The 57,671-nt window shown below is 44.5% G+C and carries 48 protein-coding genes and 1 other RNA gene (1 of these 49 running past the window's edge); 21 read left to right on the top strand and 28 right to left on the bottom strand.

The genetic code is table 11. The features are described 5' to 3' along the window. Both QUA03_RS03635 and QUA03_RS03630 read left to right on the top strand, forming a co-directional pair. Positions 1-118, top strand: the 3' end of a protein-coding gene (locus QUA03_RS03635) for a peptidylprolyl isomerase (RefSeq protein ID WP_333209734.1). The gene continues 605 nt to the left of window position 1, outside the view; only the last 118 of its 723 coding nucleotides appear in the window; the start codon falls outside the window, past its left edge; it ends in the stop codon at positions 116-118. Positions 119-199: 81 nt separating this feature from the next. Further along, positions 200-1,273: a class I SAM-dependent methyltransferase gene (locus QUA03_RS03630; protein ID WP_333209732.1), complete on the top strand. Its 1,074-nt coding sequence runs from the start codon at positions 200-202 to the stop codon at positions 1,271-1,273. A 327-nt stretch (positions 1,274-1,600) separates the two neighbouring features. Here the strand turns inward: QUA03_RS03630 and QUA03_RS03625 are convergent, their stop codons facing one another. Further along, on the bottom strand, positions 1,601-3,325 hold the full coding sequence (locus tag QUA03_RS03625) for a zinc metalloprotease HtpX (RefSeq protein ID WP_333209730.1): 1,725 nt from the start codon (positions 3,323-3,325) through the stop codon (positions 1,601-1,603). A gap of 226 nt (positions 3,326-3,551) precedes the next feature. Between QUA03_RS03625 and QUA03_RS03620 the strand changes: the two genes are divergently transcribed. After that, the gene (locus QUA03_RS03620) at positions 3,552-4,835 is read left to right on the top strand and encodes a glutamate-5-semialdehyde dehydrogenase (protein WP_333209729.1); all 1,284 of its coding nucleotides are present in this window, start codon (positions 3,552-3,554) and stop codon (positions 4,833-4,835) included. Between the two features lie 536 nt (positions 4,836-5,371). Here the strand turns inward: QUA03_RS03620 and QUA03_RS03615 are convergent. Further along, positions 5,372-6,757 (bottom strand): response regulator, encoded by a 1,386-nt coding sequence (locus QUA03_RS03615; protein WP_333209727.1) that lies wholly within the window; start codon positions 6,755-6,757, stop codon positions 5,372-5,374. Between the two features lie 352 nt (positions 6,758-7,109). Here QUA03_RS03615 and QUA03_RS03610 point away from each other — a divergent pair, with 352 nt between their 5' ends. After that, positions 7,110-10,322, top strand: a complete 3,213-nt coding sequence (locus QUA03_RS03610; protein WP_333209726.1) for a PAS domain-containing protein — start codon at positions 7,110-7,112, stop codon at positions 10,320-10,322. A gap of 22 nt (positions 10,323-10,344) precedes the next feature. Here the strand turns inward: QUA03_RS03610 and QUA03_RS03605 are convergent, their stop codons facing one another. Continuing rightward, positions 10,345-12,162 carry an EAL domain-containing protein gene (locus QUA03_RS03605; protein ID WP_333209724.1) on the bottom strand — a complete coding sequence of 606 codons (1,818 nt, stop codon included), beginning with the start codon at positions 12,160-12,162 and terminating at the stop codon, positions 10,345-10,347. After that, a complete protein-coding gene (locus tag QUA03_RS03600) occupies positions 12,159-15,053 on the bottom strand; it encodes an ATP-binding protein (RefSeq protein ID WP_333209722.1) in 2,895 nt (964 codons plus the stop codon). Before QUA03_RS03600 ends, QUA03_RS03605 begins: the two co-directional genes overlap by 4 nt. Before the next feature lie 980 nt (positions 15,054-16,033). On the opposite strand from QUA03_RS03600, the gene QUA03_RS03595 reads away from it, so the two are divergent. Then, a complete protein-coding gene (locus QUA03_RS03595; RefSeq protein WP_333209720.1) occupies positions 16,034-17,401 on the top strand; it encodes a serine/threonine-protein kinase in 1,368 nt (455 codons plus the stop codon). 153 nt (positions 17,402-17,554) lie between these two features. Further along, on the top strand, positions 17,555-17,911 hold the full coding sequence (folB, locus tag QUA03_RS03590; RefSeq protein ID WP_190662829.1) for a dihydroneopterin aldolase: 357 nt from the start codon (positions 17,555-17,557) through the stop codon (positions 17,909-17,911). A gap of 103 nt (positions 17,912-18,014) precedes the next feature. Here folB and nuoK read toward each other — a convergent pair whose 3' ends face one another. The 8 genes from nuoK to QUA03_RS03550 form a co-directional block, all read right to left on the bottom strand. Beyond that, on the bottom strand, positions 18,015-18,320 hold the full coding sequence (gene nuoK / locus QUA03_RS03585; RefSeq protein ID WP_228042566.1) for an NADH-quinone oxidoreductase subunit NuoK: 306 nt from the start codon (positions 18,318-18,320) through the stop codon (positions 18,015-18,017). A 79-nt stretch (positions 18,321-18,399) separates the two neighbouring features. After that, on the bottom strand, positions 18,400-19,023 hold the full coding sequence (locus QUA03_RS03580) for an NADH-quinone oxidoreductase subunit J (protein WP_333209716.1): 624 nt from the start codon (positions 19,021-19,023) through the stop codon (positions 18,400-18,402). Positions 19,024-19,240: 217 nt separating this feature from the next. Continuing rightward, positions 19,241-19,816 carry an NAD(P)H-quinone oxidoreductase subunit I gene (gene ndhI, locus QUA03_RS03575; protein ID WP_333042046.1) on the bottom strand — a complete coding sequence of 192 codons (576 nt, stop codon included), beginning with the start codon at positions 19,814-19,816 and terminating at the stop codon, positions 19,241-19,243. 103 nt (positions 19,817-19,919) lie between these two features. Beyond that, positions 19,920-21,038, bottom strand: coding sequence for an NADH-quinone oxidoreductase subunit NuoH (gene nuoH, locus QUA03_RS03570; RefSeq protein ID WP_333153446.1), 1,119 nt, complete (start codon positions 21,036-21,038; stop codon positions 19,920-19,922). A 605-nt stretch (positions 21,039-21,643) separates the two neighbouring features. Next, positions 21,644-22,034, bottom strand: a transfer-messenger RNA (tmRNA) gene (gene ssrA, locus QUA03_RS03565). Positions 22,035-22,265: 231 nt separating this feature from the next. Continuing rightward, entirely contained in the window at positions 22,266-24,020 is a 1,755-nt protein-coding gene (locus tag QUA03_RS03560) for a serine/threonine-protein kinase (RefSeq protein ID WP_333209714.1), read from the bottom strand. Between the two features lie 61 nt (positions 24,021-24,081). Further along, positions 24,082-24,375, bottom strand: coding sequence for a type II toxin-antitoxin system Phd/YefM family antitoxin (locus QUA03_RS03555; protein ID WP_333209712.1), 294 nt, complete (start codon positions 24,373-24,375; stop codon positions 24,082-24,084). Continuing rightward, positions 24,335-24,574 (bottom strand): hypothetical protein, encoded by a 240-nt coding sequence (locus QUA03_RS03550; RefSeq protein WP_333209710.1) that lies wholly within the window; start codon positions 24,572-24,574, stop codon positions 24,335-24,337. Before QUA03_RS03550 ends, QUA03_RS03555 begins: the two co-directional genes overlap by 41 nt. A gap of 125 nt (positions 24,575-24,699) precedes the next feature. On the opposite strand from QUA03_RS03550, the gene QUA03_RS03545 reads away from it, so the two are divergent. Continuing rightward, positions 24,700-25,209 (top strand): hypothetical protein, encoded by a 510-nt coding sequence (locus QUA03_RS03545; protein ID WP_333209708.1) that lies wholly within the window; start codon positions 24,700-24,702, stop codon positions 25,207-25,209. A 23-nt stretch (positions 25,210-25,232) separates the two neighbouring features. Here QUA03_RS03545 and QUA03_RS03540 read toward each other — a convergent pair whose 3' ends face one another. From QUA03_RS03540 to QUA03_RS03525, 4 genes are all read right to left on the bottom strand, one after another. Continuing rightward, positions 25,233-25,475, bottom strand: a complete 243-nt coding sequence (locus tag QUA03_RS03540) for a hypothetical protein (RefSeq protein ID WP_333209706.1) — start codon at positions 25,473-25,475, stop codon at positions 25,233-25,235. A gap of 137 nt (positions 25,476-25,612) precedes the next feature. Next, positions 25,613-26,140, bottom strand: coding sequence for a GNAT family N-acetyltransferase (locus tag QUA03_RS03535; RefSeq protein WP_333209704.1), 528 nt, complete (start codon positions 26,138-26,140; stop codon positions 25,613-25,615). A 46-nt stretch (positions 26,141-26,186) separates the two neighbouring features. Continuing rightward, complete coding sequence (locus tag QUA03_RS03530) at positions 26,187-28,103, bottom strand: glycosyltransferase family 39 protein (protein ID WP_333209702.1); 1,917 nt, start codon at positions 28,101-28,103, stop codon at positions 26,187-26,189. Positions 28,104-28,371: 268 nt separating this feature from the next. Beyond that, a complete protein-coding gene (locus tag QUA03_RS03525; RefSeq protein ID WP_333209700.1) occupies positions 28,372-28,950 on the bottom strand; it encodes a hypothetical protein in 579 nt (192 codons plus the stop codon). Between the two features lie 347 nt (positions 28,951-29,297). Between QUA03_RS03525 and QUA03_RS03520 the strand changes: the two genes are divergently transcribed. Together QUA03_RS03520 and QUA03_RS03515 are read left to right on the top strand one after the other, a co-directional pair. Then, positions 29,298-29,630, top strand: coding sequence for a DUF565 domain-containing protein (locus QUA03_RS03520; protein ID WP_333209698.1), 333 nt, complete (start codon positions 29,298-29,300; stop codon positions 29,628-29,630). A gap of 96 nt (positions 29,631-29,726) precedes the next feature. Next, on the top strand, positions 29,727-30,866 hold the full coding sequence (locus QUA03_RS03515) for a glycerate kinase (protein ID WP_333209696.1): 1,140 nt from the start codon (positions 29,727-29,729) through the stop codon (positions 30,864-30,866). A 190-nt stretch (positions 30,867-31,056) separates the two neighbouring features. Here the strand turns inward: QUA03_RS03515 and QUA03_RS03510 are convergent, their stop codons facing one another. Then, the gene (locus QUA03_RS03510) at positions 31,057-31,422 is read right to left on the bottom strand and encodes a hypothetical protein (RefSeq protein ID WP_333209694.1); all 366 of its coding nucleotides are present in this window, start codon (positions 31,420-31,422) and stop codon (positions 31,057-31,059) included. 327 nt (positions 31,423-31,749) lie between these two features. Here QUA03_RS03510 and QUA03_RS03505 point away from each other — a divergent pair, with 327 nt between their 5' ends. Beyond that, positions 31,750-32,277 (top strand): orange carotenoid protein N-terminal domain-containing protein, encoded by a 528-nt coding sequence (locus QUA03_RS03505; RefSeq protein ID WP_333209692.1) that lies wholly within the window; start codon positions 31,750-31,752, stop codon positions 32,275-32,277. 249 nt (positions 32,278-32,526) lie between these two features. Here QUA03_RS03505 and QUA03_RS03500 read toward each other — a convergent pair whose 3' ends face one another. Beyond that, positions 32,527-34,395 carry a PAS domain-containing sensor histidine kinase gene (locus QUA03_RS03500; protein WP_333209690.1) on the bottom strand — a complete coding sequence of 623 codons (1,869 nt, stop codon included), beginning with the start codon at positions 34,393-34,395 and terminating at the stop codon, positions 32,527-32,529. A gap of 397 nt (positions 34,396-34,792) precedes the next feature. Here QUA03_RS03500 and QUA03_RS03495 point away from each other — a divergent pair, with 397 nt between their 5' ends. Continuing rightward, positions 34,793-35,512 (top strand): response regulator transcription factor, encoded by a 720-nt coding sequence (locus QUA03_RS03495; protein WP_333082892.1) that lies wholly within the window; start codon positions 34,793-34,795, stop codon positions 35,510-35,512. 483 nt (positions 35,513-35,995) lie between these two features. Continuing rightward, positions 35,996-37,648: an alpha-amylase family glycosyl hydrolase gene (locus tag QUA03_RS03490; RefSeq protein WP_333209688.1), complete on the top strand. Its 1,653-nt coding sequence runs from the start codon at positions 35,996-35,998 to the stop codon at positions 37,646-37,648. 108 nt (positions 37,649-37,756) lie between these two features. Here QUA03_RS03490 and QUA03_RS03485 read toward each other — a convergent pair whose 3' ends face one another. After that, positions 37,757-40,390, bottom strand: coding sequence for an EAL domain-containing protein (locus QUA03_RS03485; protein ID WP_333209687.1), 2,634 nt, complete (start codon positions 40,388-40,390; stop codon positions 37,757-37,759). A 401-nt stretch (positions 40,391-40,791) separates the two neighbouring features. Further along, the gene (locus tag QUA03_RS03480; RefSeq protein ID WP_333209686.1) at positions 40,792-41,595 is read right to left on the bottom strand and encodes a DUF2267 domain-containing protein; all 804 of its coding nucleotides are present in this window, start codon (positions 41,593-41,595) and stop codon (positions 40,792-40,794) included. A 544-nt stretch (positions 41,596-42,139) separates the two neighbouring features. On the opposite strand from QUA03_RS03480, the gene QUA03_RS03475 reads away from it, so the two are divergent. Then, positions 42,140-42,598: a response regulator gene (locus QUA03_RS03475; protein ID WP_333209685.1), complete on the top strand. Its 459-nt coding sequence runs from the start codon at positions 42,140-42,142 to the stop codon at positions 42,596-42,598. Here QUA03_RS03475 and QUA03_RS03470 read toward each other — a convergent pair. Both QUA03_RS03470 and QUA03_RS03465 read right to left on the bottom strand, forming a co-directional pair. After that, entirely contained in the window at positions 42,552-42,983 is a 432-nt protein-coding gene (locus tag QUA03_RS03470; RefSeq protein ID WP_333209683.1) for a DUF2294 domain-containing protein, read from the bottom strand. The genes QUA03_RS03475 and QUA03_RS03470 overlap by 47 nt on opposite strands. Positions 42,984-43,087: 104 nt before the next feature. Continuing rightward, positions 43,088-43,465 (bottom strand): BON domain-containing protein, encoded by a 378-nt coding sequence (locus QUA03_RS03465; protein ID WP_333042016.1) that lies wholly within the window; start codon positions 43,463-43,465, stop codon positions 43,088-43,090. A 24-nt stretch (positions 43,466-43,489) separates the two neighbouring features. Between QUA03_RS03465 and QUA03_RS03460 the strand changes: the two genes are divergently transcribed. Next, on the top strand, positions 43,490-43,627 hold the full coding sequence (locus QUA03_RS03460) for a hypothetical protein (protein WP_333082900.1): 138 nt from the start codon (positions 43,490-43,492) through the stop codon (positions 43,625-43,627). A gap of 124 nt (positions 43,628-43,751) precedes the next feature. Here the strand turns inward: QUA03_RS03460 and QUA03_RS03455 are convergent, their stop codons facing one another. Together QUA03_RS03455 and QUA03_RS03450 are read right to left on the bottom strand one after the other, a co-directional pair. Beyond that, complete coding sequence (locus QUA03_RS03455) at positions 43,752-44,033, bottom strand: alpha amylase C-terminal domain-containing protein (protein ID WP_333209681.1); 282 nt, start codon at positions 44,031-44,033, stop codon at positions 43,752-43,754. Between the two features lie 237 nt (positions 44,034-44,270). After that, the gene (locus QUA03_RS03450) at positions 44,271-44,414 is read right to left on the bottom strand and encodes a hypothetical protein (protein WP_333209679.1); all 144 of its coding nucleotides are present in this window, start codon (positions 44,412-44,414) and stop codon (positions 44,271-44,273) included. Positions 44,415-45,133: 719 nt separating this feature from the next. Between QUA03_RS03450 and QUA03_RS03445 the strand changes: the two genes are divergently transcribed. Beyond that, entirely contained in the window at positions 45,134-45,382 is a 249-nt protein-coding gene (locus QUA03_RS03445) for a hypothetical protein (RefSeq protein ID WP_333209677.1), read from the top strand. A gap of 164 nt (positions 45,383-45,546) precedes the next feature. On the opposite strand, the gene QUA03_RS03440 is transcribed toward QUA03_RS03445, so the two are convergent. Both QUA03_RS03440 and QUA03_RS03435 read right to left on the bottom strand, forming a co-directional pair. Further along, entirely contained in the window at positions 45,547-46,392 is an 846-nt protein-coding gene (locus QUA03_RS03440; RefSeq protein ID WP_333209676.1) for a cyanophycinase, read from the bottom strand. Between the two features lie 344 nt (positions 46,393-46,736). Beyond that, positions 46,737-46,934, bottom strand: a complete 198-nt coding sequence (locus QUA03_RS03435; RefSeq protein ID WP_015175364.1) for a hypothetical protein — start codon at positions 46,932-46,934, stop codon at positions 46,737-46,739. A gap of 389 nt (positions 46,935-47,323) precedes the next feature. On the opposite strand from QUA03_RS03435, the gene QUA03_RS03430 reads away from it, so the two are divergent. The 5 genes from QUA03_RS03430 (at position 47,324) to coaBC (ending at position 54,489) form a co-directional block, all read left to right on the top strand. Continuing rightward, entirely contained in the window at positions 47,324-49,234 is a 1,911-nt protein-coding gene (locus QUA03_RS03430; RefSeq protein ID WP_333209674.1) for an ATP-binding protein, read from the top strand. A gap of 376 nt (positions 49,235-49,610) precedes the next feature. Then, positions 49,611-51,698, top strand: a complete 2,088-nt coding sequence (locus tag QUA03_RS03425) for a CHASE domain-containing protein (RefSeq protein ID WP_333209673.1) — start codon at positions 49,611-49,613, stop codon at positions 51,696-51,698. Positions 51,699-52,263: 565 nt separating this feature from the next. After that, positions 52,264-52,887 carry an alpha/beta hydrolase gene (locus QUA03_RS03420; protein ID WP_333209671.1) on the top strand — a complete coding sequence of 208 codons (624 nt, stop codon included), beginning with the start codon at positions 52,264-52,266 and terminating at the stop codon, positions 52,885-52,887. A gap of 45 nt (positions 52,888-52,932) precedes the next feature. After that, positions 52,933-53,145, top strand: a complete 213-nt coding sequence (gene isiD, locus QUA03_RS03415) for a protein IsiD (protein WP_106150386.1) — start codon at positions 52,933-52,935, stop codon at positions 53,143-53,145. Positions 53,146-53,289: 144 nt separating this feature from the next. Beyond that, positions 53,290-54,489 (top strand): bifunctional phosphopantothenoylcysteine decarboxylase/phosphopantothenate--cysteine ligase CoaBC, encoded by a 1,200-nt coding sequence (gene coaBC, locus QUA03_RS03410; RefSeq protein ID WP_333209669.1) that lies wholly within the window; start codon positions 53,290-53,292, stop codon positions 54,487-54,489. A 16-nt stretch (positions 54,490-54,505) separates the two neighbouring features. On the opposite strand, the gene QUA03_RS03405 is transcribed toward coaBC, so the two are convergent. Beyond that, a complete protein-coding gene (locus QUA03_RS03405) occupies positions 54,506-54,892 on the bottom strand; it encodes a transcriptional regulator (RefSeq protein WP_333209667.1) in 387 nt (128 codons plus the stop codon). Between the two features lie 177 nt (positions 54,893-55,069). Here QUA03_RS03405 and QUA03_RS03400 point away from each other — a divergent pair, with 177 nt between their 5' ends. Continuing rightward, positions 55,070-55,543, top strand: coding sequence for a hypothetical protein (locus QUA03_RS03400; protein ID WP_333209665.1), 474 nt, complete (start codon positions 55,070-55,072; stop codon positions 55,541-55,543). Positions 55,544-56,061: 518 nt separating this feature from the next. Here the strand turns inward: QUA03_RS03400 and QUA03_RS03395 are convergent. Beyond that, on the bottom strand, positions 56,062-57,671 hold a 1,610-nt coding region (locus QUA03_RS03395; RefSeq protein WP_333209662.1), incomplete at its 5' end, for a cadherin-like domain-containing protein.

The raw sequence follows: 57,671 nt of genomic DNA, 5'->3' as shown, positions 1-57,671 counted from the left end.
GATCGTCAGATTAGAAACATTAATTCCGGCTCAGTTTGATTTAGCGATGCGTCAGCGTTTGCTGCGCGAATTGTTTGAAATTTGGGTGCAAGAACAGATAGGTGAAATGTTGAATTGACGGGCAGGAATCTGACGATCGTACCCCTGGCAACATCCAATTTTCCAAATAGAAACTTTTGAATACCATCACCATTAAATTATGATGACACAAACATTCGATCAAACCAAAGCAGAAGCATTCGCAGAACGGATGCTGGATATTCTCAACAGCGGAGGCCTGGCCGTCATGATTTCGATCGGGCATCGCACCGAACTGTTTGACACAATGGCAGAATTGCCGCCCTCTACCAGTCAACAAATTGCCGATGCTGCCGGATTGAACGAACGCTACGTGAGGGAATGGCTCGGTGCAATGGTAACGGGTCGCTTAGTGGATTATAATTCGATCGACAAAACCTACACTTTGCCGACAGAATATGCAGCATTCCTGACACGGGCTGCGGCTTCTAACAACATTGCTCCTTTTGCTCAATTCATTCCGGTGTTGGCATCGGTGGAAGACCGGATTATTGATTGTTTCTACAAAGGCGGCGGTGTACCCTACTCTGAGTTCAAACGTTTTCATGCCGTGATGGCAGAAGATAGCGGTCAAACCACGGTATCTGCTCTATTTGACCACATTCTGCCGCTAATTCCCGGACTCACCGAAGCGTTGCAACAGGGTATTGAGGTGTTAGATGTCGGCTGTGGCAGCGGGCGAGCACTCAATAAGCTGGCGGTCGCCTTTCCGAATAGCCGATTCACAGGCTATGATTTTTCGGGAGAAGCCATCGCCACTGCCAACACCGAAGCGCAATTGCGGAACTTGAATAATATCCAGTTTGAGGTGAAGGATGCTGCGACATTGGATGAGTGCGATCGCTACCATTGGATCACCACATTTGATGCAATTCACGATCAAGCCAGACCCGATATTGTACTCCAAAACATCTACAAAGCTCTGCGTCCCGATGGTGTTTATTTGATGCAAGATATCCGCGCCACAACGGATGTCGGCGGTAATCTAGAGCATCCCATTGCGCCTTTACTCTACACCATTTCTTGTATGCACTGCATGACTGTTTCTTTAGCCTACGGCGGCATGGGATTGGGAGCGATGTGGGGTCAAGAAAAAGCGCTGCAAATGTTGAGTGAAGCTGGGTTTAGCAGCGTTGAAATCAGGCAACTAGCCCATGATTTCCAGAACGACTATTATATCCTCAAAAAGAGCTAAAATAATGTGCAAACTTTGTGCGATCGGTCAACAATTGCAGAAGAAAAAACAGCCTAATTCGGGGTTGTTGAATACCAGCCAATTTTCGGTCTTCATCGATTTGAAACAATTGTCCTCCACACCGGAATTCAAATCAGCTAAACCACCTAACAATCCTCAGTCATCAGTTAAGCCCCTAGTTTAACACTCAGGGATTCTAATCAGGAAGAGGTTAATCTCTCAACTGCTTATGTTCGCACGAATGCTGTTCTCCTTAACCCTGACTTAAGGCGAATAAAGTCTTTACTATGAACCTGTTGGTAGTAAGGACTTTATTCGTTTCAACTTTTAAGCAGGAAATGATATAAAGAGGGAGGCAATACCGATCGCGATCGCACCGGTACCCATCACAAAAGACCAGAAGCGGTGATAACTCTTAACCGTGGTACCGCTATCGCTTTCAAGCTGAATCAAATCCATCCAAGGTGCAACACCCCGGCGGAACCAACCCAATGCGCTAACATCCATTCCAATCAAACTTTCAACCCGTTTCATGCCAAACAGGAAATTACCAATTGGCCCAAAACGAGAAGCATAGCGCAGATAAATCATTCCCGTTCTGTCTTGTAATTTCAAATCAGAACCGAAGGCATAACCCGCATCGCCGCGACCAATTAATTCGCCTTGTAGTTGCGCCGGCTGACCGCGTAAAGGGCTTGCGTAAGGGTCAGACATTAAGGTCAAAACATCCAAATGTTCTGCTTGTTGGTAATTCGGGAACATCACCAGAGTCTTGAGCAAAATTCCCGTACCCAAACCGATTAAAGGACAAGCAACCATCATCATCGGGTTTACAGCATACAGGGAAATGCCGATCGCAAAACCCACCGCTAAGCCCATAGTTTCTGCACTGTACAGCAGCAAATCGAACACAAAATTGCCGTACAATCTCCGCTTGCTCAAATCGTTGCCTTCGCCGACAATTCGGCCCATGTCAAACTCAACATCCAAGCCTAATTGTTCGGCATAAGTGCTCAAAGCGCGAACTCGTTTACCAGTCAGCGGGTGAGTCGAGTTCAACTCCATCCACCAACCCCACGGATTAAACATATCCCACAAAAACACTCGCCCAATCTTTTCTGGTTGCGAAGAAATCCTGTAAGCAGTCCCAGTAGATGTGGCAGCTTTGGCATCGTAAATGCCTAAAGCGCGAGTTCCTTCTAACAAAATGCTGGGTTCTTTTGCCCTTTGTCCTTCTTCCAAAATACCGTAAGCAATTTTTACCAAAGCGCGAGACAAAGCATTGGGGTTGCCAGTAGTTTCGGCGGCAAAATGGTCGGCAAAATATTCTCGTGTCCGCGACAAATACAGCAATAAATAAGTGCCAGCGATGTAAAACAAATAAGCAACAGCAGCTACAGTACCCGCCGCATCTTTAGCTTTGTCGCCACCACTTCGACCCATCCTGTGAGCTGTAGTGTAAATTAAATAAGTAATCTGCACCAAAGTCGAAGCTAAAGTCATTACTGCAAAGTCCCAGTGGACGATGTGACCGAGTTCGTGGGCGTAAACAGTGGCAATTTCCTCGTCGTCTAAATAGGTAAAAAGACCTTGACTGACCACTAAGCGAGCGCTGTTTGGAAAGGAACCATAAGTAAAAGCAGTAGGGTTTTGGTCGTCGATAATTCCTAAACGCGGAGAAGAGAGTTTTTTCTGCTTGCAAACCTTCTGAATAACTTTAGCTGTTTCGGGACTTAGGCTTTCAATTTCTGCTAGGGAAACCCAGCGAGTATTGTAGAGCCAATTTTGGCTTAAGTCCATCAAGTAAGGCGATAGGAAAAAAGCAGCGATGTTAAAAATCAGAGTTATGGGAAGTGCGATCGCCAATCCGGTAACTGGATCGGGACTGTTGAGAATTAAAACTGATGCTAAAGATAGCGCTAGCACCATACCAAACAGCAGGCTGATGGTGACGCCTGAAGCTAAAACGAGATTTCCGCCAGTTTTCTGTATCAGTTTAACGCCGGCTTTGGCGGCTCGCCCTGCCTTGCGTAAAGGGGCATGAGATGACATAATAATCTCCAAAGGTTATTGACAAATGGAAATGACCGTGGGATTTTATCTATACTTCACTGTTTTAACCTGTTAATGCGGATTGCTGTCAGGGGTCTCAACAAAAATATAGAATTTCCTCTAGAATTGTTAAGACTGAAAACCGGCGCGAAATTTATTTGTGCGGATTCAATTCACAACTCAAAATTCAAAACCCAACAATCAAAACTATTTAAAAGTTACTGCCATGTCTATTATTGAAATTGCCCAAAAAACGCGCGTATCTGCTAGAAAGTTGGCAGTTTTGTCCGCTGATGCCAAAAATCAAGCTATTGAGGCTATTGCGAAAGCTTTAGAAGCTGCTGCGCCGGATATTGTGGCGGCGAACGCGGCTGACGGCAAGGCGGCTGAGGCGGATGGAATTGCGAAACCGCTGTACGATCGCCTAAAGTTGGATGAGAGCAAGTTGAAAAGTGCGATCGCAGGCGTGCGCGACGTTGCGAAACTCCCAGATCCTATCGGTGTCGTGCAAATTCACCGTGAATTGGATAGAGGATTAATTCTGAAGCGCATCACCTGTCCTTTGGGCGTTTTAGGCATTATTTTTGAAGCGCGCCCAGAGGCGTTAATTCAGATAGTATCCTTGGCAATCAAATCAGGAAACGGCGTCATTCTCAAAGGCGGCAAAGAAGCAGTCCGTTCCTGCGAAATATTGACAAAAGTGATACATCAAGCATTAGCAGAAACTGCGGTTAATCCAGAAGTCGTGCAATTGCTTACCACGCGGGAAGAAACAATCGAACTGCTGAAAATGGATGAATATGTAGATTTAATTATTCCCAGAGGTTCTAATTCCTTCGTGCGGTTCGTGCAGGCAAACACGCGGATTCCCGTGTTAGGACACGCCGACGGAATTTGTCATTTGTACGCAGACACAGCGGCGGATATTCAGAAAGCAGTAGAGATTTCTGTCGATGCAAAAACTCAGTATCCAGCCGCCTGCAATGCCATTGAAACCTTGTTAGTTCACAGTGCGATCGCCCCCAAATTCCTGCCCACTGTTGCCGAAGCTTTGCAGCAGAAAAAAGTCGAACTGCGGGGAGACGAAAAAACTCGCGCTATCCTTAAAAATATTGCCGAAGCAGCAGAAACAGATTGGTCTACAGAATACAGCGATTTAATTTTGTCAATCAAAATAGTAGATTCTGTGGAAGAGGCAATTAACCATATCAATACATACGGTTCCAGACACACCGATGTCATTGTTACCGAAGACAGCGAAACCGCCGAAACATTTTTAAATGGAGTAGATGCGGCCGGAGTTTATCACAATTGTTCGACTCGATTTGCCGACGGTTTCCGCTACGGCTTCGGTGCAGAAGTGGGGATTAGTACGCAGCAAATGCCACCTCGCGGGCCTGTTGGTTTAGAAGGGTTGATTACCTATAAGTATCGAGTTGTTGGAGATGGCCATATTGCCGCGAGTTATGTAGGGAAGGATGCGAAGGAGTTTACTCATCGGGATTTGTAAAATCGAGGTTAAGTCAACTGGCTGTGTATATTCTGCACAATTGTCTCCCAGTAGGTGATTCAGCTTTTGGGGAGATGTCTAATGTTTCTGCTCCCAATGACAACTTGAGTAATTTTACTTAATTCTGTCGGCTCTGGAAATAGCGATCGCCTTTAGGGGCAGTTATACAAAATATAAACATTTTGTCATGCGTAATATCGTTTCCGGTTGCATCGGAATAATAAAATCGAGTCAACAGTTAACACTCAACCATTCAGTTTTTCGACCCCTCCTTCTACAGTCAACAGTTAACAGTCAACAATCACCTGACGGTGCAACCGGAATTGATATAAGTCCTAGCGGCTTCTCTTAATTTTTATTGATTGGCTGGGGGAACTGCGGGGATGAAAATCATCATTTCTCCAAGGGCGTTGATAAATCCTGCTTTGAACCGCTATATACCGTGTCTAAATGAAGGGTCTCATTGACCGAGTAGAGACGTTCCCTGCTCTGTCGGTTGAGTCTCCAATAAATTCGTTAATTCCTAGGCTCTCCCTTTAGGCTAAAGGAATTTCAATAATGAACTCTGTCCCAACACCCTGTTCTGAAAAGCAACTCAGTTGACCACAATGTTTTTCTACAACAATCTGATGACTAATTGATAAACCCAATCCCGTACCTTTTTCTGCTGGCTTGGTTGTAAATAGATAATCAAATACTTTAGTGCGTACCTCTTCCGGCATTCCCAAACCGTTATCTTTAATGTGAATAATGGCGATATTTCGATGGCGGTCAACTTCAGTGTCAATCATAATTTGCCTTGGATTTACTTTAATTTCTTCCAATTTTTGCTTCTGAAGAGAATCTTCTAAAGCATCAATGGCATTAGCAATAATGTTAATAAATACCTGATTGATCTGTCCGGGGTAGCACGGTACTAGAGGTAAATTTTCATATCCTTTAACAACTTCTATTTTCGGACGTAGATCATTTGCTTTTAATCGATGTTGTAGAATTAGTAATGCACTGTCAATCCCTTCATGCAGGTTAGCTTCTACTTTTGATGTACTATCAGCGCGGGAAAAAGTTCTTAAAGATACACTAATTTGACGAATCCGTTCTACGCCCACTTTCATGGATGAAATAAGCTCGGGTAAGTCTTGTATGAGATACTCTAAATCCACTTCTTCGGCACGAGTTGCAATCGCTGCACCTGGAGAGGGAAACTGTTGCTGATAAAGATGAACAATTTCTAATAAATCTTGAATATAAGTTTCAGCATGAGTCAGGTTTCCCTTGATAAAGCCTACTGGATTATTAATTTCATGAGCCACTCCAGCCACTAATTGACCGAGGGTAGACATTTTTTCGCTTTGGATTAATTGGAGTTGAGCTTGTTGTATAGTCTGTAGAGCTTGTTTTAGTTCAGAGGTTCGGTCTTCAACTCGTTTTTCTAATTCTTGATTCAATTGTTGTAAAGTTTTTTCTAAAGTAGTTTTTTCTTCAATTTTTTCTTGGAGCAATTGATTTTTGCTTGCCAGATCTTTGGTCAAATTTCGCAACTCTAAATGAACTTGAATTCGAGCTAATACTTCTTCTTTTTGAAAGGGTTTAGTGATATAATCTACAGCCCCAAGACTCAAACCTTTGACTTTTTGATCGGTGTTGCCAAGAGCCGTCATAAAAATGATCGGGATTCCTGAAGTTGACGGGTTACTTTTCAGTCGAGAACACGTTTCAAATCCGTCAATTCCCGGCATCATTATATCTAATAAAATTAAATCTGGAGTGACATATTCTATTTTTTGCAGCGCACTTTCTCCATCTTGAGCTACTAAAACTTCTAATCCTGCTTCATCTAAAACGTTAAATATAACACCTAAGTTTGTAGGATTATCATCTACAATTAAGAGGGTGTTTTTTGAGAAAGATAAATTATTCATAAAGGTTTAGCCTTCTCCTTGGTGTTTAATTATAGGCCGCGTGGCGTCCTGACTATCTAATCTGCCAGTTTGCAGAGCCAATCGGCAGCATGATTTTTCAATTATAAGCTGCATGACGTTCTGACTATCTAGGGGTCGGGAAAAAATTAACCTTCTCCCATTGGTGTATCATCATATTATAGTTCAACGAGGATGCTAACCAATGTAATCTTTTTTATTTTAACGTAAAGTTTTTGTAACGCACTATAGTCTTATTGCTTTCCTATCCCTTTATCTACAGAAGAGTCCTACGTCTAGTGAATATTCTATGGCTCTATAGTATAGACAAATACATTATTCCTACTAAAAAGTTATGTGTACAAATGTTTCTAAATTCCGAAAAATGCCGCTACGCCATGTCTTAATTGTTCCTTTTATTTTACAAATCTTTACAGCCGTAGGGTTAACCGGATATTTTTCGTTACAAAACGGACAGAAAGCTGTGAATGATGTAGCGGCACAGTTGCGCCGTGAAATTGCCACGAGAATTGAGCAGAATTTACATACCTATCTTGCTGCTCCCGATTTAGTTAATCAAATTAATGCTGATGCTGTTAGGTTGGGCCTATTGAGCATGGAAGATATGAGAGTGTGGGAGCGTCATATTTGGCAACAAAAGAATCGATTTAATAGCGTAAATGGCATATTAATAGTAAATGAAAAAGGTCAAGGTGTAGCTATTCAGACTAAGGATGAAGGAAAGCTAGAAATTCATGCACAATTGCCAACAAATACAAATCAGGTATATATTTATTCGGTAGGCAGTCAAGGGGAAAGACAGAAATTACTCAAAGTTTTGAATAATTTCGATCCGCGAAAAATGAAAGTTTACAAACAGAGCTTAAAAGCTGGCAAACCTACCTGGAGTCCAATTTATTTTGGCGACGTTATTCATACACCTCTAATGGCGAGAAGTCAACCAGTTTTTGACAAAAACGGAAAAGTTCTTGGCGTCTTATTTACAACTGTACGTTTATCCCTAATTGGGAATTTTTTGCAAACTCTAAAAGTTGGAAAAACAGGACAAACTTTTATTATCGAGCGAAGCGGAATGCTAGTGGCAACTTCCACATCAGAAAAACCATACCGAAATAGGCAAAGATTTCCAGCCACTGACAGCAAAGATATTTTAACCAAAGCTACTGCAAAATATTTAACAGAGCGATTTAACAATCTCAATGAAATTAAAACTTCTCAGCAGTTAGAGTTTTTAGTGAACGGACAAAAAGAATTCGTACAAGTTGTTCCTTTTGAAGATGGTAAAGGTATTGATTGGTTAATTGTAATTGCGGTTCCAGAAAATGATTTTATGGAACAAATTAACAGGAGTAGACATACGACGATTTTACTATGTCTTTTGGCACTATTTTTGGCAACTGTTTTGGGAATTGTGACTTCTGAATGGATAGCCCGACCGATTCGGCGCTTGGGTAAAGCCACAAGCGCGATCGCTGGCGGCGACTTCGAGCAAAAAGTAACGGCTTCCTCCGTTAAAGAAATCAGCGCTTTAGCGACTTCTTTCAATTTAATGAGCCAGCAACTCAAGCAGTCCTACGCACAATTAGAAGATTATTCGCACTCCTTAGAACAAAAAGTCGCAGAAAGAACTCAAGCATTAGAGCAACAAATGGGCGATCGCCAACAGATACAAGAGACACTCCGGCAAAGCGAAGAAAGGTATCAATTAACTCTAGAAAGCGTTAATGAAGGCATCTGGGACTGGCGAATCCAAACAAACACCATCTATTTTTCACCCCAATGGAAAGCCATGTTAGGCTATCAAGACAACGAAATTATTAACCTATTTAGCTCTTGGGAAGCACTGGTTCACCCCGATAATTTACAGCCGATATTAGACTCTTTAGAAGACTATTTAAAAAGTGGAACTAACGAACCTTATAGTTGGGAATTTCAGATGCGGCACAAAAACGGTAGCTACAGGTGGATACTATCGCGAGGTCGGGTTGTCGAGCGAGATGCGGAAGGTCAACCCCTACGTTTAGTCGGCTCTCACACCGATCTTACCGATCGCAAACAAACGGAAATAGAATTGCAAATAGCCAAGGAAGCTGCCGACGCTGCGAACAAAGCCAAAAGCGAATTTTTGGCAAACATGAGCCACGAACTTCGCACGCCACTCAACGGTATATTGGGCTACGCTCAAATCCTCATGCGTTCAAGAAATTTAGACTCTCAAGATCTGAGCGGTCTGAAAATTATTCATCAGTGTGGCTCTCATTTGCTCACTTTAATTAACGACATCCTCGACTTTTCTAAAATCGAAGCTAGGAGAATAGAACTTTACCCGACGCAATTTGATTTTTGGACATTTTTAGAAGATGTCAGCCAAATCTTTCGCCTCAGAGCGGAACAAAAAGCCATCAGTTTTATTTGTCAATTTGACTCTTCCTTACCCACCAACGTGCAAGGGGATGAAAAACGCTTAAGGCAGATTTTAATTAATCTCTTAGGTAATGCTGTAAAATTTACCGATCGAGGGGGCGTTACTTTCAAAGTTCAACTGATAAAATCAGTAGCCTTAGAACCTAACCCAAAGGAATTAAACGCCATCAACACTATCCGCTTTCAAATTGAAGATACTGGAGTTGGGATCGGCGAACAGCAAATGCAGAAAATTTTTAAACCTTTTGAACAGGTAGGTAATACCAATAAGATGTCAGAAGGGACAGGTTTGGGATTGGCAATTAGCTTAAAAATTATTGAACTGATGGGTGGCAGTATTCGAGTTAACAGTCAGTTAAATGCTGGCAGCCAATTTTGGTTTGATTTAGATTTACCTTCTGCTAGTAAATGGGAATCGGCAATTCAGCTACAAACTGCGATCGCTGGCTATCAGGGAACTAAATTGAAAATTCTCGCAGTTGACGATAAGTGGGAAAATCGCTTGGTGCTAGTTAATTTGTTAGCACCCCTTGGCTTTGAAGTGCTAGAAGCTGCTAATGCCAAAGAAGCTTTAAAACAAGTCGATCGTAGCCAATTCAATGCCATTATTACTGATTTAGTCATGCCAGAAATGGATGGTTTCGAGTTAGTAAGCCGTCTCCGGTCTCAACCTAAGTTTAAAGATTTAGTGATTATCGTTTCTTCAGCTAGCGTGTTTGAAGCTGACCAGCATAAGAGTTTAGATATGGGCGCAAATGCTTTTTTACCCAAACCCCTACAGGCGGCTGAGTTATTTGCATTGCTACAAAAGCATTTAGGGATATCTTGGGTATATCAAGAATTACCTCACCTCAATCAAAATGTCAATCAATCCGTACAATTAGATTCAGCTTCTTCGTTAGTACCTCCCCCAGATGAAGAACTGGTCATTTTATACGATTTGGTTATGAGAGGTAATTTAAAAGCAGTGACTAAACAAATTGAACAGTTAAAAAAATTGGATGCAAAATATATTCCCTTTGCCGAACGGGTAGGTGAATTGGCTGCAAGCTTTCAGGAAAAACAATTACGGTTATTTATCAACGATTACAAAGCCGATAACAAAAATAAAATTGATGATTGAAAATAACGCGATATTATTTCAATTATAAGCCTAGAAACCGCGTGGCGTTATGACTATCTAAGGGGCGAGAAAAAAAGTAACCTTGTCCGAAAATACATCCTAGTTCTCGAATAATTTCTATTTGTTGTTGAGTTTCCAATCCTTCAGCAACAATTTCCATATTTAAATTTTTACCTAATAATATAATTGTTTGAATTAAACTTGTATCGTTGGGATTTAGAGCCAGGTTTTGCAAAAAAGAACGATCGATTTTTAAAGTATCAATTGGCAGCTCTTTGAGTAAACTTAATGAAGAGTAGCCAGTACAAAAATCATCGATACATATACCAACACCCATAGCTTTTAAAAATTCAAAGTTTAAATTTGTTGTTTTTAATAGACAACTTTCAGTAATTTCTATATTTAAAGTGTTTTTATTTATACCAGTTTGTTGTAATATTTCTGCAATTTGTTCAAATAAATTAACTTGCTGGAATTGAATGGGAGAAAAGTTAACGTTCATTTTCAAAGGCAGGTCAGGCAATTCCTCTTGCCAACGTCTTAACTGGCTGCAAGCTTCCCGTAAAATCCACCAACCTAAAGGATTAATTAATCCTGTTTCTTCAGCAACAGGGATAAATTGATCGGGTGAAATCATGCCTTTGGGATGATTCCAGCGGATTAAAGCTTCAAAACCTTTAATTTCTCCAGTAATGAGGGAAACAATAGGTTGATAGTACAAGCAAAATTCTTGTTGAGAGATCGCTTTTCGCAAGTCTTGCTCCAGTTCGAGGCGTGCGATCGCATCCGCTTGCATCTGCGGATCGAAAACCTGATAGTTACCACTTCCCTGCTTTTTGGCTCGATACATCGCAATATCCACATCTCTAAGGATATCCATCGGGTGTTGATAATTTATTGCACTAGAAGTTATACCAATACTCGCTTCTACGATAGCTTCATATTGATTAAAATTAAAGGGTAACTTAAACTGTTCTAATAATTTTTGAGCGACTAAAGTTCCGGTTTCTGTTTCTAGTAAAATAACAAATTCATCCCCACCCATTCGCGTTGATATTTGGCAAGGTTTTAAACACCCTTGCATCCGCTTGGCTACGCACTTTAGTAGCTCGTCTCCTGCTAAATGTCCTAGGCTATCATTTATAATTTTAAACCGATCTAAGTCAACAAACAAAACAGAATAACTTGTATTTGCTGCAATTAACGCATGCAACTTCTTAATCAACCAGTCTCGATTTGGCAAACCTGTTAAGGAGTCATGGAAGGCATTATGCTCCAATTGAGCTTGACTTCTGTACAAGTGTTGCAGCGTTTGAGACAGTTCTGCTGTTCGTTCTTTGACTCGTATTTCCAATTCTTGATTTAGCTGTTTTAAGTCTGCACGAGCCTTGGCGTGTTCCGCAATTTCTTGCAATAAATGCTGATTTTTAACTTCAATAGTTGTAGTTAAATGCCGCAAATCTAAATGTGTTTTAATTCTCGCTAAAACCTCTTCTTTTTGAAAAGGTTTAATAATATAATCTACGGCTCCTAAAGATAAACCTTTGACAACATTATCTGTTTCAGAAAGAGCTGTAATAAAAATTACAGGAATTTGACTCCATAAAGGGTTTTCTTTCAAGCGTTTATAAGTTTCAAATCCGTCTATTCCGGGCATCATTATATCTAATAAAATTAGGTCGGGAATCACATAATTTATTTTTTGAATCGCACTTTCTCCATCTTGAGCTACTAAAACCTCAAAACTAGCTTCACTGAGGAAATCTGCTAAGATTCCTAAATTAGCAGGGACATCATCCACTACCAAAATTGTATTTGAGTAAGACATTGAATTTTTCATAAATTTATTTCCTTGTATTCAGTGAGCATTTCCAAGATTTTTTTCTCTTGAAACTCTTTAGCTAACTGCCGCAATTTTGACGCAAATGACATATATTTTAGATCGGTTTTTTCAAGAGTTTCTGTCTGTTTTATAATCTCTTTCAAATTACCTCGCAAAGCCAAATTAAACAGTTTATCTAATGCTTCTGGAGGAGGAGGAACAATTTTATCGTAATTGGGTTTCCTTCGTGAAGGCATCAATGATGCAGCTTCATAAATCCACTCTATTTGTAAATGAAGTTCTAACTTTTCTAAAAGTTCTTCAGCTTGAACTGGTTTGGCTAAAAAATCAACTGCTCCAGCTTGTAAGCTTTGATTTTGGTCTGTTTCAAAAACACTTGCCGAAGAAACAATTATTTTAATATCTTTTAATTCTAAGCTTGTTTTCCAGTATTCCATCAATTGAAATCCATCCATTTCTGGCATAACTAAATCTGTAATCACTAAATCTGGTTTAGCATGAGTTGCTATGTTCAATCCTTGTTTACCGTTAGTCGCTTCTATTACTTCAAATCCTAGAGGAGTCAGTAAATTAACAATGACCGATCGATTTTCCCAACGATCGTCAATCACAAGAAGTTTTTGGGAATTTCCTTTAAATCCAATAATTTTACCTTTGTCAGTTTGAGAACTTGTATTAACCCATTCTGTGGCTTCTAATAGCTCTAAATCAAACCCAAAAATACTGCCCATTTGTAATTGACTGGTGACTTGAATGGTACTACCCATTAATTGAATAATTTTTTGAGTGATTGCCAGTCCTAATCCCGTTCCTTCTGCTTGATTTTTTCTAGATCCAACTTGTTCAAAAGGTAAAAATATTTTGGCAATTTCTTCTGGTTTAATTCCTACTCCTGTATCTTTGACACTGAAGCGAATTTTACAGCAAGTTTGATGGGAAAAATTAATATTTTTTTCAATTAAACTGACACTAAAACTTATGTCTCCTATTTTGGTAAATTTGATGGCGTTACCAATAAGGTTAATTAATGCTTGTCGCAAGCGTTTTTCGTCGGCGTGAATGGCAATGGGTAAATCGGGATCGGGTTGGTAGCTAAATTTGAGACTTTTTTGTTCGGCGCGAATGCGACAAATTTCGGCAACTGCCTGTAGAAAAGCGGGAAAATGAAATTCTGTAGGGTAGAGTTCCATTTTCTGAGCTTCTATTTTAGACAAATCGAGAATATCGTTAATCAAAGTTAGCAGGTGAGAACCGCACTGGTAGATAATTTCAATGCTATTTTGTTCGTGTTCTCCTAGTTTTACAGAACGCTTGAGGATTTGGGCATAGCCTAAGATCCCGTTGAGTGGGGTTCGCAGTTCGTGACTCATGTTAGCCAGAAACTCGCTTTTGGCGCGGTTGGCATTTTCGGCGGCTTCTTTAGCTGCATAAATTTCTTGTTCGGCACGTTTGTATTCGGTAATGTCTTCTACTGTACCTTCGTAGTAGAGAATATTGCCATTTTCATCACACATAGCGCGAGCATTTTCTGAAATCCAAATAATACTACCGTCGCGGCGATAAACTTGAGATTCAAAATCGGCAACACTGCCGCGATCGCCTATAATTTTTACGAATTCTTCTCGGCGGTTGGGATCTATATAAAGTTGTTGGTTAATATTGGTTAATTTGCTAATGAATTCGCCAGGAGAATTGTAACCATAAATTTCAGCCAAGGCTGGATTAGCGCTAAGATATTCGTCGGCTGGCGTAATTTGGAAAATTCCGTTAATTGAATTGTTAAAAATGCTGCGATATTTGGCTTCAGCAGCTTGCAATTTTTTTTCAAATTGCTGCCGCTTTTTGCGGTTGCTGACAAAAGCCATAAAAATGTAAGTCACTACCGCTAATACTAGCAGTGCAAACCCGATGATTTGATATTTTCTACCCATTAACTGATTCAGTCGCTGTTCCAATAAACGATCTAAAAGTGGAAAAGCTGTATCGTAAAGTTTTAATTGGGACTCGAGGGCAGTTTCGGCTGTAGCTATATATACGAATGGCTGTAAGTTGATGCTGTTGGCATTAATGATATCTTTGTCGAGTAAGTCAATAAATATTTTGATATCCTTGAAATTTTCGCGCATACTCGTGGATAGCTGCCGCTGAATTTGCGGATTAGCATTAGCAGAAATTTGCAAGCCTCTTTCCACTGCTTTTATAGGCGGTGCAATTAAACTCCGAATAATCAAAAGTTTTGCTCGATCGCTGTCGGCAATTTTTTGTTTAGCGTGTTGAGCGGCGATCTTTGCACCGATATCTTTAGCTTGAGCCGTATTCTCTATTGTTAATGGTAGCTGCGTGACAACGGTATTCATTAAATAATAACTGTCTAAAGATGGATCGAGAATGAGATTAGAAACATCTCCGATGTACGTAATTAAATCGAGAATATCGTTAACAAGGGTTGTATGTGCTTGCCAGCTTTGGGTAGGAGATAAGTTAAAATTTTGCTTTTTTAATCGCTGCCAGTTGCCATTAATGGAAGTTTTGATCGTTAGCCATTGCGGGCTAGTTTTAAATTGGGGCGATAGCTGTTTTTCCACTGCATTGAGGTTTTGGATTGCCGTTTCGATCTTTTCTGTTGCCGTGGCGATCGCAGGTGCTAAAGACTTATACCCATTTAAATATTGATTAACTTGCGTGCGCTGTTCAATAACAGCGACAAGCAATTTTTTCAAAGGATAGTTATAAGCCAAACCGAGTTTTTCTTTTTGAGCAAATTCAATTTTGCTATCAATTTCAGCAATTAATTGATAAACTACCAGAGCAAAAGGAAATACAAAAATCAACAACAACGCAATTAAATTTATGGGTTCTGTGAGGCGCTGGTGTAGGTGTTTGTTCATAATCTAATAAGTAATGGATAAATGATTGATTTTTAAATGGCTATGAGGATAATTTTCAATCTGAATTCTAGCCTCATGGCGGAGTTTGACAATTTATTGAGTAGCTATTTGTCCATTCTGTAAAGAGACATACCCCTTTATTCCTACACCCGCAAAAATATTTAGGAGAAAAGCTGGAAACAAGAGCCGACCTAACGGAACTTTGGGAGTTGCAGTCATCCACTAACTGGCTGAGGCTTTTTTAGAATTTGCCCAGGTACTTGGTTAATATCAATATTACGCTGTCTTTGGCCTAGCAATACGTATTATAGTTGAACGAAGATGCTAATCCATGTCATTTTTATTACATTACATTAATTAAAATTCCTACACAATACTCTAGTTTTATAACTCTTCTATGCTCTTCTCTACGGAAGAGTCCTTCCTTTGGTAAATATTCTATTCTTTAAAACCATGTAATACATTTTTTTACAAATTTATGTATAGAATTGTTTCTAACTTTCAGAAAAGACCGCTCCCCAGTATCTTACTTCTAGGACTTACGCATTGACCGACATTTATATTTTGTATAACTGCCCCTAGAGGCGATCGCTATTTCCAGAGCAGACAGAATTCAGTAAAATTACTCAAGTTGTCATTGGGAGCAGAAACATCAGACATCTCCCCAAAAGCTGAATCACCTACTGGGAAACAATTGTGCAGAATATGCACAGCCAGTTGACTTCACCTCGATTTGACGACAGCATCAGGATGAGAAGCAATTCTAGTTAAAAGCTAGTCCAGAAATAGCGCTTAGTTTAGTCGTTTTTTTGATAATGATGAGGGAGAGTGTACATCATAAAATGATCGGTAAAGCTATTGAGTAGAGGATTGATATTGCTGGGGCGATCGCCCTTCCTTCTATCCCATTCAAACAAACTTAGCTACAATAAGCTATACTGTGCTCGGCGACTCCCCAAATCAACAATTTGCCGTGGTTTATGTCTAACTCATCTCTCCTCACCCCAGGTTCGACTCTCGAAAAACGCTACCGCATCCTCCGCGAATTGGGCCGAGGCGGTTTCGGCCGCACTTATCTCGCCGAAGATATCAACCGCTACAACGAACATTGCGTGCTCAAAGAGTTTTCTCCGGTGGTTCACAGCCCGAAAGCGGCCGAATTGTTCGATCGCGAAGCGAGTATGCTTTACCACCTCCAACACCCGCAAATTCCAAGGTTTCGAGAACTCCTGCGAACGGATTTGGGCGGGAATCCATCTTTATTTTTAGTGCAAGATTATATCAAGGGTCAAACTTACGAAGAACTATTGATATCGTGCCAGCAGCAAGGTAAAAATTTTAGCGAAGCCGAAGTTACTCAACTGCTATTTCAGCTTTTACCAGTTTTAGAATACATCCACTCGAAAAATTTAATTCACCGCGATATTTCCCCGGATAATATCATTCAGCATGATGCTGACAAACTACCATTTTTAATTGATTTCGGTTCGGTTAAGCAAATCGCAGCAAATGCCGTACTTCAGTTTAACGGACAATCGGATACGACGATCGGCAAACAGGGTTATTCGCCAGCCGAACAAATGCGACTGGGGAAAGTGTCTGCTGCTAGCGATTTGTACGCTTTAGCCGTCACGGCTTTGGTACTGCTAAGCGGCAAAAAGCCTCAAAAATTGTACGATATCAATAATAAAACTTGGGATTGGCGATCGCACGTCACAGTCAGTCAAAATCTCGCTACGGTGTTGGATAAGATGCTAGCAGAACAACCGGGCGATCGCTACCAATCTGCAAAAGCAGTCCGCGAAGCACTGAAAGATCCAAAACTATCTCACATTGGCAGTATAATTTCCCAAATGGTGACAATGAACTTTGTCGGCCGCCCTTTCAAAAACACCACTCAAACTGCTACCAGCAATCATACCCCTGTTCACCAAAATCCTCAAATTGTTAATAACAACCCCACATTCAAGTTAATTCCTTGGAAAACCCTAGGGAGTTTAAGTGTGATTTTGGTCCCCGGAATTTTAGCTTTTAGTGTAGTCAAATCTGGTTTCACATTGCCAAAGTTGCCGGATTTACCTAAATTTTCTTCGCGCCAGCAACCTTCCGATACATCCTTAGAGGAAGCCGAAATAATTCGTCAAGAAAAGATTGGTAAACGACGCAAAAATCTCAACATTAATCAAGATATATTCTATCAAAAAGTGGATAAATTATATTACAATAAATATCCAGAATTACAAGGGCGCAGCTTGACAGAAAAGCCAGAAGATGCTGAAATTAGGAGGAAATGGTATGAAGTTGCTGAGGATTTACTGGACAAGTTGGAGAAAGGAGAAGAGTTATAAAATCTAAGATAGAATAAGAGTGATTGAACCGCAGAGGGCGCAAAGAGCGCAGAGGGAGAAAGAAAAGGGCAAAAAAAGAGACGGAAGATAAAAAGAACTTTATCTGGTTTAATACAAAGTGGTATAGACAACGCACTTTTAGTTTATTGCAAAATGGATTCTATTCAACTTACAGGAATTCGCTGTTACGGATATACGGGCTATCTGCCGGAAGAGCAAGTTTTGGGGCAGTGGTTTGAAGTGGATGTTACTCTATGGCTGGATTTATCGCAAGCTGGAAAAAGTGATGATATTCAACATACTCTTGATTACCGCAGCGCAATTACTCTGATTCAAAAGCTAGTCCAAGAGTCGAAATTTTTATTAATCGAACGCCTAGCAGATACTATTGCTCAAGCGCTTTTAGAACTACCGTTAGTCGAAAAAGTTAAACTACAACTCTCGAAACCTGCTGCACCCATCCCTGATTTTGGTGGCAGAATTACTCTAGAAATTACTAGAAGTCATTAGTTATTAGTCAGTTGGCAGTTGTCAGTTGTCAGTTGTCAGTTGTCAGTTGTCAACAATCAACCATCAACAATCAACTACCAACTGCCAACTGCCAACTGACTAATTACCACTTCAGCAAGTTAAATTCTTCCATGTCTACGGTATTGCGGTTGCGATAAATCGCCAAAACAATTGCCAAACCTACGGCAGCCTCAGCCGCCGCTACCGTAACTACAAACACGGTAAATACTTGGCCCTTAATTTGTACAGGGTCGAGATAATTGGAGAAACCCATCAAATTGAGATTGACAGCATTCAGCATCAACTCGATCGACATCAACACGCGCACTGCATTTCTGCTGGTAATCAAACCGTAAATACCAATACAGAAAAGAGCGGCGGCTAATAACAGGAAATACTGGAGTTGCAGTTGCATAAATTTTGCGATTTTGTCTCAATCTAAAGTTACTACAAAACTAACACTATGGTGCGCTTAGCGCACCATAATATTACTTAGATTCTGGCGAAGACACATCTCCGGCAGAAACTAATTCGCGAGGTCTTTCCGGCAAACTCAAAGCAGGTGTTTCGGATAGCTTCTTTGACAGTTCATCCGGGAAAAAATCACGGCGCGCCAACACAATTGCCCCTACCATTGCCATCAACAAAAACACTGATGCTAACTCGAAAGGCAGCAAAAAGTCGGTGAAGAAATGTTTAGCGATTGTGACGATCGAACTTTCTGCCGGTGATCCTGTCGTCGCGACAATAGCCCAAGGAGTAGACACCACCATCGTACCCAAAAGCGCAAATAAACCAGCACAAACCAGCGCAGTTGCTACTTGACGCACCCAAGCGTTGGGAATTGTGCGGAAGTCTTCTCGCTTGTTTACTAGCATGATGGCAAACAAAATCAAGACGTTAACAGCACCAACATAAATCAATACCTGCGCTGCTGCTACAAAGTCGGCATTCAGCAACAGGTACAAACCGGCAATGCTGGTAAATACGCCGCACAACAAAAATGCTGAGTAAACGATATTGGAGAACAGCACTACTCCTAGTGATCCTGCAATCATCATTACCGACAGTATGCCAAATGAAACAATTTGAACCCCTTCAGCTAGATTCACAATTTTTTATCCTCAATTATTAGTTTTCTATTGTTCGTTTTTACTCATTAGTTAGTAGTCATTAATAATTGGTTGTTTCACTAATGACTGATGACTATAGCAATCCTTGCAGGAGTTGTAAATTTTTGACCCCACCCCAGCCCTCCCCTTATCAAGGGGAGGGAGTAAGAAATTCACAAATGATTTAGGATGGCTATACTAACTAATGACTACTTCCTTACTTTTCGATAATTTCCTCTGGACGCAGACCGGCGCGGCGATCGGTGTAGGAAACTTCATGGGGGTCGATCGCACCTTTCGGCAAATAAGCGAATTCCCGCATCGGTGTCACCATCGGATCGTCTGTAACCTTGTAGGGTAAACGTCCGAGGGCCACGTTGTCAAAATTCAATTCGTGACGTTCGTAGGTGGCCAACTCATACTCTTCTGTCATCGACAAACAATTAGTCGGACAATATTCTACGCAGTTGCCGCAGAAGATACACACTCCGAAATCGATACTGTAGTGCTTGAGTTGCTTCTTCTTAGTTTCTTTGTTAAATTCCCAATCCACTACAGGCAAATTGATCGGACACACCCGAACGCAGACTTCGCAGGAGATGCACTTGTCAAATTCAAAGTGAATTCGACCCCGGAAACGTTCCGAAGGAATTAGTTTCTCGTAAGGATACTGCACCGTAATCGGCCGGCGTCTCATGTGGTCAAAAGTAACAGATAGCCCTTGACCGATATACTTAGCAGCTTGAAGAGTCTCTTTGGCGTATTCGCCTACTTGATTGAGGAATTTTAGCATGGTGTTCTCTCTCTGTACTTGAGTTTTTGGTAATTGATAATTAATAATAGGTAATTGGTTAACAGCTATTTTTGTTTAGCTATTGCCTTTTACCTATTATTAATTAACCGCCAAAAGCAAAGGGAAAGGCAAGTTTCAAAGCTGCGGTCAATAGCAAATTAACTAGAGCAACGGGAAGTAAAAACTTCCATCCCAAATCTAGCAATTGGTCGATCCGAACTCGCGGCAGAGTCCAGCGGAGCAGAACTGCCAGAAATAGGAAAAAGTAGGCTTTCAACATGGTCATTGTAATGCCCAGCAAGCCAGTAATTACCTGTAACCAAGGAGTCGTCTCGCTCAATCCCAGGGCATTTGTCAGCACTCCGACAGGAATCGGGCATTCCCAGCCGCCGAGGTACAAAACTGCTACTAGCAGGCAAGAAAGGACGAGGTTAACGTAGGAAGCGATATAGTACAAGGCAAATTTCATGCCTGTATACTCAGTCTGATATCCTGCTACCAATTCTTCTTCTGCTTCCGGGAGGTCAAAGGGCAACCGTTCGCATTCTGCTAGTGCTGCGATCCAGAAAATCAGGAAACCTGCTGGTTGCCGCCAGATATTCCAACCAAGAATGCCGTAGCCGGCTTGCTGCTGTACGATGTCGATCGTACTGAGGCTGTTGGACATCATCACAACTGCCAATACTGCCAAAGCTAGGGGAATTTCGTAGCTGAGGGATTGAGCTGCGGCTCTGAGTCCTCCGAGGAGGGCGTATTTGTTGTTAGAAGCATAGCCGGACATCAGCAAGCCGATCGGCTGAATACTAGACAGGGCAATCCACAGAAATATCGCCGTCCCCATATCGGCGATCAGCATATGCTCTCCGAAGGGCACGATTAAGTAGGAGAGAAAAACTGGAATCACCACAATTACCGGGCCTAGGGTAAATAGCAGCGCGTCAGCTTTGGCCGGTACGATGTCTTCTTTGAATACCAACTTCAGACCATCAGCAACGGGTGCTAAAACTCCCAGAGGGCCGATGAATTCCGGGCCTACCCGCTGTTGAGCGGCGGCGGAAATTTTCCGTTCTAGCCAGACGCTAGTGAGTACCCCGAAAACGGCAGCGACAATCATCAGCAACATTGGCAGCGGTAGCCAAAGCACTTGGGCGATGTCCGCCGGTAAGCCCAAATTCATGAGGGCTTCTACGAAACTTCCTTGTAAGTCAATTCCTGGGTTCATTTGTCCAGCTTTTGAGCGATCAGCATATAATTTTTCACCCGTCCTTTGTAGGAGTAGGCTTAGAAATCGGGGTCTTTGTAAAGATTTTTAATGCTTTACCGCCTAATAGTATATCGCCCGACAGGCTCCAAGAACGCACAGACAGGGTGAAGTTCTAATTATATGAGCCCGCAGCGTAGCTAATGGGTGGGTAACTTATGGTTGATGGTTGACTGTTGAGTGCCCGATCGATTTTGAGTAAGAAATCAATCTGGATTTATGCACTCTCGTGTCTCAAACCTCGATCCCCCCGACTCCCTTTAATTAATTATGGGGATGCGAGGCAGGGCTGTTTCATTCTCGCTCCGGGGTAAACCCCCGTCGTTGCCCCGATGCCTGAAACGCCCCTTCGATCGTCGGTAGCGGGGTAGGCACGGGGGGACTACCCCTACAAAACCATGATTTTCCTGAGAATGAAACAGCCCTGGGATGCGAGGGGGATCTAGACTCAGCTATAAGCCAGATTTAGGCCAAACAAAAGGGCTCAGAGTTAACTCTGGGCCCTTTTAATGCTTTAAAGTAACTTTCAAATGGCTTAAACCATTGATTTTACGCTACTTCTTCTTTTATGGAACTGGGCAGAATCGAACTGCCGTCCAAAGCGGGTATTTACCTTCCGATCGTTCACAGGTTTATCCCCTCTAATCCTCGGGGCGGGAACCATTTTTATCCCAAATGGGGGGATTTTCTAGTGATTGCTTTCCTAGCTAGCCGACTAGAAACGTTTAGCCAGGGCATCCGTTGGGGGTTGTTATGCTACCTTTAACGGAGTGAGGTGGCATACACTCTAAACCAAGCTCAAGAAGTTTTTAGGCTACAGCTACGGCTTTGCGAGCGAAAGGAACGATGTTGTTCGCATTTACTATTTTTTTTGAGCCGATATTAACGAGAGTAGACTCCCTCTCGACCTGCATCACGGAGCAGCTTTCGCCACCCTGTCGAAACCATTACAGCCCCTCGTGTGTTCTTTTATGATAGACAATATTTCGTGTTGCGTCAAGTCAACCGATTTTAGATTTTGGATTTTCGATTTTGGCACAAAGCTGAGTCGGGAATATTTACATCGTGCACCATTTTCTTGAACAGGCTTTCGGGCTTGTTCCACAAGAGTTGATTTTTCCTGTGGGGTGGGCCGAAGAGCCCGCCCAGGTTTATTGACAAGGGTGCAAAATGTCAGCCCTGCCAAGTTTAATGCAAATTTTCGTCCCAGACGCCGATGTAAATCCGATCGCGCTCGTTGCGTTCGATCATCCCTTCCAGCGAACCCTTCTTAAACGTAAACCGATTACTCCGGCGCTGCTGCACGTCGCCCAAGCCTTGCAAAATCTCCCGGCTGGCGCCGCCCACCATCCCGTTTAAGGCGGTTCGTACTACCAAATCGTCCACAGACTGGGCAAAAGAACCCTCTGTTTGTACTAGCTCGCCCGAATCGCGATCGTATATGTAGCCGAGAGTAATCCGATTTGGCAATATTTCGTAAAGTGCGGTGCGAGTATTTGGCCAATAGCCCCGCGCTTGAGAGTCAGTCGGTTCTCCCAATTCGGATAAAATCTGACTTTCCGGCGTACCAACCGCATACCCTGGGATTGTGGGAGTCTTCTGATAATTGGTTCCCGGTTGTTCGCTAGGTGCGGGCGATCGATCTGGCGGCAACTCTTTGTCAACCAGTTTTTCCGTTGGTGTGGGTTCGACAGCCTCCGGAGAAGGCGCTGGTGTTGGCGCTGGGGCTGGTGTTGGAGTTTCAGCAGCAGGCGCTGGAGTTTCAGCAGCAGGCGCTGGAGTTTCAGCAGCAGGCGGCGGAGTTTCTCTGGGAGTGGGTGCTGGCGTTGGTGTCAGCGCGGGAATTGGTGCGGTGCTCGATCGCGCGTCTGGATCAGCAGGTACCGAAGTGCGATCGTCCTGGGCCACAGGTGCGGGTTCCGAAGACGGCCGGTTGAGGAAAACCCTAGCAATCCCGACCAAACCTGCAACAATAAGTGCGATCGCCACGAACCCCAAAATCCACCAAACCTTGCGGCTGCCTTGCCCAGAAGACACCACAGCAGGAGCTGTTCTGGAACCCGCAGGCGACTGAGGCCCGTGTCCCGGAATCACCGCCACCGTCGGCCCAGTGCTCGGCGACGCTGCACCCCCCTGCCCATGCAGCAGCGACAGCCACTCATCGACGCTAGCAGGGCGATTTTGAGCTTCTACCGTCATCCCCCGCATCACCGCTTGGCTGACTGTCGTACTTAGCTGAGGCTGCAAGTCGCGGGGCGAAGGCATCGGCTGGCTGGTACGCAAAATTGCAGCCACGGGCACCTGTGCTGTCAGCAGAGTATAAAGCGTCGCCGCCATACCGTAAACATCTGTGGCGGGCGTATATTTTCCTTGGGCAAAATACTGTTCTGGCGGCGCGTAGCCGTCGGACACCATATTAGTGTGACTTTGGGTTGTACCAGGAGTAAACTCGCGGGCAATGCCAAAATCAATCAGCACGACTTCCTGAGTACCTTGGCGCAAAAGAATGTTTTGCGGCTTGACATCTCGGTGCAGCAAACCCTTTTGATGAACTACTTTTAAAGCAGCGCCAATTTGAGTGATGTAGAGAATTGCAAGATTTTCTGGCAGCGGATTATTTGAACCGACTACATCGCCCAAATTCTGACCGGCTATGTAGTCCATCACCATGTAAGGCTGCCCGTCTTCGACAAAGAAATCGCTAACGCGGACAATATTCGGATGAACGCAGGAAGCCAACCGCCTCGCTTCGTCTTGAAACTTGCGATCGAACTCAGCAAAATTGGGTTGCTGCCGCAGAGATTCGTTGAGGGTTTTTATGACTACAGGCTGTCCTAAATAGCGGTGATTTGCCCTGAAAGTTATTCCAAAGCCGCCGCGGCCCAATTCTTGTTCGAGGGTGTACTTTCCACCCTGTAAAGTTTTGCCGATTAGCGCATCCATAGGTTCAGGCGATCGCGTACCAGAGAATATGGCTGATTATTGCACGTCTAGTGGGATCTCCTCACCACTCCAAAGAGCGATCGCAATCCTCGATCGGCGTTGCCATTCCTTCCCGAATCGATTCCCGCATTCCCGGCACTGAGAAAAGATACAGTGTTTCCTTAACAGATGCGGAGTCAGATTCAGATAATAACACTGCATTGCTAGTTTGTCCTGCGATCGCGATCGGTTGAAGTGACTGACTCATGGGAGCGATCGACTGCTGCAACTGATCTTGAGCTTCATTAAACGGAACTCGGTTGTAGTGCTTGAATTCACAATGTTTCTGGATCGAGTTTTTCGGTTTTGCCTGCATGATACTCAGCCATTGCGGTCACTGCGAGTTTAGCAAGAGCATCTGGGGGACAGGAGAATACTTGATCCCAGCGCCTATCGTCTTCAAGTTCTTCCAGAATCATTGAAGCGAGGGCATCTTGCTCGCTGGCAGACAATGTTTTCAACTTGGCGATCCTCTTCGAGGGCTCCGCTAACACACGTTCGAGTAACTCAGTCATGGCTACCATACTTTTACACTAAAATGGCATCCTATCCATTCTCCATTGTTTCAGACAACTTGAGGCTAGGCTCAACAAATGGCAGGCTAATTATCATCATTAATAACTACAGGAGACCCACTTCTATGTTTTCTACTAGCTTTTTTATGCACTTAAATACATCTCTATATCTCGCCAATGCCGGAATTCCACTATTCAGTCAGAGTGTTGTCTATCAAATTGTTTTGCTAATTCCCATTATCGCGATAGAAGCTTATATTCACAAAAAACTACTCAATCTGAGTATCCTAAAAGCAATTTTTATTGCTTTTATAACAAATATCATATCGACGATAGGGGGAGGTTTTATTATCCTATGTATTGGGGCGTTTATTGGACATATCGTCTTCCACACAACCGTGCCTGTACAGCCTGGTTCTTTTCCATTTCTGCCGTTGGAAATTATGATTACACTCATTCCTATGTTTTTCTTTTCCGTTTACCTAGAATTATTAATAGGGATTTGGGGACTAAAAATAATTGAAAAATACAAAGTTAATAAATCATTTTTAATAGCTAATTCATTCACTTACTTAATGCTTGAGGTATTAGCTTTTACCCAACTTGTTAAGGGATACATTGAAGGGCGTGGCTAACCCAAACGTTCTATATCGTCGGATCACTGATTGACATCTTCAGCCACCATCATTGCATTGATGTGGGTAAAGATACGATCTAATTCCCCCATAGCGTCGAGTTCCCATACCTCTTCGGCCATTAGTTGATCTGCCTTCTTCTTCTCTAACAATTCTTCCATCCGCTGTTGCAGCGGTTCACTAAATTTGAACAACTTCCACCCCTCGACTTTTTCAATGCAAATCTCATGGATTAATGAGTAGGGTTTGTTGAGAATTGAAACCATTGTAGGCTCCCAGCTTCGGGTTTTAGGTAGTGACTAGATTATAGATTTTATGCAATCTGGCAGATTTAATGCTCCAACCGAGAGCCTTCAAATTACCGCCAAAACCAGTGGCTTAAACAGCCAAACGGCTTTACAGTTCAAGTCGGATGATATTCATCCCTGCTTATTTGCCATCGCCATATCTTGCCTTCTTCAGGATCGTCCACCTCTGCAATGAACTTCATTCCCACTTTTTGCAACACGCTATTGGAGGCATTTTTTTCAGCTAAAGTGTGAGCGATGACGGCTTTCACCTCCTCGTGAGCGAAAGCATAATCAATCATTCCCTGTGCCACCTCAGTTGCAAATCCGCGATTCCAATATTCGGAAGCAATTTCATAACCTATCTCTATAGTCCCCGACTCATCAGGTGAGCCTGTGAAACCTCCGTTGCCAACCAGCACTTGATTTTTTGGATGGATAAAGAAGTAGCTGTGCCAGTCAGTTGGAGGCGGATTAAATTCGCAAGCTTCGTCAGCCGGGAGGGAAAATGCTTCTGGGAAAAGAGGCCAGCTATTAGGCACTATGACATTTAAAATTGCTGCAAGCTCGCTTTTACTTCGTAAGAAAGCTTCTACGTGAATCCTTTGGACGGCAAGTAGTTGAAGATTCTTAGTTGTAATCATTTTTCTAGCTTGTTTAACCAACAAGTATTAAATAACACTATAGACACTAGCGAAATGCTGTTCTCGGAACCCTGGCGAGTTGGTAAGCACCCCGACTGTCCAACACTTGATATTGATTTGGTTGCAATCCTAATTCCACAAATTTCTCTGGATATCCCAGCAACAAAATAGAGGGAGAAGTTGGGGTTTTAGATTCCTTAATGTAGTCGATCGCCCTTCTGACAGCTCGGTAGTAAGTCACCGGCTCTTGGCTATAAAAAACCAGACTTGGTTTCCAGAAACCAACCATAATAAACTCTTCCCCAGGCAGTTTTTGTTGAACGGCAACCTGTGCTAACTGTCTCAGAGGTAACTGGCGGTTGATATCGACCACTTTGTAGGCGGGAGTAAGACCAAAGATGATAAATGCTACTAACCCGATGAAGTTAGCAACCAAAATCCAGCGTTGTTGCCGCTGCCAAAGTAAAAGTGCGATCGCCACCGCTGTAGTTATCCAAATCGCACCGCCTACAATCAGCAATCCCGACTGCTGAATTGCTTGGGGAAAATTGGGCATAGCCGGGTCATCTCCCAACCAGTTGTAGCTGTAGAAAGTTGCTCCGGCTACAATTAATAAAAATATGACATTAAAAATGTATGTAACTAACAGCCCTCGCGGTAAAGAATTAGGTTTTTTTTCTAAATTTCCCCGCCTGTTTTCAGGTTCGTTGCCTGCAATAATATCGCTCCACAGTAGCGTTACCAAAATCGCAGCGGCGGGGATTAAAGGCAATACATAACTCGGCAATTTGGTCACGGCGATCGTAAAAAAACCAAAGATGCAGCCGAACCAAAATAAAGCAAATAAACTCAACTGAGCCGATCGCGGTTGACGGCGCCAGTAACTGCGCTGCCAAAAACGGGTGCGGGCGATCGCCACCGGCAAATAAATCGACCAAGGTGCAAAACCAACTAGCACTACAAAAAAGTAAAAATACCAAGGCGCCGAGTGTTTGTTGACTACTCCAGTAAAACGCTGGAAATTGTGATAGCCGAAAAAACTGTCAATATAAGTTTGACCGTTGTCTAAAATAACGAAAATGTACCAAGGCAGGGCGATCGCCAGAATAATTAAGATTCCCGACACCGGACGCATTTCGCGCCAAAGTTGGCGAAAATTTCCCAAATAAAGCCCGAAGCTGCCAACAATCAGCGCTGGAACGACAATTCCTACAGGCCCCTTAGCCAGAATTGCTAAGGCAATTAGTACGTAAAAAGTCAGATACCACTTATTGGGAAATCGGGAAGCGGAAACAGTGGAAAATTCTGCTTTTTCTCTCTGTTCTTCTAGAGTGTAACCGAGAAAGAATGCGAGCAGTGCCGAACACATACAACTAACTAATAGCATATCTGAAACGCCAGTCCGTCCCCAGGCAATAGTTTGGGGATTTAAAGCTATTAGCGCCGCACCAATCCAAGGAGTAGAAAAAAAGATTGGGAGACGGGGAGTTTTGAGTTGTGAGTTGTTATTCTCTGTTTCTTCTTCCGGCTTCCATCGGACTTCTTCCTGCTTCCTGACATCCGTTAAATCCCGTACAGTTCTCGTTGCCGAACTTCCTTCTTCCTTCGATAGGGTATAAAATCCGAGGCAAGTCAGACCGATCGCGCACAAGGCCGAGGGAAGACGCACGGCCCATTCGTTAACGCCCAGAGTGCGGTAAGCCACCGCCATCAGCCAGTAAATCAACGGCGGCTTGTCAAACCTCGTTTCGCCGTTGAAATAAGGAGTGATCCAATCTCCTGTCACCGTCATTTGACGGGCGGCTTCGGCAAACAACGGTTCGGTTTCGTCAACTAAACCGATGTTGCCGAGATTCCACAAGAAACCTACCCAGGCGATCGCGCACAGCCATAAAATCGATAGCAGCAAAGGTGCGATCGGGCGATTTCTAAACTCTGACAAACTTTTAATAACTTCCTTCACCCAAACTTCCTGCGATTTTAGATTTAAAATTTTAGCTCGCTTAGAGAGTCTACCGAAAGATTCGCATTCTCGAAACTCCCAACTCGATCGAATCTGGTTAAACTCAGATGTTGCACCATTCTCAACAAGCCTTTCATGAACAGGCCGGAAAGCCTTTTCTTTATAATGATGCGGCTATGTGAGGTTAACTCACATAGCCACACCCTTCTCAACAAGACCGGATCAATCGGCTTTCTCGACCAAAATCTCCGCACCAGCAGCTAAGCCTTCACGGCTGCAAAATTAACTGCCATTCTCCGGCTGTGCTGTTCCAAGCCGGCGAGGGTGTCTCCCCGGCGACAAAAGGCCCCCAGTAGCGGCGAGAACCATCCTGAGCAAAAACCACCAGAATGTCTCCCCGTTTGACTTGTAACTTGCCCTCCGGCAGCGATAGCATCAGTCCCTTGCCACCGCCTTCCCCCGGCGCAAAATCCCAGTGCGCTGGTTTTCCATAGGATTCCTTGGCTTGCCGTTTCGACAGCAGGGCCACTCGCACTGGGTGTTCGCTGCGGTTGCTGACGCGCAAAAGGCCGGAGGCTTTAGCATTTACAGGGACTGAGGCAAGCAATTCCTCCTCTGCATCTCGGGGGGTTGGTGTTGAGTCGGGCTTGGGCTCGCTGGTCGTGTCGGCAGAAGCTGTGGCGACTGGGGAAACGGGGAGTGTGGGGGGATATGCGGTGGCTTGTGAGGGCCAATCGCTGGAAGGATTTGAACCGTTGGAGATAGTGATTTCAAAACGTCCTAGAAACATTCCTGTAATTAGGACGATCGACACTCCAATTACGATCTGGTAAATTTTAAGATTCATAAATTTTAGGCTTACAGGATAGACTGCACCGGTAATGAGTCTTAACTATTTTTAATGTAAAACCAGGGGCTGCTGTGCCACAAGATACAGTTACACTTAATTAATTGACCGTTCTCGGCTATAAGTCCGCGATCGCTCAATACCATCTTAGATGTTAAATTTGAGATTTTAGATGGCGACATACTGACTCCGGTAAGGATTTGGAGTTGGTCCGGAGGGTCATTTGTTTACTTATCGGTATAGCTTTTAATACCAGTTGAAAAAAAGAGTACCACTATAGGCCCGTACTCCAAACCCCAATAGTTATCAGTAATTCCGCATCTCAAATCTCAAATGGTATAACTTTTATGCAGAATACCCGAATTAACAGATTAATTGATGTTCTGGGCGATCGCTTCCGAGGCTGGCTCAACAATCCTTGGCGACGGATTTCGCTCCTGTTAATTAGCCTGCTGTTCGGCACTTTTTTGGGAACAGCTATTTCGACGATCGCGGGACAATCTGCTGAGTGGGATATTATCGCGGCCGGGCTGTTGGTGTTGTTGACGGAGTTCGCCAACTGGCTGATTTATGCCCGCCTGCGGCCTGTAGCAGGTTCTTTTTCGGTGGATATGCTCAATGCTCTGAAAATTGGTATCACTTACAATTTATTTGTGGAGGCTTTCAAACTAGGTTCTTAAAAACTTTTTGAATCGGCGCGGGTTTAGGATGAAATATTTGTCACTTGCAGATAGTATTTGTACAAAACCCGCCCCCGCATAGAGAGTTTTTAGGATATGGCTCGATCGACTATAACCCCTGTTGAAATTTTACATCGGTGGCAAGCTGGCGAGCGCCCGATCGCTCCCGACTTCGATCGACTGGCTTTGTGGGAACTTGCGGATGATGTGCGAGCGCGCGCTTTTGGCATTACTCCCGACAATGTAGCCGATGTTGTCCGCTGCAAAACCGATTTATTTTTTTCTCTTCTTGACGAACATCATACTTTCCCCCTAAAGCCAACTGTTTTCCTCGAAACTTTGTGGAATCTTTGGCTGCCGCTGGCAATGCAATTATCGGCTGCAAAACAAAGTTTAAACCGTCCTTTAATTCAAGGAATTTTAGGAGTGCAAGGAACGGGAAAAACTACTTTATGCCAAGTTTTGAGGCTGATTCTGGGAAAATTGGGATATTCTACTGTCAGCCTTTCTTTAGACGATCTTTACAAGACTTATGCCGATCGCCAACAACTCCAAAAAGCCGACCCGCGTTTAATTTGGCGCGGCCCTCCCGGCACTCACGATATTGACTTGGCAATCGCAGTTTTAGACAAGTTGCGCGCTTCTCAGACTCACAATTTAGCAGCAGTTGACAATCCCAAATTAGATGCCCTCCAACCCGATTTAATTAATAAAAATATAGAAATTCCCAGGTTTGACAAATCTGCCTATGGAGGTGCAGGAGATAGAAGTCAACCCGAAATTATTTCTGGGGCGGATATTGTACTTTTTGAAGGTTGGTTTGTCGGCGTGAATCCGGTGGTTGATGCCAAATTAAACGAGTTCTTGGCGGCTGCACCGTTTCCGATTTCCACAGAAAGCGACTGTCAGTTTGCGCGCGATATGAATGCAAAGCTGCACAACTATTTGCCGCTGTGGAACCGATTAGATCGGTTGATGGTTTTGTATCCCCAAGATTATCGCCTTTCTCAAGTGTGGCGCAATCAGGCGGAACGGGAAATGATGGCGACGGGGAAGTCGGGAATGTCAGAAGCTGAAATTAATCGGTTTGTCGAATATTTCTGGAAAGCGCTGCATCCAGAGTTATTTATTAAGTCGATGCTGGAGGGCGATCGCGTTGATTTAGTAATTGAAATTTTGGGCGATCGCACTGTGGGCAAAATTCGTCGGGCGATCGACTTAAAATTAAGCGATTAGGGACACTAAAAATTAAAAATTTAAGGACACAACATTGTTGTGTCCCTACTGTATTGCATCTTATCGTGCACTCACTTGACCATTCAGGACTTATGCAAAACGTGATTTGACGCGGTAATTATAGGGGTGAAGCGGGGCATCAGCACCCTACAATACAGAGGTTTTGCATCGAGGATCGAGAATTTCTAAATTAACTGCCAGGAGTCCCAAGATCGATCGCTTTCTGCATCAAATCGTCTGTAACTTCGCCCGGTGTACCTGCAGGCGTAATGTCCTGAGCCATCGAACGAAAATCAGCGGGATTGCCACTTGTATCTGCAGGCTTGGCGATATCTTTAGCAGCGGGAATAGGAAATTTAGGTGCAGTTGCAGCGGCGGCAGCTTGAGCGCCGGCACCAGTGCGATCAATGTCACTAACGCTGAATTCTTTTGAAGCTTCGTAGTCTGCTGATACATCAACGGTCGGCAACTTTTGTTCTCCAGCTTCCGCGCTTTCAGTGATCTGCTGAGCGTCAAAGCTCTCAATGTTATTTGGTTCTGTATTGATTTCAGACATAGCCGACTCCTTGCTAGTTTTATTTAACAATTCACTGTATCAATTATTACTTGAATTCCCTGCTTTTTTATCTACCCGCAGATGTATCGTTCGCTTCTATCTTAAGGATGATATATTCTAGGGTGGTGCCTTAACATTACGCCACTTTCCGAAAAAAATGCAGCTTTAGACAAGATCCAAACCCATACATACTAAGCCATTCCCCATTGTTTAATCTAAAATCTAAAATTTAAAATCTAAAATCGTATTACCTCTCGGGGATGGTGACGGACACTTACAAATGTTGATATTTATATATTCTGGAAGCATTTTTAAGGAATTTTGTTTATGAACTCACCCGCCGCCACCAATCCTCACTCTCTCTCCAACGACACTAAAAACATCGTTCAGACAATCAACGGGTTGGGTACAGATGAAAAACTGGCGCTGCTCTACTTTGTTTATGAAAAAATGGGAGATTCAATTACACCAGCCGCTCCCGCCGCCGCCGACCCACAATTAGCTCCCATGCTGCTGGATGATTTTTACAAGCTTTCCCATGACCAACAACTGAATATAATGCGCGGTATTGTTAACCGCGACGACACGCCCTATTCCCACGCTTACGGAGCTTTGACTGCTAACAATCAGTTGGTGGTTTGGTATGCTTGGGCTATTGGTATGGGGGAAACAATTGTCGATATCCCCGAAGGATATGAGGCAACTGAGGCTGTCAATGGTGTGTTGGGTCAAATTGAAGGTCTTGAGTTTGAACAGCAAATTACAGTGCTGCGCGACGTAGCTAATAATATGGGCTACACCGATGTTAAACCAATTGCTACTCAGGCAGAAGTAGGGAAAACTTCTAGTCTGTAGGTAAGAGTCTGCTGTTGCAACCTATCCTACACAAACTCTCCTCCTAGCAGAGAGGGACTCAAGAATAAAGGAATTACCCAAAACCTCTATATGTAGGGTGCGCCGAGGTGCACCCTACCGCTATAATTAGTAGGTAAAACCTTTTTTGGCTCTTACTCATATTTATTCTTTCGTGTCTTAGAGAGGGACGAAAGTTTTTGTATGAGCGGTTAAAATCGGCTCTTCTGAGAAATATAAAAAGGTTTTCAGTCAGCAAGTGAGTTGTTTAGGGTAAATTTTTCGCGGGAATTCCATCCGAAATATCGAACCTTTTTTGAGTGGACTTTCGGCAGTAATTGTACCGTCGATCATCTTGACTAAAGAAGCACAAATAGCTAGTCCTAAACCGGTGCCTGGATATTGGCGAGTTGTGGTTTGGTCGCCTTGGCGGAACTTGTCGAAAATGTGGGGAAGATTCTTTTCACAGATGCCGATTCCTGTATCCCGAACGGTGATAATTAGCCGATCGCCCTTTAATTGCCGCACCTCAATGTAGATGCTGCCCTCATGGGTGAATTTAACCGCGTTAGAAACGAGATTCACCAAAATTTGCCGCAGGCGCAACTTGTCATTAACTATCAACTGATCCTGCAAGCAGACACTGACGGACAATGCCACGTTCTTATCGGTGGCTTGATTTCCGAATTCCAGCGCGACATCCATTACTAAATGCGCTAAATTAAATTTTTCAATTTTTAATTCTGTGTGGCCACTCTCGATTTTGGAGAGGTCGAGGATATCGTTAATTAGCAGTAGCAGGTTTTTGCCGTTATGTAAAATGCGCCCCACCATTTCTGTTTGCTGGGCGCTCAGCAGTTGTTTGTGCTGGCGCAGCAGCAATTGGGAAAAGCCGATAATCGAATTCATGGGAGTTCGCAATTCGTGGGACATGATGCCCAAAAATTGCGATTTTAACTTGGCTGCTTCTAGCAGTTGCAATTTTTGCTGTTGAATGCGTCGCCCCTGATTTTCGAGTTCTTCCTGCTGGCGAATTAGCAGCTCGTTTTGCAAGTCTAAAAGCTGTTCCTGCTTTTTTAATTTTTCGATCGCCAGTGCGTTGTTAATTGCCATCGCCGCTTGTTTTCCCATCACCGCCAGCAGTTGCTGAGTATGCCCGTCAATCGCCGCGCTGTCCTTCCCGTTGCCGATGGCCAGCACACCCAAACGCCCGCTCGGCCCGGACTCGATCGCCGCTGCACAAGCCGCCGCCGGCAGCAAGCCTTTGCGGCACTCCGACCGCCACAGTACAGACTCTCCCGTCGCAAATGCTTTCCACAGCAGCTTGTTTTGCACGTGCGGGGTTTTGCCCCCACCAAAGTTTTCCGTACCCCCGACAGCGCTGAGTTTGAGACCGCTGCAATCGGACTCCAGGAGAGCAACTAGGCAAAATTCCGCTCCTGCGATCGCCTCTACAGTCGCATCCGCAATGCCTTGCAACAACTGGCATAAGCTACCCGCCCGCTGGCTCAATATATTTGTAAACCGCTCTATCACCTGCAAATCTCGCCCAGCCTCTATTACCGTCCGGGCTTCGCACAATTTTTCAGCTTTGAAGTTAGCTTCCGATCGCGCTTGATGCGGCCAAAACTCTTGTTCTGCTTGGGGTTCGGCTTTAGTTTGTTTGATCGGTTCCATATCTGTGTAGGTTCCCACCCACTCCAAAACTTCCTGACTGTCTAGATTAGCGGGCCCTCCTCTCGCGACGTTCCAGCGGTATGTGCCCTCTCGCGTCTGCAGACGAAATATAATTTCGTAGCTTGGCGACGGGCACTTAGAAGTGTGCGATCTCGCCAATAGACGAGGGCGGTCTTCTGGGTGGACGCGCGCCAGATAGCCGAAACCCAAAGCTGCTGCTGCTGGTACCCCGGTGTACTCCTCCCAGCGCTGACAGAAATAAGTCGCCCAGCCGTCGGCATTTGTTTTCCAAACTATGTGAGGAATTGCCGACCACAGGCGATCGTCCTGAGTTTCGCAGTCGCCAACTTGCGGTTGGGGGGATGTTATTTCAGATACTTTGTGTAAGATTTCCGAGTCGGAAAACTCCGACTGAAAAGACTTATTGCCGTGATACTGAGTCATAACAGGTTATATAAATAAGCATTGGACTATAGCCCTAACACCGGCTAAAGACTCGTGCTGCTAGCTTTATTGATTTTGACGAGCCAAGTGCATCAAAATTTTTTATACTTTAAATCTATCTGGGTAGTGGAATCCTTACCTCTATCAACGGGCGGACAATGAGATAATTTAGTTAAACTGTTGAAACATTGAGAGCTTACCTGTCCCGATCGGGCTCGTGCAGGCATCGCCGCAAAATAACTTAAAAATTAACTTGCATTCTTGGCGGCTGCATGAGTATGCTTAAAAATGATGTGCAGCCTGTAAAACCCTAAATCAGGACACATTCTCAAATTTACTCAGTTTAGCTGAGTCAGTTGATGATATTTTAAAAGTTTAGCGGACTATTGGAAGAAAGATGAGTAAAATTCGCGTTGCTTTGGTAGAAGACCATGACCTGACAAGAGTGGGCATCCGCACAGCTTTACAACAGCGTGACACGATAGAAGTTGTCGGCGATGCAGCTAACGCTACAGAGGGATTGAAACTGCTTCAGTCTTCAAAACCTGACGTTGCAATTGTAGATATTGGCTTGCCGGATTTTGATGGCATTGAACTTACACAAAAGTTCAAGAAATCGGTAGCGGAGTCCGATCCCGATACAAAAATTTTGATTCTGACTTTTCAGGACAATGAAGAAGAAGTTCTGGCAGCTTTTGCCGCCGGAGCTGACTCTTACTGCATGAAAGATATTAGCTTCGATCAGTTATTAGATGTAGTAAAAGTAACTCACGAAGGTAACTCTTGGATCGATCCGGCGATCGCCCGCATTGTCCTGAAACAAGCTCGCACTCAGGAAGCCGCGCCGGAAGAACCAAAGGCTGAGGGCAAAAGAGTCACAATTAAGGCTGCTGAACCTGAGTTCAGTCACATCATTGAGACTTACCCTTTAACCGAACGGGAATTAGAAGTTTTGGAACTGATCGTGCAGGGTTACAGCAATGCTGCAATCGCCGAAAAGCTGTACATTACTGTCGGTACAGTCAAGACTCACGTCCGCAATATTTTGAACAAGTTGTGCGCTGATGACCGCACTCAGGCAGCCGTTCTCGCCCTGCGTTCTGGCTTGGTTGGATGAAGCCCGATCATCAGGCAAAATCAAGTTAAAAGTAGGGTGCGCTGGGCGCACCTTACGGCCACGGATTAAGGGTGTGCAGTGCACACCGACTCACTAATTGTTACCAAAAAATTAGGGTAGGCAGTGTGCACCCGCCGAGCAATTGTTTGTTGTTAAAAAAGAGGTAAACTTTAAAGTTGCATCTACCCCAGTACAGATTTTTTTTATCTTTCAATCAGTAAATCTACCTTAAGATAGATGCTAAAAAAATAGCGTATTACTAATACTTGTTGTTGAGCGATCCCCAGTTAGATAAATTTCGCTGGCACTGCCAATATTGCGCGATATCAATTCATAAAAGGCGGAGACAGAGGCCTGATTACGATACTTTTAGGAAGAGTTAAGCCTTAAAAAAATTATATCCGTAGAGTGATGCCTGAGTTCGCTTAAATTTGCGAAATTAAAAGTATCAACTGCTACTGAAATATTTTAGAAAGAGGTATTATGGCCGCCCCAATTGAATTCAAGTTATTTGCTCCCTACAACAAAGGAGCTGCCTTGATTGGCTCTTTTTCTAATTGGGAAGATATTCCGATGGAAAAGGACGAAGAAGGTTATTTTCGCACGCGAGTTGAGTTGGAGGATGGCGTTTATCAATACAAATTTCGCGTTCAGTCGAAAAGCTGGTTTCTGGAAGCAGATCAGTGGGTAGATGTGGTCGATCCCTACGCGACTGACATCGACGATCCTACTCAAAACGGCATTGTTCGGATCAAAGATGGCGATCGCATTATCGATACCTATGTTTGGAAACACGACGATAAACCGCTACCGGCCGATCGGGAATTAGTGATTTATGAAATGCACGTTGCCGACTTTTCCGGTGGCGAAGCAGACCCGCTGGCCCGCGGCAAGTACAAGCACGTCGTCGAAAAACTCGATTACCTAGTCGAACTCGGCGTCAACGCGATCGAACTCATGCCCCTCAAAGAATACCCAGGCGACTACAGTTGGGGCTACAACCCCCGCTACTTCTTCGCGGCCGAGTCCAGCTACGGAACCACAGAAGAACTCAAAAACCTGATAGACGAGTGTCACGGGCGCGGGATTCGCGTGATCATGGACGGGATTTACAACCACTCGGAAGCATCGAGCCCCCTCACTCAAATTGATCACGATTATTGGTATCACCACGAGCCCCGCGATCCAGACAACAATTGGGGCCCGGAATTTAACTACGAATTCTACGACGAAAACTTAGGAACTTTCCCCGCACGCAGATTTGCTGGCGATACAGTCCGCTTCTGGGTTCAAGAATATCATCTCGACGGCATTCGTTTCGATGCGGCGCGACAAATTGCTAACTACGATTTTATGCACTGGGTAGTTCAAGAAGCCAAAAATGTCGCCGGCCCCAAACCGTTTTACACTGTTGCCGAATACATTCCCGACGAGCCCAGCATCACCAATCTAGACGGGCCGATGGACGGCTGCTGGCACGACAGTTTCTATCACTCCATAATTCCACAACTGTGCGGGGACAATTTTGATTTAGAACGGCTCAAAGAGGTAATCGACTGCAAGCGGCAAGGTTACTTGGGTGCTACGAATGTAGTCAATTATTTGAGTAATCACGATCACGATCGCATTTTTGCCGAATTGGGCGATCGCGGAATTTTGGATGAAGCCGCCTTCAAGCGGGCAAAGTTGGGAACCGTGCTGTTAATGACAGCAGTTGGCGTGCCGCTGATTTGGATGGGCGAAGAATTTGGCGAATACAAAGGCAAAACAATTGAGCAATCTAAAATTGACTGGACGCTGCTAGGAAATGACCTGAATAAAGGTTTGTGGGAATACTACAAAGGCTTGATTCACCTGCGTAAAAATAACCAAGCACTTTACACAGAAAACATCGAGTTTTTCCACGAAGACCCCGACTCGAAAGTTTTTGCTTACACTCGCTGGAACGATGAAGGTTCCAGAGTTGTAGTTGTGGCGAATATGTCGGAAAATTATCTGGCAGGTTACAGCGTTCCCCACTTCCCTGCCAACGGAACTTGGCACGAATGGACTGGGAATTATGATGTTGAATCTGGCGATGACAATATTATGATTGACTTGCCGGAATACGAAGCCAAAGTGTTTGTTTGGCAGTAATATCATTTCCGGTTACACCGGAATGATGTTGACTGTTGACTGTTGACTGTTGACTGTTCACTGTGAGTCAACAGTCCGCAATCACGGACGGTGCAAGCGGAATCAATATTATTTCCCAGATTGATTTTCTAAGCACAATTGCGTTGCCGCCGCCGCCGGTATTGGTTTGCTAAAGAAGTAACCCTGACCCATATCGCACTGATGCGATCGCAAAAACGCTAACTGTTCTGCTGTTTCCACTCCCTCAGCAATCACCTGTAAATTCAGCCCCTGTCCCAAGGCGATCGCCAGTTTCACAATAGTAGCACCGCTGCTGCCGGTCACCAAATCGGCCACGAAAGATTTGTCTATTTTTAAATTATTGAGGGGAAAGTTTTTCAGAGACCACAGCGAAGAATAACCAGTGCCAAAATCGTCCAGAGAAATGTGAATTCCCATGTCCTGCAACTGCTGCAATACCGACACAGTAAAGCTCACATCTGTCATGGCAATGCTCTCGGTAATTTCTATTTCTAAATATTCGGGATTTAACTTGGTTTCTGATAAAATTTCAGCGATGCTTTGTACAGTGTGAGGTTGCAGAAACTGGCGGGCTGATAAATTCACTGCTATCCGAATCGGCGGCAATCCCAGTAATTGCCACGCTCGATTTTGCAAGCAAGCAGTCCGCATCACCCATTCGTCAATTTGGCAGATTAATCCTGTTTCCTCAGCTAAGGGAATAAATCGATCGGGAGGAATCAAACCGCGTTCGGGATGCTCCCAGCGAATCAGAGCTTCCATGCCCGCTATTTTGCCAGTATTTAAATTTATTTGCGGTTGATAGTGCAGGACAAACTCAGATTTGTTTAGAGCTTTGTAAAGATCATTTTCTAAGTTAAGATCCTCGGAGACTTTACTGCCGATCGCCTGCGTGTAAAACTGATAATTATTGCGACCTTTCTGTTTAGCTTTATACATCGCCGCATCAGCATTTTTCAGCAAAGTTTCTGCATCTTCTCCATCATAAGGAGCCAAAGCAACTCCCAAGCTAGCCTTAATATAAAGTTCCAGACCCTCAAAATCAAAAGGACTGCTTAAACTCTGGATAATTAGCTGGCAAATCTTAGTTGCTTCCTCCGGGGTGTTGATATTGTACAGCAGCACAGTAAATTCATCCCCGCCCCAACGAGCCATCGAATCCCCCAGGCGCAAACAGTTAGTCAAACGCCGAGATACACTTTGCAGCAACAAATCGCCCACTGGGTGACCGAGAGTATCGTTAACATTTTTAAATCTATCTAAATCTAGAAAGATTACCGCCAGCATTTCTCCATTTTGGTGAGCGCTAGCTAAAGCTAAAGACAGCCTTTCATTAAACAGTAATCTATTGGGTAAACCGGTTAATGGATCGTGAGAAGCTTGATGTCGGATCATCGCCTCGACGCGCCTCTGCATTGCAGCCATGTACAGGTGAGTTCCTAAAGATTGTGCTAGCTTCTGTTCCTCGCTAGTCCACTTTTGAGCTTCGCCGGTTTTGATTTCTTTCCAAGCTGCAAAGGACTGTCGGGGACGATCGTGCCGGGCGTCCGAACTGCAACGGCCCGCCCACAAAATTTCGGTTTGTATAGGGCTGCGAAAAACGGTGAGACAGCCGATGCACTGTTGGCGATATTGCAGCGGTACTGCCAAAAAAGATCGAATGGAAGCTGCGACTAAATTGGCAGATACAGATTTAAGTTGAGGTTCTTTAGAAATATCGGAAATTGCGTACAGGTGCGGTACGAGAAAACTGGAAATATTGCTGTCAATTGAGCTGTAATGCTGGGAATATAGATTTTCAAAAATACCTAATTGGCTTGTATGATTAGCTGTTTGTGGTGGATCGTCTTGGTTTGCCCTCCCCATAATCTGCTGCCAAAATGGGCTGAGTTCAAGGTCGATGTCCGCTGGCTGCTGGCCACAGGTATAAAGCAAAGCGGGCCGATCGCCAAACTCGGCTGCAATGTAGAGACGCCCTCCTGAACCATGCAAATGCTTGACAGTTTGTTCGAGAACTGCTTTCCGAATTTCGTGGAGTTCCAGAGGAGAATGCAGCAAACTGGTAATTTGGTTGATAACAGCTTCGTCGCGCGCTTGCTGTCTAGCTTGACTTAGCAGAAAAGATTGGGCGATCGCAATTGAAAGTTGATCCACAAGCAACTGCACCATTTTCAATTCTCGATCGCTAAACCGTTTCGGTTGACTATGGTGAGACACCAACAGCCCCCAAAGGTGATTTTGATGCAAAATCGGCACCGTCAGAGAAGAACGTGCCCCCATAGCCTTCAGATATTCAGCGTGACAAGGGTCTACAGGACGATAGGTAATATCTTCAACTGCTAAAGTTTTACCGGTTTCGGGACAATCTAACCGGTTAATTGTTTGATGCTTCAATTCCACATCTACAATCACTCGCTGCCGCGCTTTGAGAAACATTTCCCGAGCACTATGGGGAATGTCGCCTGGTGGAAAGCGCAAACTCAGCATAGATGGCAACTTGTCGCCGTTGATGGACTCAGCAATGACCTCGCCACTACCGTCGGCCTCAAAGCGATAAACTTTTACTCGATCGCTCTGTAAAAAGCTGCGGATTTCTAGGGCAGTTGTCGTCAAAATCTCTTGCAGTTCTAAAGAGTTGCGGATGCGATTGGTAATTCGATTGAGTAAAATCTCTTGTTCTAAAGTCGATCGTGACATTTGTGTAACTTTGGTGCGGGTCATGCCTTTTGATCTCCCGGGCTGTTGACAGCATTTTTGCGAGCCACAGTCTTAACTTGCCTTGTATTATACATTACAATACTTTCGCTCTGTCTAGGGGCTTGACCCAACCCAATGATACGAAACTCGGTTTATGGAGATATTTCTGGTTTTCCGACAAATTTCGGTGAGAAACCGGGTTTTTCACAGCAATTACAAGGCAAGGAAAGAGCGATCTGACATTAGTGAGGACGAAAGTTCGATCGAGTTTGATCAGGACTCAAGTCCTCACTACAAAGCAATTGCAAAGCTACCAGGCAAAAAGTATAAAGAAACCGGGTTGAGCAACCAGTATTCTGCCCTCTGGAGGGAAAATACTGGTTGCTCAACCCGGCTAGTAAGTATTTATACCTTAAAACGTCTCGTTAAGCAGACGCCCAAATTTCCCGAATTCTGTCCGGCAAAAAGCCAGCTATTTCCTGAATTCGCTCCTCGGACAGCTCATCCTTCGTTGCCGAAAATACAGCCGCGATCGCAGTTTCCGGTTTTACTCCCGAAGGAAGTGCGCCTTCTAGTTCCACCCTCCGTGCAAACAAATTGCCATCGATCCCCAAAGGTGCAGGCGCGCCGGTCAAAGGTTGACGCACCCGGCTGAGCAATCCCACCAGCGGATTGGTATCTTTCCAGAGGTCTGCTATTTCTTGTTGCAGGGTTTTGTCATCCGTAGGCAAAACTTCTTTGTGCAATTCAGATTCCACGTGCTCGATGGCGTCTTTTGTCATCACATCGCGCATGACCCGGTACACTACTTCGGTAATGTCACGGGCATCAAAAATATCCTCCAAGTGACCGTTTACCATCACTTTTTCCAAAAACGGCATATCCTTTGAAGCGATAGGAACTGCCGACCCTTCTTGATGGAGCGACTTCGGAGGATTCGTCTCCATTTTGTGTAACAGTTTGCGGCCTTTTTCTGTTAAATCAGCTTCTTGAAATGCGACTAAAGGCGGCAATACCTCAGTTCCTCCGTAAGGTTCTCCACTAAAGTCAGCTTTAATAAATTCTCTTTGGTTGAGGTAGTCCAGATGACCGAGCAATTCCGCTTCTGCCACCTGGTGACCGACATATTCTTCGGCTGCGTTCCTAATTTCCGACTCTCCCCTGCCGTTTCCGCTGCCAATCTTTTTGAGCAAAATGTAAGTCAGGTCGTCTCTGATTGGAATTGTCATTAAAACCTCCTAGGTTAATATCCGGTAAAGCTCATGTAAAAACTTAATTTTTTTACTGGCTTAAATTGTGATGATTACTACTTAAAAACATTGAAGTATAAAGTAGAGTAATCAAGTATCTCTCAGCAGGTGTAAGTTATTAAATTCAAGTTGGGGCTAGAATATTCCTTTAGGTAGATCCATGTATGGGAGCCCACGTCTAATGTTGTTATTATCCTTAAAAGCTGTCGCCACTCTTCAATGCTATTAAGCGAGGATGCTTTATTGGTAAGATTCTCCGTATTTATTGCGTGTTTTTACCAGGGCTGACGCACCAAGAGCCCCTAAGTTGGTAATTGGCGCTGGGAGAGGTAGAATTAAGCAGGTGCTATGGGGTTAATCAACAGCGGTCATTTTGCCCGCAGTTTGTAGCGATATTGTATCGGATTAGACCAAAAACTGGTCATGGGAGAGCTACCAATACGAGCCAATCTGTTTCAAGTGCCGCAGTGCCACTTGAAGAATGCCTCGGTAACAAATTTTTTGATCGTTGCGCTCGGCATTTATGAACTACCTTCATTGGGACAATAAATTGGAATCCTCGTCTTTCATTAGCGGTCAACCCCAGGTTGACAAGCGTCCTTTAGTGTTGGCTGTAGACGACAATCCGGACAACCTAGAGCTGCTGACACAAATACTCGATTTATTCGGCTGCGAGTGCGTGGGAGCAGTGGACGGGTACGCAGCTCTTTCCGCAGCAGTCGATCGACAACCCGACCTAATCGTACTCGACATTTGCCTACCGGATATAGACGGTATGGAAGTAGTAAAGCGCGTCCAACAAAACCCCGATCTCAGACATATTCCGATTGTTGCTGTCACAGCACTAGCCAAACCAGAAGACCGCGCTCGAATTCTCGAAGCAGGCTGCGTGGAATACCTTTCCAAACCTTTTAACATCAAAGATTTAGAAACAGTTATCCGCCAGCACCTCGACTCTCCACTGGTTTTGGTTGAGTTTTAGATTTATAATTAGAATCACGGACTTGAGGTGCAGAGTCCAAAATTGCGATCGTTCCAGTGCGGCCTGTCTCCAAGGTCGCATCGCGGAGCAAATCAGTGACTCCCACGCCCAAAACCTTTTGAATTAATTCTTTCAGTGGCAATTCCATGACAGATTCTAATTCTGTCCGCACCTGCAAAGCCAAATCTTGCTGACCGTTCTGAGCGAGCAGTTTTTCTGGTTGAGTAAGCCCATTTTCGATAACAATTATTAATTTGTTATCCAAAAGATTGCAGAGCGCCTGACTCGTTTGGTGTCCGAGCTGAGAGCGGTACAAAGCTTGAATTCCCTGCGAAAGAGTGCGTTCTAATTTCCCGCGAGTAGGTTCTAATGTTTCGCCTGTCATATTTTTTATTGAGATAAAGATAAATCAAAAAAACAGTTAACTGTTAACTACTAACCGGTTAACAGTTAACTGCTAACTGTTAACTGTTAGAAATAACCGTCGCGTTATCCGACAGTAACTTCATTAGTTTCCACCCCAGTTGCACCCTTAACGCCTTTAGCAATTGTCACCAACTTGTTGACAATTTCCTGACTGGGAACTGTACCTTTGAGAACCACCGTAGTGCCAAGTTGAGCCACATAAACAGTCTCAATATCCGCAACATCTGGATTTGCATCGAAAGCCTGAGCAACCCGTTTAGCTAAACCGCTTTGATCGTATTCTCCGTTCAAGCCCATGCGTTCCGGCGGGATTGTCTGAGCGCTCGCAGCAGGTTGAGCTTGAGCTTGAGATTGAGCTACAGGTGCTTGGTAAGCAGGAGCATCAACAGTTTCTTGATTTTCAAGTTTTTCTAAACCAAACAATCTTTTTAGCCAGCCCATAGAGTTTGTCCTCCGACAAAGTTTGTGTTAATTGACTTGTTAATTGACAGTTGGCACGTCGCCGTGCAATTTTTATTCTCAATACCAGGAATTACGATCGCACTCTTGGATGCAGAAACCGAGTTTTTTTACAAAAAAGTATCGTTACAGCCATCCACCTAGGTAGAAAAACCCAGTTTGTTGAGTTTGGTGCGCCCATCCTAAATACAATTTACTGTTGTACAACTGGGCCGATCATCTGCCTAGAGACATAATTCTCCGGCTGTCAAACAAATAATTGTGCTGATCATTCCGGCAAATCAAACTTAAACTCTTCTTCCCCAACTTCTACTATTTTGTTATACATCCACTCGTGCCAACTTCCTGCAGCCGGAAACTTAGGAATGCTGTTACCAGATAGATAAGTATCCGAATAATTAGCGACAACTACTGCTCGCATTTCCTCATCGCTCCAGCGGTAGTAAGCCAGCACTTTGGCTTCGGAATTTTCGTGATAAATATCAATATTTTGGGTATAAAGTGCCGGAACTTTTTCCCGCAGCCGAATCACGTGTTTGTAGTATTCCAAGAACTCATAATTTGGCTAATTTTTCAACAAGAACCATTGCAGTTTATTCGACTGGTTGGGAGTTAGCCGAGTGGATTGTCCAAACTCTTCGCCCATCCACAGCATCGGTATTCCTACTACTGTGACTAACAAAACCGGGCGTTGCTGATTTACGGTATGAAAGGCTAAATATGCAAGTCATAGAAACCAGTATCTACAAAGCTTCGGGATTTTAAACTTATTTTTTTCATACCCTGATTAAGCAACGCCCTGAATTTTAGTGCGGAAATAACCTCTGTCATCTTTTTCTAATAATTTTTTTTCCCATTGGGAAAAAGAGCCGAGCAGTGTAGCTGCTTTGTTGTTGGGAGCGAAGAGTTTGAATTCAATTGCAGCGGCCATGAATATCTGGTTTGCAGAACTTATAAGTGTGATTAGTATTGATTTTTACAATTTGGTAAATCTGTCGCCATCGTTCTTAAGATTTACACCTGTAACTCTTATGTTGTTAGGTACTTATAGGCGCACCCGGAGGGTTTAGTAGTAGACACCCTAGCGATTGAGTAAGGTGCGCCACTAAGCAGCCGGAGGCCAGATTTAAATCAATCAAAAATGTAGTTAAAGTAACTAAAAAATATTAAGGGCTGTTTATGAAAAGTAATTTAACTTTTGATAACTAAATAAATCGTGGTCAGAGTTTAATATTTGTAACTAAAGGAACATTTTTTCGCTAACAGAGCTAATACTGTAGAAAGATGTCATTTTAGGCGGAAATAGCGAGGATGTGATTGTAATTATAAGGCAAGGAAAACCACAAGAATGAATGCTTTATTCAACTGGATTTTCGCGCCATCGACTTTAAGCCAAGTTTGAGCCGAGAATAGCAATGATTATTTTTGCTTATGTCTTGGCAGCAGTTGTTTTATAGTTTTTGACTGGCAAACTTGGCAGAACCGAAATCAGCTTTAACGACTGCTGCTACCTCAGTAATTGGTAATTGGTGAAAATCTCATTCGTCCCTGTTACCCGTTAGATATTCCGAGCAGTGGCTCTAAAGCTCTAAAAGTTTAATTGGGGATGTTGGCGAATTACCGTTACTGTAATACTCTGGAGTGTTAAAAATGCTAAAACAAATGTGTTGGTTGCCCAGACTCGGAGGCAAGGGAGAAAAGATATTGCACTTACGCACCGATGCCCGTCAGGGGTGGCGGTCTTATACAGCTTTTCCGCAGTTCGCTGTACCCGACTACCGGGAACCGGGCGGTTCTAAGGGATGGGCAACTTATCAGAAGCTGAGAGTTCAAGGGTGGAATTTAATATCGACTGCAGAAGGGCAGCAGTCGATTTTTGGCGAACAGAAAAGTGCTTAAAAAATCTGAAACCGCACCAATAAAAGAAGAGGATTTTACCTCTTCTTTTATTGGCTCTGGACGCAGAAACTGGGTTTTTAACCATCCTAGTTCGTTGCACTGGCAAGGTGTACGCTGTACACCCTACATACTTTCTTTTGAGATGTGTGCCAGTTGCAAGTAAATTAGGCGATCGCCCTTTCTCTCTCTGCTGTAGTTTCTACGTTATGGAGCACGGGCTGGTGAGTTTTTAAGTTAAACCGATATCCGTGGGGGAGGATGTGCAACTTGGCGCCGCAAATCGCTAAAGCCTCATCCTTTAACAGTCCCTCCAGATTGTCGTGGAGTTGTTCCGACGAGTCGATGACAGTTACAGCGTTTTCGCCAATAACTTCCAACTCGTCACCGTGGACTAAAATAGCTGTATTTTCGTCAATACCAAATCCCAACACGGCAGGTTGCAGCAAGAGTGCGGAAACTAAGCGTCCCAGACGACCTCGCTGGGCGAAATGCTGGTCGATGACGACTCCTGGAAGGAAACCCATTCCCGGCCCCATTGCTACCACATCAACGCGGGGATTTGTCTCCGAGTCTCCTTCAATAATCATCATGTCTGGCATCATCGCCGCGCCGGCGCTGGTGCCGCCAATGATGATCCCTTCAGAGAAGCGTTTGTGCATAGCTGCGTCGAGTTGGGTGTCTTTCAAGCAGCTAATAATCCGCGATTGATCTCCGCCGGTAAAGAATATGCCGGTCGCTTGTTCGATCGCTTCTAAATACTCTGGATTGTTGGCATCTTCCGGTTTCTGGGTGTCAACAACTCGCACATCTTCAGCGCCAAGTCGCTCAAACAGTCGGATGTAATTATCTCCTACTTCTCCCGGCAGGCTTGTCGCAGCCGTCATCACTACGACGCGGGATTTAGTGCCTCCGGCGCAGCGCAAGAATTCCCGCAGAATTTTGCAGTCCCCCTCTTTGTCTTCCGCACCACCAATAATTAGCAACTTCCCCTGGTTTTCGTTGCTCGCCATATTATCTCCACTTTTAACTTATTAAATTTCAATAAAACACAAAATTCCTTTTTCCGAAAACTGCCAAAAGGTATATATAGATACAAAAAAATCTCCGGTTTCTACCACTCTAGAACGCACACAGCAAGGGTGATATGGGAGTTTACTCATCCTCGACGATCCACGAAACAAACTTACCCCTCCTAACAGGAGATAGGAGGGGTCAAGAAATGAGCTTAAATTACAGGGCCCACGCGCGCGCGGTGATCAATCCGGTTTCTGATCCGATTCTTCGCTAATCCTCCTCTGATTGCTCGTAGAAATCGGGTTGATGAGCGTAAGTCCTCAATTAGTCCGATCGCCCGTTAGTGCGATCGCTCGATCAAATTGCTCAATATGGTACTCGCCCGTTCTAAAGGTAGGTGTCTGGGTTTGCCGTTCCAGACAATCTGATATTCGTTGCTGTTTTGACCATCACCGTAGCCAGAAATTAGCTTCCGGTGAAATGCTTCCTCAGCTAAGTGGTGAACTTTTTCCCTGAGAGCAGTTTGTGCGATCTTCATAATTTGCTGCCTCTTAAATTTTCTTTCACTGTCATAAACAATTATAAGTACACAGTGTACCTCTCAAAAGTTATAGCTTTTTTTTGCAAGGGGGGAAAGAAGTAGTCGTTAGTCATAAGTGCTTAGTTATCTATGCTTAGTTATCTATGCTTAGTCATCTATGCTTAGTTAGATGTTGAAAGAAGAAGGAATATTTTCCCACTCTCACACTCTCCCCCTCTCCCCCTCTCCCCATCTCCCCTACTCTCCCACTCCCCCTATCGGGCAATACTGAAGGCAGAATTGCTGGGAGTATTTATCTCACTGCTGGAATATCTATGCCCGCAGGTAGTATCCCATGCACCGACTATAAAGTTACCGTAAAAAATTAGCTCAAAGGAGGTTAGAAAATGCTGCAAGAAAAAACCACTGAAACAGCCCGCGTCAATGCTCGAAAAACCGATATTTTTGATGTTTTCAACTTCAAACACTATATCGGGCCCAATCCTTATTTAGACACCGCGGCTTTAGTTTTTGATTTAGCGGTGACGGGCGCGAGCGAACCTTTGCCGATCGCACATTACCAGGAAATTATTAGCGATCGCTACCCGCAATTCCTGCACGAAACTTTCTTGAACCATGCCCAACTGTTCGGCCGTACCGCCTCAGAAGTAGCAAAACTCGACATGGGTTTGCATTTTCAACACTGGAACATCAAGCCGTTTTCTCAGTTTAACAGAATCAGCATAGAAGCACTTCACGCCCGCACTGCCAGAGCAGTAGTTTACGCAGTTTGGGATTGGTTTGAAGCCATTAATCAAAATCAAGACTTTCCCTTGGAAGCACAAATTGGCGCGCTGCAAAACATGTTCCGGCAGTCAGTTTACGGAGGCCCGACAGTTTATTCGTTAATGCGATCGGCATCCCAAAAAGGCATTCCCGCATTTTATTTGTGGGATGAAGGACTAATGCAATATGGGTACGGCAAAAAACTGGTTCGTGGCTCTGCAACGACCTTTGATTCTGACAGCCACTTAGACTCAGATTTTACCACGCGCAAAGACGATTGTAAAGCTTTTCTCGCTACATTAGGATTTCCTGTTCCCAAAGGCGATATCGTCTCCACAGAAAACGGAGCTCTGGCAGTTGCTAGAGAAATTGGCTACCCAGTTGCTATCAAACCAGTAGTCGGTCATAAAGGAATTGGCGTAACAGCAGATGTCCGGGATGCCGAGGAATTGCAGGCAGCTTTTAAAAGAGCAGTTAAGGCTATTCCCGAAACCGATCCGGTGCGAGTAATTGTGGAAAACAGCATCAAAGGATCGGATTTTAGGCTGCTGTGCGTTGACGGCAAATTTGTTTCTGCAACTGAACGCCGACCCGCTTGCGTAACAGGTGATGGCGACTCAACAATTCGCGAATTGATCCGCCGTGAAAACCGCAAACCAGAACGTTTGGATACGCCAACTTCGGCCATGAGCAAAATTCAGTCCGACGAAGCGATGGAAATGTATCTGGAAGAACAAGGGCTGTCATTGGATAGTGTGCCAAGTAGCGATCGCACTGTGTATCTACGCAAAGTCGCTAATCTTTCCGCAGGCGGCATCAGCATCGACGCTACCCGCACTATTCACCCGGATAACATTGTTTTGGCTCAAGATATCGCCCTACATTTCCGGTTAACTTGTTTGGGGATTGATGTGATGACAGAAACTCTCGCCAAATCTTGGAAAACAGGCAATTTTGGTATTATCGAGATCAATGCCGCGCCGGGAATTTTTATGCACCTCAACCCCGCTGTCGGCGAAGGAGTTGATGTGCCTTCGCATATTATCGAAACTTTCTTTGAATCGGGCAAATCCGCCAGAATTCCGATTATAACTTTCAACAGGATTTCGGTACATGACCTACAAGAAACCATCGACCATATTCTGTTGCAGCATCCCGATTGGACAATCGGTGCTGTTTGTCGCGGTGGACTTTTTGTTAACCGTTCTGAAAAAGTTTTGAATAAGAATTACCATCTTAACGTGCAAAGTTTGCTACGGAATCCCAAGCTCGATTTGTTAATTGCTGAATATCCCGAAGATATTTTGGAAGCTGAGGGAATGTTTTATCGGGGTAGCAATATGGTGGTGCTAGATAATCCGGGAGAAACTGAGATGATGTTGGTTAGAGAAAGCACTGATGACGATACTGTTGTGGTGAGGGAAGGAAATAGTATTTCTATTCGCCGCCAAGGGTTGATCGAACAGTATACTCTGGGGGATGATGAACCGTTTACACGGGTTTATTTGAAGGAAATAGGGACTGTTTTGTAAGCGGTTCCACCTTTAAGTTGGCTTTGTAGGGCGGGTATTGAGTACCCGCCCCACCAGATCAAGGTTTTTTCTCGTTCCCAGGTTCTTCCGGGGAAAGAATTTGGGAGGGCCCAGATGGGAACTGGCTTCGTTACACTTAGTTACACTTAGTTACAATTCCTCAGTCGTGGATACACTATTCGTAAAAAGCCGGTTTCTTCCCAACTTTCTCGTTACCAGACCAATATTTTCGTAGAAACTGAGTTGCTCAGGGTAAGTCTTATTCCTGCGATCATAAGTTTTTAGACAATCTCGTTTCTGCGCTGCCCTTCGTGTTATCAAGGAATTTCACAAGTCCTTAAACGAATTGCACTCCGGTAGCAGAAGGTGTGGGAATATGAATGTTGCGAGCAATTGGTTTAATTCGCTGACCGAAAGTTTACAGTCGCACCGTCGCTACATTCCAGCAGCGCTGACTCTTTGCACAGGGACGAGTTTGTCATTGGCAGCCGCAGCCGTTGTGTGGCATTCGGAAAACCAACGAATGCAAGCTGAATTTCATCAGCAAGCCGATCGCCTGAATGTGACATTGCAGCAAAGCATCAATAAAAATTTAGAAGTTCTGTACTCACTTGAAGGATTCTACAGGGCATCTACTGAAGTTACGAGACAAGATTTTAAGGAATTCGCTCAACCTGCACTTTCCAGAAATGCTGCTATACATTCTGTTAATTGGATTCGGCGCGTGCCGGCTGCCCAAAAAACAGCTTACGAACGGACAATTCGAGCCGAAGGTTTTCCGACATTTCAAATTTACGAACGAACTCCTGATAAAAAGCAGGTCAAAGCAAGAGTGCGATCGGAATACTTTCCCATTATTTACAGAGAAGCATTAGAAGAAGATAACAAAGTGATCGGTTTTGATGTTGCCTCCAGCCCCGATCGCAAATCAGCTTTAGAAAAATCGGTGAATACCGGGAAAATAGCGGCTTCCGCGCGGATTAGATTAGTCAGCAACAATCAACCGGGATTGCAAGTATTTCTACCAGTACACCGCCGTACAACTTCTGCTGATAACTCCGTTAACGGCCGCCAAAACCTCATGGGAGTTATTGCGGGTCTGTTTCAGATCACGAGTATGGTCGATTCCTCTTTAGAATCGCTAAATTTAGACAAGATTAATTTTTACCTCTATGACAACTCTGCTATAGAGAAAGAACGCTTTCTGGTGCGCTACGACTCACAAGCTAAGCAGTTGATAGATAACCCCAAACACGAAAAGCCAGAGTTAACTAATTTGCGGGGAAAAATCTGTCAAAATCCGAGTGCTTGCACTCGCCTATTTAACGTAGCAGACCGCCAGTGGAGGCTGCTAGTTTTGCCTGGAAAGGGGTACAACAGTATGAGGACGCATCAGGGTTCGCTGGCAATTGGCGCGATCGGGCTATTGATGACTGGCAGCTTGACGATTTACCTGTTGATGTCTCTAGAACGTACTGCAAAAGTAGAACAGCAAGTGTACGATCGTACAATTCAACTAAAACAGCGCACCGCTGAACTAGAAACGGCACTAAAAAATTTGCAGGAAGCTCAATTTCAACTAATCCAAACTGAAAAAATGTCCAGCTTGGGGCAGTTGGTGGCTGGAGTTGCCCACGAAATTAACAATCCTGTCAACTTCATCTCTGGCAACCTGATCCATACAGGCGCATATACTCGAGACTTGGTGGAACTTGTGGAAATATACCAGCAGCAATATCCGAACCCAACGCCCGAAGTGCAAGCGAAATTAAAAGATATTGATTTGGAGTTTATCATTGAAGACTTGCCTAAAATCCTACAATCTATGAATCTGGGAGCTGAACGGATCAGCCAGATCGTGCTTTCTCTGAGGAATTTTTCACGCTTGGATGAAGCTGAAATGAAGTCTGTTGATATTCACCAAGGCATTGACAGCACCTTGATGATTTTGGATAGTCGGCTGAAACCAAAAGCAGATTTTTCTGGCATTAAAATCATCAAAGAATACGGGAATTTGCCATTAGTAGAGTGCTGGCCGGGACAATTGAATCAGGTATTTATGAATGTTCTGAGCAATGCTATTGATGTTTTATCTGATGCAGAAAGTAAAAAAAATCTCAAAAACAACGCCTCCAATTTTGGATTTTTACATACTATTCGGATTCGCACTGAACTTTTAAGTTCTAATTGTGTATGCGTGCGGATCGCTGACAATGGAACGGGCATGACAGAGAATGTCAAAAAACGTTTGTTTGATCCGTTTTTTACTACCAAGCCTGTAGGTAAAGGTACTGGCTTGGGATTGTCTATCGGTTATCAAATAGTAGACAAACATCAAGGTTCGCTCAGGTGCATATCGGCTCCGGGAGAGGGAACTGAATTCTTGATTGAGGTGCCGGTGCGGCAACAGTTCGAGCAATCTGTTTCTAAGGTTTCACCTGCGGTAGGTGTCAATCGATTTTAGATTTTAGATTTTAGATTTTAGAATGGGGGATAAATTACTGTTGAATGGTTTAGATGCCTTCTACGGTTGCAGCTTTTCTGAGAACTAATATCAAGTGAAATTAGGTAAATAAATTGGTAGAAGTTGATTTTTTTTAAAATAGTTTTTAGGAGTGCGAACCGGAGAAGTCGATTGAGACATAGTAGTTCTTAAAAAAGTTCGTGGGCGCGTGGGTTTTCGGTGTTCGGTAATCGGTAATCCGGAAAAAGGTCATCATAAAAAAGCTTGCTGTTCAAAAGCAGGGTAGCGCCATTATTCATTACCCATTACCCATTACCAGACATACCTCACTCTTAATGAGACTAGGCTATATATACCTAGCGAGAATTTGGCTTGCATTCCTGTGAAAGATGCTCGCGGTGCTTAGGTTGCACCCTACAATTAACAGTCAACTGTCCTGAGTTAGAGTTATTGCCAAGCTCGTCTTAATTTATAGTTAAATATCGCCCAAAACAAACATTTGGGGTTTTACCCGTCGTGACAATTTATAATTGTAGCGATGCCAGATTACCAATTACTAACTACGATGTCTTTACAATTTATTAGCATTCCGCCAAAAACCGATCGCAAGCCTGTCGCTTTGATTGTCGCTTTGCATGGATGGGGTGCTAATGCTCGGGATTTGACTTCCTTAGCGCCCTTTTTCAATTTGCCGGATTATCAGTTTATATTTCCCGATGCCCCATTTCCTCATCCCCAGGTAACAAGCGGCAAAGCGTGGTATAACCTTCAAAGCAAAGACGCTCAGGGATTGGTAGAAAGCCGGCAATTGCTGAGGGAATTTTTGCTGTCTTTGGAAGGCAGCACGGGCGTGCCTTTGTCTCGCACGATTTTAGGTGGCTTTTCTCAAGGCGGAGCGATGACTCTAGATGTGGGATTGACTTTGCCCCTAGCTGGTTTAATTTGTCTGAGCGGTTATTTACACCAGATTTCGCCAGTTGCGGGGAGTGTTTTGCCACCTGTTTTAATCGTACACGGTACTCAAGATACTATTGTGCCTGTTAGTGCTGCTGTGCGATCGCGCGAGAGTTTGACGGCTTGGGGAGCTGCGGTGCAGTATCGAGAATTTAACATGGGACACGAGATTCTGCCGGAAGTTATAGATGTAATGCGAAGTTTTGTTGTAGAAACTGTGTCGAAATCTGATTAAAGGTTTAGTATATAGTATGGCGGAAGTCTCGGGCAGGGGAAAAAAATGAAAACTTTAACCAAAGCATCGCGCGATATTGCTGTACTTACTTCTCAGGACGTGGCGGAATTGGCTGTCCGTTTGGAAGTTGACGATTATACAGATCCTTTTGAGGGATTGAATGATTGGCATTTGTTGCGATCGCTTGCTTTTCAGCGGCCAGAGATGGTTGAACCTTATCTCCACCTTCTGGATATGGAAGCCTACGACGAAGCATAGACTTAAAAATCTAGCTCAAAATTTTCTACGGGATTGAGGAAGAAGTTAGCAGCATATTTTGTTGCAGATTAAACAGATGAGTGAGGGATTTTAGTCTGTTTTTATCTTAATTTCTTTCTTGATTCTTTTTTATTAAAAAATTACATGAAAGGCAGACGAATTTTAATCGGGGTTAGTGGCGGGATTGCGGCTTACAAAGTTTGCGAAGTAGTTTCAACTTTAGCGAAAGCTGGAGCGGAAGTTAAAGCTATTCTTACTGATGCGGCTGGGGAGTTTGTAACGCCTTTGACTTTTGCTACTCTCTGCCGCCATCCTGCTTTTACTGACAAAGATTTTTGGCAAGCAAGTCACGGGCGTCCCCTGCATATTCAACTGGGAGAATGGGCGGAAGTTTTTGTGATTGCTCCTTTGACAGCTAATACTTTGGCTAAGTTGGCGGGGGGTTTTGCTGATAATTTGCTGACTAATACTGTCTTAGCTTCTAGTTGCCCAATTTTGCTGGCACCGGCGATGAATACGGATATGTGGGAACAGCCGACGGTGCAGCGGAATTGGCGGGAAATATTGAGTTATCGGCGCTATCATGCTGCGAATCCGGGGGCGGGAATGCTGGCGTGCGATCGCGCGGGTGTCGGCCGCATGGCAGAACCTTATGAGATTTTGCCTCATATTGAATCGCTGTTGTATGCGAAGGGCGATCGAGATTTAGCGGGCATTAGGGTGTTGATCAGTGCGGGAGGAACGCGCGAACACCTCGATCCGGTGCGGTTTATTGGCAATCCTTCCACGGGCAAAATGGGCATAGCTTTGGCGCAAGCTGCACAGCATCGGGGCGCGACAGTGACGCTGGTACACAGTATAACTGGCGAGTTGCCGCTGTCAGGTGTGCGGGCGATCGCAGTTACGAGTGCACAAGAAATGCGGCAGGCGATGCTGCAATGCTTTCACGAGGCGGATTGGACGGTGATGGCGGCGGCGGTAGCCGATGTGAAGCCGGCTGAGTACAGTAGTGAGAAATTGGCGAAGCGATCGCTCCCGAATTGTTTGCCTTTGGCACCTGTAGCGGATATTGTGGCAGAGTTGGGAAAATTAAAACAGCCGCACCAAAAATTAATCGGGTTTGCAGCACAAACTGGAGATATTGTCAAGCCTGCTGTGGAGAAATTGCGGGCGAAGAAACTAGATGTAATTGCCGCAAACCCGATCGATCGAATAGGTGCCGGTTTTGGCAGCAATACAAATCAAGCAATATTAATTAATGCCGCCGGAAAGCAAGTAGAAATAGCACCTTGCAGCAAGCTAGAAATGGCTCACCGATTGTTAGATTTTGTGATGAAAGGGTGAGGGCGCGATTTACTCATTAACTGGGATTAATTACTACTGGTTCGGGCGATAATTCTGATTCCCCAAAATCCGTTGATTCCGAGTCAGCCGACAACTCAGTCTCTGCGACAGTAATTTCTAGTTTAAATCCTAATGCTTCGAGCAATTCTACAAAGCTGTAAATTTCCGAACCGCCGCTTTCAGTCAGCATCTTGTCGAGTTTTTCGTGATTCTGTTTTGCTGACTCCGAAAGACCATTCATCGTGATTCGAGCCTCAATCACCTTTCTGATGGCATTTCTCAAAAGTGCTGGTTCAGGGTCTTTTTCTTCCAAGATAGCCCCGATAAAACCAGCAGCGTGTTCGGCATCTTTGAGAGATTCAATTAGGGAGTCGCGGTAGCTATCGCTGGTAGGCATTTTCATTGAATTTCCTAGGGTTCTACTTCCATCATTTTATCGCAGTCGATCGGCAATTTCTCTCGTAAGTGCGATCGACAGTCCATTCAACAAGCAAATCATACTTAAGATAGAGGTATTCCAGCGACAAAATAGTAAACCTTGTTTGAGGAAACAAAGTTTAAATCAAACAGGGCATTGTGAATGAATTTTAAATCGATCGCAAAAACCAATCTACTATTCGGCAGCCTGATAATTAGCCTCGGATTGCAATCACTTCCAGCCACAGCGCAAGCAGTCACCGACGCGCAAGTTTCCGCCCTCGTAGAAGCGCTGCGACAAGCCGCCCCGCCTCAAACTGCAAATGACGGAATGTACAGTCAGTGGCAAGTTTTACCCAATAATATTTCCCGCTGGGCAAAATTCTGTACCAAACAAGATTTAACACCGCAACAATTTGAGGCAGACGCGACAAAAGCCAAATCAATTGTTACCTGTATCGTGGGCGATTTGCTGCGCGACGAATACAAAGCTAGCAGCAACAATGAATTAACCGCTGTACGCCGCGCCGCTTGCTGGTGGATGACTGGGGAATCGGCAGCTTGCAAAAGTGGGGCAACTGCTACTTTTGCCGAGAAAGTTGTCAGCGTTTACCAGCAGCAGCGGCCTAAAAAGTAAAGTTTGTGCTGGCGGAATTTAGATTTTGTTGACCGCAGCCCCTAGGTTTTAGGGAATACCGGAACTCGGAGCAGTAAGTTAAATACGGGCGCAAATAACGGCTGACAAATTGCAGCATCGGTGCATTCTCAATCGTTATTTTGATGCACGGCTGATTGATTGAATAGAGTTGTCCTTTGATGCACTTTGGTTGTATTAGTGGACGTGTTTTGAGATTCTCTGCCCTCTTCTCAATGGCGCGATTGCCACTAGGTATATATCGATGAGAATCGATTGTTAAAAACGCTTGATTCCAGCGGCGATTCCGGTATTAGGTTTAAGGCAGCCTATCCGAGGAAAAGGCAAGCTCTGGGTTCGCCTGAGCTGCCTTGATTTCCTCTCACTTTCACCTGGTTTGAGCTTTTCATGAGAGATGTTTTGCCTTGAATTGAGCGACTCTTTAGTCGAGACAAAAAGTAGCGCGGGGACGGGTCAGCCACAAGCACTGCTGACCCGTCGCACTCAGCCAGTGCGCGGTTCTAGATTGCGACGAAAGTCGAGGCAGTCAGAGTATTAGTATTCACCCCAGTCAGGACGGCTAAAACCTCACTACCCATAAGAATCTGATTCCCGGAGAACGACAGATTCCCAAACGTTAAACCCCCAGTCAGACCGATTTTGTCGGTACCCAACTTGAAGTCACTAATCGTATCGATGCCCTCGATGGCGGCAAACACGAAGATATCCTTGCCGTTGCCACCGGTCAAGGTGTCGGTACCCAGTCCACCCCTCAAGGTGTCATCGCCATTGTCACCATTGAGTAAGTCGTTGCCCGCACTCCCGACTAGGAAGTCAGTGCCATTGCCGCCAATCAAGCTGTCGTTTCCGGCATTACCGATGAGGCTGTCGTTACCGTTGCCGCCGTTGAGCGAGTCGTTCCCTGCTGTACCCGTGAGAGTGTCCTTGCCGCTGCCACCCATTTGAGTACCGCCGACGGCGACACTGACATTCGCGCTGCTGGTGCCGCCCTTGCCATCGCTGATGCTGTAGTCAAAGCTGGCGTTACCCGTGAAGTTAGTGCTGGGGGTGAAGATGACATTGCCATTAGAGAAGGTAACGCTGCCATTGACAGGATTACTGACCCCCGTCAGGCTGAGGGTATCGCCATTGGGATCGGTGTCGTTGGCTAACAGAGTTGAAGCCGCAATGGTGACGGCAGTATTTTGAGCCGTGGTAGCGATGTCGGCGTTAGCCACGGGGGGTTGATTGGTGGGAGTCGTTCCCTGACCAAACACCACATAACTTTGCCCTGCATCACGGATGCCGTTGGGGTCGGCAAGGCGTGCCCCGATAATCAGGTCATCAAAGCCATCGCCGTTGACGTCCCCGGCGCTGCTGACCGACGAGCCTGACCAGTCATTCGCCGCGATGCCGTTAATCGCAAAGCCGTTGCTGCCGTTGAGCGTTGACAGGTTGAAGCTGGCACCAAAGCCACTGTTGCTGCCAAACACTACATAACTAGATCCTGCACCGTAGATGCCGTTGGGGTCGGCAAAGCGTGCCCCGATAATCAGGTCATCAAAGCCATCGCCGTTGACATCCCCGGCGCTGCTGACCGACCAGCCTAATTGGTCAACCGCGGCGATGCCGTTAATCGTAAAGCCGTTGCTGCCATTGAGCGTTGACAGGTTGAGGCCCGCACCAAAGCCACTGTTGCTGCCAAACACTACATAACTGGAGCCTGCACTGTTGATGCCGTTGGGGGAGGCAAAGCGTGCCCCGATAATCAGGTCATCAAAGCCATCGCCGTTGACGTCCCCGGCGCTGCTGACCGACCAGCCTGATTGGTCAGCCCTCGCGATGCCGTTAATCGCAAAGCCGTTGCTGCCGTTGAGCGTGGACAGGTTGAGGCCCGCACCAAAGCCACTGTTGCTGCCAAACACCACATAACTTTGCCCTGCATAACTGATGCCGTTGGGGTCGGCATACACTGCCCCGATAATCAGGTCATCAAAGCCATCGCCGTTGACGTCCCCGGCGCTGCTGACCGACGACCCTGATAGGTCAAAGGCCGCGATGCCGTTAATCGCAAAGCCGTTGCTGCCGTTGAGCGTGGACAGGTTGAGGCCCGCACCAAAGCCACTGTTGC

This window comes from Microcoleus sp. S36b_A4, from assembly GCF_036700645.1.
GTDB lineage: Bacteria > Cyanobacteriota > Cyanobacteriia > Cyanobacteriales > Microcoleaceae > Microcoleus.
The sequence above is the reverse complement of the archived record's forward strand: the minus strand, read 5'-3'. Positions and strand labels throughout refer to the sequence as shown.

Bases quoted from the DNA above. Each gene is read 5' to 3' on its own strand.
- QUA03_RS03630 (WP_333209732.1), top strand. From the start codon at position 200: ATGATGACACAAACATTCGATCAAACCAAAGCAGAAGCATTCGCAGAA.
- QUA03_RS03625 (WP_333209730.1), bottom strand. From the start codon at position 3,325: ATGTCATCTCATGCCCCTTTACGCAAGGCAGGGCGAGCCGCCAAAGCC.
- QUA03_RS03620 (WP_333209729.1), top strand. From the start codon at position 3,552: ATGTCTATTATTGAAATTGCCCAAAAAACGCGCGTATCTGCTAGAAAG.
- QUA03_RS03615 (WP_333209727.1), bottom strand. From the start codon at position 6,757: ATGAATAATTTATCTTTCTCAAAAAACACCCTCTTAATTGTAGATGAT.
- QUA03_RS03610 (WP_333209726.1), top strand. From the start codon at position 7,110: ATGTGTACAAATGTTTCTAAATTCCGAAAAATGCCGCTACGCCATGTC.
- QUA03_RS03605 (WP_333209724.1), bottom strand. From the start codon at position 12,162: ATGAAAAATTCAATGTCTTACTCAAATACAATTTTGGTAGTGGATGAT.
- QUA03_RS03600 (WP_333209722.1), bottom strand. From the start codon at position 15,053: ATGAACAAACACCTACACCAGCGCCTCACAGAACCCATAAATTTAATT.
- QUA03_RS03595 (WP_333209720.1), top strand. From the start codon at position 16,034: ATGTCTAACTCATCTCTCCTCACCCCAGGTTCGACTCTCGAAAAACGC.
- folB (WP_190662829.1), top strand. From the start codon at position 17,555: ATGGATTCTATTCAACTTACAGGAATTCGCTGTTACGGATATACGGGC.
- ndhI (WP_333042046.1), bottom strand. From the start codon at position 19,816: ATGCTAAAATTCCTCAATCAAGTAGGCGAATACGCCAAAGAGACTCTT.
- nuoH (WP_333153446.1), bottom strand. From the start codon at position 21,038: ATGAACCCAGGAATTGACTTACAAGGAAGTTTCGTAGAAGCCCTCATG.
- QUA03_RS03560 (WP_333209714.1), bottom strand. From the start codon at position 24,020: ATGGATGCGCTAATCGGCAAAACTTTACAGGGTGGAAAGTACACCCTC.
- QUA03_RS03555 (WP_333209712.1), bottom strand. From the start codon at position 24,375: ATGCAGGCAAAACCGAAAAACTCGATCCAGAAACATTGTGAATTCAAG.
- QUA03_RS03550 (WP_333209710.1), bottom strand. From the start codon at position 24,574: ATGACTGAGTTACTCGAACGTGTGTTAGCGGAGCCCTCGAAGAGGATC.
- QUA03_RS03545 (WP_333209708.1), top strand. From the start codon at position 24,700: ATGTTTTCTACTAGCTTTTTTATGCACTTAAATACATCTCTATATCTC.
- QUA03_RS03540 (WP_333209706.1), bottom strand. From the start codon at position 25,475: ATGGTTTCAATTCTCAACAAACCCTACTCATTAATCCATGAGATTTGC.
- QUA03_RS03535 (WP_333209704.1), bottom strand. From the start codon at position 26,140: ATGATTACAACTAAGAATCTTCAACTACTTGCCGTCCAAAGGATTCAC.
- QUA03_RS03525 (WP_333209700.1), bottom strand. From the start codon at position 28,950: ATGAATCTTAAAATTTACCAGATCGTAATTGGAGTGTCGATCGTCCTA.
- QUA03_RS03520 (WP_333209698.1), top strand. From the start codon at position 29,298: ATGCAGAATACCCGAATTAACAGATTAATTGATGTTCTGGGCGATCGC.
- QUA03_RS03515 (WP_333209696.1), top strand. From the start codon at position 29,727: ATGGCTCGATCGACTATAACCCCTGTTGAAATTTTACATCGGTGGCAA.
- QUA03_RS03510 (WP_333209694.1), bottom strand. From the start codon at position 31,422: ATGTCTGAAATCAATACAGAACCAAATAACATTGAGAGCTTTGACGCT.
- QUA03_RS03505 (WP_333209692.1), top strand. From the start codon at position 31,750: ATGAACTCACCCGCCGCCACCAATCCTCACTCTCTCTCCAACGACACT.
- QUA03_RS03500 (WP_333209690.1), bottom strand. From the start codon at position 34,395: ATGACTCAGTATCACGGCAATAAGTCTTTTCAGTCGGAGTTTTCCGAC.
- QUA03_RS03495 (WP_333082892.1), top strand. From the start codon at position 34,793: ATGAGTAAAATTCGCGTTGCTTTGGTAGAAGACCATGACCTGACAAGA.
- QUA03_RS03490 (WP_333209688.1), top strand. From the start codon at position 35,996: ATGGCCGCCCCAATTGAATTCAAGTTATTTGCTCCCTACAACAAAGGA.
- QUA03_RS03485 (WP_333209687.1), bottom strand. From the start codon at position 40,390: ATGACCCGCACCAAAGTTACACAAATGTCACGATCGACTTTAGAACAA.
- QUA03_RS03480 (WP_333209686.1), bottom strand. From the start codon at position 41,595: ATGACAATTCCAATCAGAGACGACCTGACTTACATTTTGCTCAAAAAG.
- QUA03_RS03475 (WP_333209685.1), top strand. From the start codon at position 42,140: ATGAACTACCTTCATTGGGACAATAAATTGGAATCCTCGTCTTTCATT.
- QUA03_RS03470 (WP_333209683.1), bottom strand. From the start codon at position 42,983: ATGACAGGCGAAACATTAGAACCTACTCGCGGGAAATTAGAACGCACT.
- QUA03_RS03465 (WP_333042016.1), bottom strand. From the start codon at position 43,465: ATGGGCTGGCTAAAAAGATTGTTTGGTTTAGAAAAACTTGAAAATCAA.
- QUA03_RS03450 (WP_333209679.1), bottom strand. From the start codon at position 44,414: ATGGCCGCTGCAATTGAATTCAAACTCTTCGCTCCCAACAACAAAGCA.
- QUA03_RS03445 (WP_333209677.1), top strand. From the start codon at position 45,134: ATGCTAAAACAAATGTGTTGGTTGCCCAGACTCGGAGGCAAGGGAGAA.
- QUA03_RS03440 (WP_333209676.1), bottom strand. From the start codon at position 46,392: ATGGCGAGCAACGAAAACCAGGGGAAGTTGCTAATTATTGGTGGTGCG.
- QUA03_RS03435 (WP_015175364.1), bottom strand. From the start codon at position 46,934: ATGAAGATCGCACAAACTGCTCTCAGGGAAAAAGTTCACCACTTAGCT.
- QUA03_RS03430 (WP_333209674.1), top strand. From the start codon at position 47,324: ATGCTGCAAGAAAAAACCACTGAAACAGCCCGCGTCAATGCTCGAAAA.
- QUA03_RS03425 (WP_333209673.1), top strand. From the start codon at position 49,611: ATGAATGTTGCGAGCAATTGGTTTAATTCGCTGACCGAAAGTTTACAG.
- QUA03_RS03420 (WP_333209671.1), top strand. From the start codon at position 52,264: ATGTCTTTACAATTTATTAGCATTCCGCCAAAAACCGATCGCAAGCCT.
- isiD (WP_106150386.1), top strand. From the start codon at position 52,933: ATGAAAACTTTAACCAAAGCATCGCGCGATATTGCTGTACTTACTTCT.
- coaBC (WP_333209669.1), top strand. From the start codon at position 53,290: ATGAAAGGCAGACGAATTTTAATCGGGGTTAGTGGCGGGATTGCGGCT.
- QUA03_RS03405 (WP_333209667.1), bottom strand. From the start codon at position 54,892: ATGAAAATGCCTACCAGCGATAGCTACCGCGACTCCCTAATTGAATCT.
- QUA03_RS03400 (WP_333209665.1), top strand. From the start codon at position 55,070: ATGAATTTTAAATCGATCGCAAAAACCAATCTACTATTCGGCAGCCTG.